This window comes from Kitasatospora sp. NPDC048540 (assembly GCF_040651175.1).
Lineage (GTDB): Bacteria > Actinomycetota > Actinomycetes > Streptomycetales > Streptomycetaceae > Kitasatospora.
The window spans coordinates 1-57,671 of sequence record NZ_JBEZIR010000010.1; the positions used below are offsets into that span (position 1 = coordinate 1).

Consider the following 57,671-nt stretch of genomic DNA (forward strand, 5'->3'; position numbering starts at 1 on the left):
CAGATCACTCCCTCAAACTGGTCACGAAGCCGTTCGGGATAGGGCCCGAACCTGCCGATCGGCAGGTAGGGCTCGATCAAACTCCACTGCTCGTCGGTGAGTTGCCTGCGCGTCACGGTCAACATTCCTACCGGGTTCTGCCCCGAAGGGAGGGCAGAACCCGAAGAATGATCACGACATCACACAGGCCCTAGTGCCCTGACCGCATACGTTCACCGGATAATCGGCCGCGACAGGTCTGGTAGCCCTGAGTAGCCTCGCCCTGTGGTGGATCAAGAGCAGTACGTCCGGTATCGGGAAGACTCGAAGGTGCTGGCGGCGATCGGGGCGCATGTCGATGCCCAGGTCGGCCGGGTCACCGTGCGACTGCCGAGGGCCGTGGCCGAGGCCGCGGTGGGCGCCTGGGACCGCGAGGAGGTGGGTGGCCTCGGTGAGGAGACTCATGAGCAGTACGCGTTGCGGGACCAGGCTGCGGAGCTGGCGCTGATCGGTCTCGCGATCTCGCAGCGCGGCCGCTGGGACGGCGAGGAGGTCGTGGTCGACCTCGATGTCGCCTCGGCAGGGGCGGCCTTGCGGGCGTCGCAGTAGTCAGGCCGCGGCGGCCACCGGCCGCCCGCCCCAGCGGAGGCCCTTCTCGCTGCGGATTCGAGCGCGTTCCCGGCGCTGGGCGTCGAGGACCTCGGGGTGGCGGGCGTTGGCGTTGCGCCAGCGCAGGTAGGCGTGCAGAGCGCGGGTCTGGACCGTGTGGTTGGGGTGCTGGGAGTTCGCGAGGGTGAACTGCCGCAAGGGCCCGAAGTGCGCCTCGATCGGGTTCGCCCAGGAGGCGTTGGTCGGGGTGAAGCAGAGGTGGACGTTGTTGTTGCGGGCCCAGCGGAGGATCTTCTTGCCGTTGTGGGCGGAGAGGTTGTCCAGGATCACGTAGACCGGCGCACGGTCCGGGCGGGCGGCCCGGATCGACCTGAGTGCGGCGAGGGTGTTCGCGGTGCCCTTGCGGTGATGGTTGACGCCCCACAGGGTGTCGTCGCCGACCGAGTAGCAGCCGTGGAAGTAGGTCACGCCGTGGGTGCGGTGGTAGGTGGCCGGCAGCCGTTCGGGCCGCCCCTGCTCGGCCCAGCCGCTGCCGGCAGTGGGGCGTATGCCGAGCGGGCCGAACTCGTCGAAGGCGAACGTCCGGTCCGGGAAGCGGTCGAGGACGTGCTCGATCCGGTCGAGTTTCGCGTCACGATCCGGGTCGGTGGACTCCTTCCATGTCTTGGTGCGCTGGAACGTGACGCCGCGTCGGGCGAGCAGACAGCGAAGGGCCTCGCGGCCGATCCGGATCACCCGGCCGTGCACGCGCCGCAGGTAGGCGAGCAGTTTGCGGATCGACCAGCGGGTGAAGGGCTGCCCGAGCTTGGCCGGGCGGGTGGTGGCCGTCTGGACGACGAAGTCCTCGTCGTCAGGGTTGAGCAGGCGGGGACGGCCTCCCGCCCAGCGAGGGTCCAGGCAGGCCAGCCCGATCTCGTTGAACCGGTGGATCACATCCCGCACCGTGTCCTCGTCGGCCTGCACCAGCTGGGCGATCACCGGGACCCGGTTACCGCCGGCCGAGGCCAGCAGCATCATCGCCCGCCGGTAGCGCACCGTGCTCGTGCTGCCCCGACGCACGATCCGCTGTAACTGCTGGCCCTCCTGGTCGGTCAGTCTCCTGACCTTGACCGGCTCCGCCACCACGCCTCCCCGTCCCTCGGATGCCCGCCCACATCCAACCGGTTCAGGCCCTGACACCGCCAACCCGGCGTACCTATGCGGTCACAGCACTAGCAGGCCGGCCTCGCTGGCTTCAGGCTTTTTCAGCACGTCCCGGCGGGCCCGCCCTGCCCGTCGGGACGTCACACCTGAGGCGGCCTGATGGTTCGCGGCACGAGCGCACCACCGTCACTGCCGGGCGGGTGCGAGGCCCGCGCGCGTGAGGCCTGCACGGCCGCACGCCTCAGGTGACCGAGGGCAACGGCAGCGGATGGGCCGTCGGCGCTGCCGGCGACCGCATCGGCAGCGCCCTGGACATGGACATTGATCCGGGCAGCGAGCAGTTCGCGCCCACGGGCCTGAGCCTCCCCAGGCCGCCCGGAATCTCCGACCGCCTTGATGGCGGCCTCGTCCAGGCCGTGCCAGCCGTTCCTTCGGGCGTCCTTGGCGAGAAGGATCGCGTCGACCGGCTCCCCGGCCGCCGCCCGCGCAATGATCAACCGGTAGAGCGACTGGTGATCCGGAACCGTGAAGTCGTCCGCCCGGAGCCATTCCTTGACCTTGACGGCCTGGCCCGGGTCCTGCAGCAGCGACGCGAGGACGGCGGTCTCGGTGGCCCGGTGTTCCTGGGACGCCGTGATGGCCTTCGTGACGGCGGCAGGGGCGCGGCCCATGACCTGGTCCCAGCGGTGCCGGAGCTCGTCCACCGCCCGCACCAGGTCCTCGGTGGCAATCGCAGGCGCCTGGGCCGGCTCCCCGGCTGGCACGGCCGCGTCGAGCTGCAGATGACGGCCGGCCGAAGCCACCTGACGCTGAATGCTCAACTGGAGGACCTGCTTGCCGACCGGCACCACGTGGTCGGCACGGGAATCCGTCGCCCCGGCGGCCAGTTCGGCCAGCCTGGCCGTCACGGCCGGCCACCCACCCGGCCCCGGTTCCCACCCATCTTCCTGGGCTGCCGTGACGAGCGCGGTCCGAAGTGCGGTGACGGTCACCCGTGCGACGTCTTCGCCGGCCGCGCCGACAACCCGAGGCTCCCCGTACAGCCCGTCCTCCACCAGCTCCCGGTACATACGGCCCAGCAAGGGGTCGGCGAAGTCCTCGCCGCGCAGCCAGTGCCGCAGGTGTGCGCCCTGCGCCGGATGCGCCAGCAACGCCGACAGCAGCGACTGCTCGGCCGAACCGCCGTCGGGACCGAGGGCCCGCTCGACGGCAGCGCGGGCCACGATCTGCCCGTATGCGGCGATGCGCGAGGCATCGGGGACCTGATCGGCGAGCGCAGCGACGTCCCTGTGCACCCGCTCCCACCCCGGACCGTCGAGGAACTGCCCGCGCTCCTCGGCCCGACGGCGCAGCCGCTCGACCACCGCGGACACCTGAACCGCCGTGATCTCGGCCGCATCGGATGCGAGGTCGCCCGGCGGCGGTGCCTGCGCGTAGAGGCCCTGCTCGACCAGAACGGTGTACACCTCCCGATGCCATCCAGGAGTGAAGTCAGCGGCCCGCAGCCAGGTACGGACCTGACGCCCGCGGCGCGGCTCGCGCAGGACGGCGCCCAGCACCGCCGCCTGCGCCGCCTCGCTCACAGCCCGTCGACCTGCCCCAGGTCCTCGGACTCCACGCCACCGAACGCGTCCGCTTCCGCGGCCAGCGCCAGCTTCCACCGCGCGGCATCGTCATCGAGGGCCTTGCCCGCCGCCTCGTCGAGAGGCTCCCAGACACCTTCCCCGGCACGCCACCACCGGTCCAGGTACTTCACCGGCGCACCCTGGAAGTCCCCGAGAAGCTCCGCCTCCCCGGCCGCCAGACGCTCCAGCATCACGGCCGCCGCCACCGGCGCCGAACGCTCGCGCTCCCTGCGCTGCTCCGCGAACGCCGCCAGCGAGCTCAACTGCCCATCGGTGAAAGTCATCCAACCGGTCCCTTCCCCAGGAGACAGCCATGCTCTCACGGGACCTCTGCGCCGGCCCGGCACGGGTCGACGTGCCCGTGCGCCAGATCCCACACCGCGGGAAGCGGCGGTCGCAGGTTCCCGCTAGCCGGGAGGGGCGCACCGGACCGCAGCACCCCGGGTCGTCGCTGATCCACCATCCAACGAGCAGGATCTTCCCCCTGTGCCCGGCCTGCCCGCTCCCGCGGAGCTACGGCAGGGCGGCCGACGCCGACGCGCGTTCGGGCCGTTGGCCGTGTGGCCGCAATCATCCCCGAGCAAGGAGCCCCACGTGCGCGTACGCCGCCTCCAGGCCGCCACAGCGGTCATCGCCGCTGTCGCAGGCATCGGCCTGGCCGCCGGAACCGCCGACGCCGCCCCCACCTGCAGCGGCGCCGTCCAGACCCACACCGAGCTCACCGCGACGTGGACCGGCCAGAACGGCGCCACACTGGCCAAGGGCGGCCCTGTGCAGGAGAGCACCGCGGTCTTCGACAACACCACCGGCCACGACGTCAAGAACTTCCGGACGTCGCTCTACCTCAGCGCCGCCGACGCCCCCGACCAGACCACCGCGAGCGCCGTCACCGTCCAGCTCCGCCGGCCCGGAGGCGAGTGGACCGCCGTGAACTTCGGCACCGGCAACAACCAGAACATCATCGACACCGGCACCTACCAGCTCGCCAAGGGCGAGAAGGTCACGCTCCAGATCCGCATCGGAGCCACCGGATCGGCCGCCCCCGGCCACTACGAGGCGACCGAGTCGGGCGGCTCCGACCTGCTCAGCGACGACACCGGCGAATTCGTCACCATGACACCGGCGGACAACGGCGCCGCGCCCACCACTGGACCCGCTTCGCCCGCTGCCGGCTCCCGCACCCCGGCCGCCGCTGCCCCCAAGGGCGTCATCGGCACCGACACATGCACCCAGTTCGTCGGCTACACGGCAGCGGAGTTCACCGTCGCAACCCCGACCCCCACCACGACGCCGAGCACCACACCCAGCAAGAGCCCGGCCGTACCGGTCACCGCGACCAGTCCCGCGGCGTCGTCCACCCGCCCCACCCGTCCCGCCAGCCCCGGACCGACCGCTGCTACGGACGAACTGGCCGCGACCGGCGCGAACGGCACGACTGCCCTCGCGGTCCTCGGCTCCGCCACGCTCGCGGCGGGTACCGCTGTCCTGCTGGTTCTCCGCCGACGCAAGGGCGCGCACAGGTAGGCACGTCGCCGGACGTCGGCCCGGTGAAGGAACCGGGCCGGCGCGGTGAACAGGAGGCCGACCGAGAGACGGCGCTCAGCGGCCGGGCAGAGCACCAGTCGCTGCTACTTCAGTTGAGCCAGAACCAGTTCACGTGAACAAGGCCGGACGGCTCCGCCCGGAAGGCCAGCCCGCCCCGAGCGCGCGGTCGATGCCCGCTGCCGCGGTCAGCTGCTTGTAAAACTGGGTGACTGGGCGAGGCAGGCGGAGCAGTCGAAGTAGCCGAGCCGGAACACGTCCGCGTCGGACGCCGAGGCGCTGCCCGCTCAGCTTGGCGGTGTGCAACTCGGTACCGCCCTGCTGCACGGCGTACTCGCGCAGCCCCTTGCTCGAAAGTGGTCTGCACGGCGAACAGCACCGCTTGCCCGCGGCCGCCTGCGAAGGTCGAGGGAACGCCAACCGAGCCGGTGCTCGAGGCCGGACCGGTCGTTGATCACCACCGGCGCCTCCGCCCGTTCCAGTACCCTCGACGCTCTCCGGCACGACCCCCAGGCCGCTCAGCTTCACCTGGGGCTCCTCCACCAAGCGCCCCGAGATCCGCACGGCGGACCCCGGGGTCAGCGAGTCGAACCGGGCGTTGAGAGGTCCGTCGTCGCGCCGGTGCGTCGCCTCGGCACTGGGGGGAAGCACCGTCGGATCCTGCCGTCAGGACAGCAGGCCGGCCAGCAACCGGGTGGCCAGGTCGTGCAGTTCGGCCACCAGCTCGTGCGTCGGCCCGCCGCAGTGCTCCAGTTGGTCCTCCGCCCGATCCAGCCATTCGCGGAAGGGCCGCAGCGGCGAGCCGGGGTCGTCGGCGGGGCACAGCTCGAAGCCGATCCGGCCGGCCGCCGCCAACGGATCGAGGCGGCCGGCCAGCAGGTCCTGCAGGCAGTACCGGGCCAGTGCCCGGTCCCGGGCCGCGATGGTGTCGGGCAGCCGCAGCGTCGGCCAGAACTGCTGCTCCAGCTCGGCCAGCAGCCGGCGCGCCTCCAGCACATCCCACTCGGGCAGCACGCCGAGCTCCCACAGTGTCGGGGTGTCGGCCCCGCCGGCCAGTGCCGTCCGGGCCGCCTCCACCGCCGCGGCGACCGTCGTCGGACAGCCGCTGGTGCTGCGCTCCAGCAGCACCCGGCGCAGCGGTTCCAGTGCCTGGTCCAGTTCCATGGCGCGAGCGTAGCCGCCCGCTCCGGCGTGGAGCGACGCGTTTGCCGGGCACGACAGGGCCAGGCGCTGGCTCCGTGGTGCCGCGCATCCCGGCCAGGGCGTTCAAAGATGCAAGAGCTGTCCGACTGCCGGTGGACGCTGGCCAGCGGGCCGAACGAAGCGCTCCGGACGGTAGCTGCTGGCCGCGCTGTCCCCCTACACCCTCCGGTTACCGAGCCCGCTCCACCAGGACCCTGCCTCACGTCGAATCGGCCCGGCCACAGGACTTGATCGGCCGACAGATCCGGCTAACTTGCGATTCGTCAACCCGGCCACTTCCCGTGGCCACGGTCCGTCCACCACCCCCCGCGGCGTAGACGACACGGACGCCAGGCCTCGACGGCCACGGCCCTTCACGGCCCCCGGAGCACACCGCTGCCCGTAACCGTCCCTGGCGACCCAGTACCGGACCAGACGGCCCTCACACTCCCACCTCGCAAATCGGAGCACAGCCATGCCCACCACCACTCCGTCAAACGGCAGCCGAGAGCTCGGAGCAAGGGCTCGGAACAGCCGCGACAACCTGCTCGCGGCGGCGGCCTGGGTCCTCCGCGCAACCGGCTACGCCGAGACCACGGTCGTTGTCATCGCCCGAGCCGCGAACCTCTCACCGGCCACGTACTACCAGTACTTCGCGACGTACGACGCGATCGTCCTCGAGCTCGCGGCACTGGCGGCCACGGACATGACGGCCGCCCTCCCAGCGGCCGAGAGCGACGACGACCCCATCGGCGCCGACGAACTCGACACGGCCGTCGACGCGTACCTCGCCATCTGGCGCTCGCACGCTCCCGTCCTGCGAGCGGTCGAGCTCCTGGCGTCGACGAATCCCGCCTTCGGCAAGCTGCGCAAGAAGATCAACAGGCCGCTGGCCGAGACCATCACGCGCGCCGCGGGGCCCAGCCTCGCGCACCCCAAGCAGCGTGCCGCGCTGGTCGACATGCTGGCCGGCACCGTTGCAGCACTTGCCGAGCTCCAAGGCCAGGTCCCTGATCCGTGGCCTGGTCCGCCACGCGGTGGGCGCGTCCGAGGCCTGAGCCGATGGCGCCGGCCCGGGAGGCACGAACGATGCTTCCCGGGCCCAGTTGCAGGCGCTACCCGCTCGAACGCCGGGTCTTCGGCAGCAAGCCCGTCGGGCGCCGGAACCGCCGACGGCCGACGAGCTCGGGCGACCCACCTCCCCGATCACCGTCAGCACAACGAGGACAGCCCTTCATGACCACCGATCCGACCCCGGCCGCTCCCAGCACCGACCTTGACCGAACCACCTTCGGCCTCGCAGACGTCGCCACCGTAGTTGCCGGACTCCTCAACGCGACGGCGCCGGCTGACACCCAATCCGACACCACCTGGACCCTCACGCTCCCCGGGTCCACCAGCGACCGTCCCGACATCCATCTGCGGATCTCGGACCACTGGGAAGGCCTGTACCACGTCAACGTGCAGAGGTGCGACGGCTGCCCGGACTGTGCGGACTGCGAGGCCTGCGGCGACCCCGCCAACCGCGAGGGCTTGACCAACCTCGACCTATCCGACCCCGACCTGACCCTGCGGCAGGCCGGATCCCGGGTCGAATACGAAGCCCGGCGGCTCCTGGCTCGAATCGAGTAGGTCCCGGCACGAGCCGACGCAAGCAACTGCCACCGGCGAAGTCACAGTGGCTCCGTGCCGACGACCAGCCGGACGGCTCAGGGGCCCGACACGGAGGTCCTTGCCACCGCGTGGGAGTACGTACGCTGCGGTGTGCCGGAGTTCACCGACCTCAGGCGGTACCTCGCGTTCGTCCGCCTGACGGCGCTGACAACCGTGGCGGAGTACCGCGGGGACCTACAGCGTCTCGGGTCCGCCCGAACGCTGAACCGCGGAGCGCCGACTCGTGGGGCCCAAGTAGTTATACCGTGTATGGCTGCGGGTTCCCGGAGCACTGGCTTTGAGGGCCGTGCCCGGGCCGGGGGAGCGAGAGCTGTTCGGCGATGACTCGAGCGGTCTCGTCGCTCCCCGTCGCGTGGAGAGTGGCCATCCCGAGGGACGCGGCCGGCGGGAGGTTCTGCAGGTGGTCATCCACGAACAGGCACTCGCTCGCGCTCAGGCCGAGCCGCTGGAGGGTGAGGGCGTAGATTGCGGGGTCAGGCTTGGCGATGCCTTCGTGGCCGCTGACGATGTGGACGTCGAAGAGGTCCCATACACCGGTCGCCTGATAGGGATCGTACGGCTCGAAGCCGTAGGAGTTGGACAACAGCGCCACCGATATCCCGCCGAGTCGGGCTTGGCGGGCGACCTCGAGCATGGAGGGAACCGCCCGGACCTGGGCGTGGACGCGGCCCATCAGGTTCTCGGCGTCGACGCCGAGGATCGCTGCGGTCCCCGCGTTCCAGGCCTCCTGGCTCATCCGGCCCAGCTCCAGCTCGACGTACAGGGCCCGGCCCACCGGGTCGTCCTCCAGCGTGCTTCGCCAGGCGTCGGCGGGCAGTCCGGCCTGGGTGCACCAGGCCTGTGACGACCTGCCGATCGGTGTGGTCATCACTCCCGCGAAGTCGAGGATCAAACCGCGGTATGGCACCTGGACACTCCTTGCTGAGGTTCGAGGCCGGCGATCAGTGGCTCGCTGGCGACATGCCGAGAATCGCCGACAGCTTGCGGATCCGGCTGGTGCTGGCCTGCCCAGCCCTCTGGATGATGACACTAGGGATGGCTTGGTGGCGGGCCCAGTCCGGGTGGGCCTCGCAGACGCCCTGAAGCGTGTCCAGCGAGCTGTCCCACTGGCGTGCGTCGCACTGAGCGAGGGCGACGTCGAGCATCATCCGGTTGTGGGCGGCCTGCGTCAGGCCGGACGGATCGAATCGGTGGACGAGGTCCAACGCCTTGCCGGCGTTGCCGAGCGAGACGTTCACGCCTACTGCCTGTGCACCGGCATAGGAGGGCCCGAACTGGAGTCCGTTGACGAAGACGTCAGTGCCAAGCCTGGCCGCGACGGCATGCGCCTGCGACAGGAGATCGGTGGCTCGGGAGGAGTCGCCGAGCCTTGAGGCTGCGACCGCTGCGAACGTGATGTTCTTTCCGTAGGCGGCGAGCCGGCTGGACCCCTGCTCGGAGAAGCTCGGCTCGGCCGCGGACGCCGCCCCTTCCGCCTCGGCGAGGGCCTGGGACACCCGTCCATCGCGCAGAAGCACGCGGGCTCGGGCCGAGCCGAGCATCGCCCGGCGGACCGGGTCACCGGCGACGTCCGAGTACCGGATGGCATGACCCACCGACGCGTAGGCAAGGTCTCGGGAGCCGAGGAAATTCGCAATGAGTCCGGCAGCACGGTATGCGTCGGACAGCAGCGCGGCAGCTGCGGCCTCCTGCCCGACGGGCGCCTCCCTGGCGTACAGCGCGGCCGAGCGAAGCAGCGGGCCGACCAGGACACCGGCCTCGGCGTAGGAACCTCGCCAGTAGACACGCCACATGCGCGAAGCGGCCTCCGCCAGATCGGCCGGCCCGGGCACAATGTCCTCTGCCGGGTCCAGCAGTATCCCGGACGCAATGTCGTGAACGCTGCGGGACAGATCCCGCAGCATCGCGCGCTCGTCGGTCGACATCCCCCGCCGCGGCGCCTGGTGACCCAGGATCACCGCGACCTCCGCGTGCAGCGCTTCGGAGATCCGCAACAGCGTGGGCAAGGACACGCTGCCACCCTGTTCGGCCTTCTGAATGGTCGAGAAGGACAACCCACTGAGCTCGGCCAGCTGTGACTGGGTCACGGTCTTGCCCCGCAGCATCTTGATGCGCTCGCCTGTGGTGAACTCCTGCCACTGCGCCATGTCCGCACTCCCTACTCTGCTTCACCGGCCCGTGGCCGAAGGCCCCCTGGCCCGCGGTGTCCAGCGGATTGCAACTCTTCCGGGCTACCCCATGGGGCAGCCGATGCCACTCCTCGCGGACATTGCGGGCCCGCCAGATGACTGCACGTCACATCTTCGCCTGTGAAACGGCCCTTGCCCACCCAGGCTAATGACGTCGAGCCACGCGAAGGACCGTCACTACCCAAATACCCACGCTCCGTGCGCATTTGCCCCACCCCCGGTCTTGGAAGTCCTACGCACCGTCCGTTCCGCCGCTCCAACGCCTCAGCAACAGTTGTCGCATGCTCCGGGAACGCCCGCACCTACCCGCCGGCCGGGTGTCTGTCGCCCTCTACGTAGTCACCAGCGACACCATCCTTGCCGCGACCCTGACCGAACACTGCCGCCGCTACGCCGAGGCGCGCGAGTGGGACGTGGCCGCATCCGAGGGGGACCAGTTCCCGGAACAGCCGCTCGACCAGAGAGCGGGTTGGAACAGCATCACGGCAGCGCTCTCCAGCGGGGCGGCCAGCGGCATCGTCACCTGGACCCGGTCCATGGTGGCAGCGACAGGTGACTCCTGGGAACAACTCGCCGCCCTCGTCGCGGACCGCGGCGCCTTCCTGGTGACAGCCGCGCTCGACACACCCGGCGGCCACCTCCGGTCCACCTAGGCAAATCCCCCCCACGGTCCCCACCTCCGCGAGATGGACACGCTCCGGGGCCCGAGCAGAGCAGCACCCAAGGCGATCACCACGTCGGGAGAGACATGAACGCGCTCGAATACACAGCGGGCCTCGGACTTGCTGCCCACCGGCCGGCCGACACCTCGGCCGCCGATGGCCGCTCCGAGCTGCGAGCTCCCAGGCACCGGCGCGACCTTGTCCTGGCCGCAATCGGCGAGTCAGCAGCCGAAGCACGGAGATTTGCCAGGGAAACCCTGCAGCTATGGGCGCTGGATGCCGAGCTTGTACAGGGCGTGCAGCTGGTGGTGAGCGAACTCGTCACCAACGCGATCTGCCACCACTCCGGTCAATCTGCCGGTTTCACCGTCCGCCTCCGAATCGAACACGCCCGCGGCGTTCTCGCGATCGGCGTATCGGACCCGCACCCCGGAATGCCGGTACGGCGCTCGCCGGACGGCGAGGCGACTCACGGCAGGGGCCTGCTCCTGGCTGGCGCCTACTGCGACGAGTGGACCGTGGTGCCGACCGGTGCCGGTGGGAAGCAGGTCTGTGCGTTCTGGAACCTGCAGCCGCCCGCAGCGGTACGCGACGACCGGCGCCACAGCGGCCGCCTCCCGGTTTCGGGCTGACCCGCGCCACCTTCCCACCACGACTTCCCTTGGGGACTTGATGACCAGCGCAACCCCGGCCACACGCGCCAGGCACCGCCGCTCCGGTTCGGCGCTACTTCTGCGGCTGCGGGACAGCCTGCCCACCCGCCAGCCGCGCGCCTCGGCCGAGCTGTGCGTGCGGACACCGCCCGGCGCCGGAATCGTGCCGGTGCCGGCCCCGCCGCGCCACGGCGCGGTCGAGCCGGCGCTGGCAGCGACGGGCGGGTGGAGCGAGGCCACGCTCGACACCGTGGTGCAGGGACAGCTGCTCCGGCTCGCCCGGCGACTCTGGAGCAGCCACGCGCTGCTCGTGCGGCACAGCGACTCCGCGGCGGCGGACAGCTACCTCGCCGAGGTGCGTCGCGCCGCCGCCGAGCTGGCGGCGATCGTCGATGTGCACGGCTGGCCGCTGCTCGACTCGGCCGGGCCGGACGGCTGCGACGCGGCGCTGGCAATTGCACTGGCCGCCAGCCTCGACCAGCAGCAGCGCCTGCGACCCGCACTCGCGCGGGCCGTGGGCAGTGGCCGTCTCCCCGAGGCGCACCTCGTTCAGCTGGCCACGCAGATCGCGCAGACGCTCGGAGCACCGGTGGACGACGCGGACCGGTTCCACGTGCCGAGCGCCGACCTGACCGCGGCCCAACTTCCGGCCTGCGGATGGCAGCGATGAGCGCTCTTGTGCCCGCCGTCCTCGGTGGTGTTCCCACCGCGGCCCTGGGCCTGATGAGCGCGCACGCGCTCCGGCTACGCCGGGCGAACCGGCACGCGGCCGACCGTCACCGTCTCGAACTCGACCGTGCGGCCGCTCTGGAGCGCGCGCTTGCCGACGAAGAGCTGCGGGGGCGGTTGCGTGACGAGGCGATCCGGCGCTTCGCGTCGTCCCGTCTGCCGGAGCTGCTTGCCGCGGTCTGGCGGGGTCACCCCGCCGAACCGGCGGGCACGGCGTATCCCGCCCAGCTCGCCGGCAGCGACTTCACGGCCGTCCTGGACCATCTCGGCGGCGAGTTCGCCCGGATCGTTGAGGACGCCGCCCAGCGCGCCGAGGGTGCCACCAAGACGACGGTCCTGGCGCTGGCGCGGGCTCTGACCGCGCTGGTGAACGAGCAGCAGGCCGCCGTGGACAGGCTGACGAACAGCCATGGCGACGTGGCGGTGCTGGCCGATGCGATGGCGATCGACCACACGGTGAGCCAGCTGAGCCGGCGGGTGCAGGGCATCGCGGTGCTCACCGGGGCCTGGCCGGGGCTCCAGCGTGCGGACTCGCCGCTGCTGGACGTGACCCGCGGGGCCGTCTCCAGGATCCGGGACTACCAGCGGATCGAGATCACCGGTGCCCCGGATGTCGCGGTGGCCAGCCGCTGCGTCGAGGGAGTGGTGATCGCCCTGGCCGAGCTGCTGGACAACGCGGCCCGCCACTCGCACCCCGAGACGAGGGTGCGGGTGTGGTTCGATCGCGGACACCACGGGACGCTCGTGACCGTCGATGACGCGGGCCCTGGCCTGGGGCCCGAGGACAGGGTCGCCAGCCAGCTCGTTCTGTCCGGGCAGACGGCGACCTGGCTCACCCGGCTGGGCAATCCCGTCCGGCTCGGCCTGCCGATCGTCGCGGCCCTGGCCGACCGCTACGGGTTCCAGGTCAACGTCGGGCAGGAGTCCGACGCCAAGGGGGTCCGGGCGGTGGTGTTCCTGCCCAACACGATCCTGGCGCCCCTTCCTGCCCCGGCGGGAGCCGGCACACAGGCGGCCGACGCGGGCGCCGAGGCCTACCCGCGGCGGGCCGACGGCCTGCCGCAGCGCACTCCGCGCACCCCGCGCACCGCGTCGGCCCCGGCTACGGGTTCGGCGGATCGCGCTGGGGCGGGACACGAGGACCACGCCGCCACCGTGTCCGCCGTGCTGCGGGGGCGCCATGCGGCCCGGCAGCAGTTCCCCGAACCGACCACCACCGAGAGGACCTGAGTCATGACCACAGCCCAGAGCAACGAGCAGGACTGGATCCTCAACGACCTCGTTGACCGTGTCCCCGGCACACTGCGGGCCGTCCTCGTGTCCTACGACGGCCTTCCGCTCGCCTGGTCCGACGGCACGCACCGGGACATGGCCGAACGCACGGCGGCCGCCATCTCGGGCCAGCAGGCCCTCAGCCGCCAGCGGGCGGACTTCGCCGGCTCCCCGGACGGCGAGCTGGAACTGAACCTGGCGCAGTACCGGGACGGCGCGTTCGACATCACCATGGGCGCCGGACAGGGGGCCTACCTGACCGCCTCGGGCAGGCCGGGCACCGCGGTGGAATCGGTGTCCTACGCCATGCAGCAGGCGGTGGCCCGCCTCGGCGAGGTGATGAGCGTGCCCGCCCGGAAACGCCCGTGAGTCGGGAAGGGCACCACGGCGACCGTGCCCTGGTTCGGCCCTACGTCGTCACCGGCGGCCGGGCCGTGCCCAGCCGCAACACCTACGACCATCTGACGCTGGTCCAGCCGACCGACCTTGACCCGCCGGTGGCCGGACTCACCCCGGAGCACCGGGCGATCCTGGCGCTGATCCGGCCGGGCGCGCTGGCGATGGCCGACATCAGCGCCCACCTTCGCCTGCCGTTCTCGGTGCTGTGCGTCCTGGTCTCCGATCTCCACGACAGCGGTCACGTGAACGTCCGCGCGCCCGTCCCTGCTGCCCTTCTTCAACCCCAACGCCTACTGGAGGCCGTCCTTGCCGGACTTCGAAGGCTCTGATCCCGCGGCCGGCACCCACCTGCGCGGTGACGAGACCGTCGTCAAGCTCCTCATCGGAGGGGGGCTCGGCGCCGGCAAGACCACCCTGGTGGGCACCCTGTCGGAGATCCGGGTGCTGAGCACCGAGGAGACCATGACGCGGGCCAGTGAGGCCACCGACGACCTGGCCGGGCTCCCGGACAAGACCACGACGACCGTCGCGATGGACTTCGGCCGCATCACCCTGGACGAGCAGCACGTGCTCTACCTGTTCGGCGCGCCCGGCCAGCCCCGGTTCCGTCCGATCCTCCAGCACCTGGCACGCGGCGCCCTCGGCGCGCTGGTCCTCGTCGACACCAGCCGCCTCGAGGACGCCTACCCGGTGATTGGCGAGGTCGAGGGACTCGGCCTGCCCTACGCCGTGGCCGTCAACCGCTTCCCCACCTCACCGAGTTACCCGGTCCGCCAACTGCGCAGCGCGATGGCCCTGCCCGAGCACACCCCTCTGCTGGTGTGCGATGCCCGGCAGCGGGCAAGCGCCCGCACCCTGCTTATCGAGTTCGTCGAGTTCCTGCTGACCCGCTACCCGGAGCCCGCCCCGCGATGACCACACCTCCGTATACCGCCCACGGTTCCGCGACCTGCCCGTGGGGCGCGACAGCGGCCGGTTCCCGGCCGACTCGCCCGCTGCCGATCCACGGCGATGCGTTCAGCGCCGACCCGCACGCCACCTACGCACTCCTTCGCCGCTCGGGCTCGATCGCGCCGGTGGAGATCGCCCCCGGCGTCCACGGCTACCTCACCACGACTTACCGGGCGGCGCTGAGCGTCCTTCGATCCACCCCGGCAGTGTTCGCCAAGGACCCCACCGACAACTGGGGCGCCCTGATCGAGGGACGCGTCCCCGAGGACAGCCCTGCGCGGATGATGATGATGCCGCGCCGCAACGCCCTGTGGATGGACGGGGCCCCGCACACCCGGCTGCGCGGCGCCATCACCGACAGCCTGGCCGCGGTCGACACCCACGCCCTCGAAGCGCTCACCGCGCACATCGCCGACTGGCTACTCGACCGCGTCGCCGCAGTCGGCGGTGCGGACCTCGCCGCGGACTATGCCGATCAGCTGCCGATGCTGGTCCTGATGCGCCTGTTCGACTGCCCCACCGACCTCGTTCACCGCATCGTCACCGCCCTGACAAAGCTGTTCGACACCGACCAGGACTCGGCCCGCGCCAACGCCGACCTGGAGGCGGCTTGCCTCGAACTCGTCCAGCTCAAGCGCCGCCGGCCCGGCACGGAAGTCACCTCCCGCCTGCTGGCCCACCCGGCCTGCCTGGCCGACGAGGAGATGGTCCAGCAGCTCCTGCTGATGATCGGAGCCGGTGCCACCCCCTCCAGCAACCTGATCATCAACACCCTGAAGCTGCTCTTGAGCGACGACCGGTTCGCCGGCAGCGTCCTGACCGGCGTGCGCCCGGTGTCCGAGGCCCTCGACTTCACCCTGTGGCACGACGCGCCCGTGGCGAACTACTCGCCGCTGTACGCCCGCCACCACGTCGAGGTCGAAGGTACCTGGGTCCGGCCCGGATACCCCGTCATGGTCTCATTCGCCGCGGCGAACACCGACCCCACCATGGGCGCCAGCGCCGACCGGACCGGCAACCGAGCCCACCTCGCCTTCAGCGCCGGCGCTCACGCCTGCCCGGCCGTGGGGATGGCCCGCGTCATCAGCCAGACCGCGATCGAACGTGCCCTGGACCGCCTGCCCGGCCTCGCGCTCGGCTGCCCCGAAGCCGAACTGCGGCGGCGACCCGGCACCTTCACCTCCGGCTGGCTCGCCCTGCCCGTCACCTTCGCCCCGTCCGCCTGACCGACACCCCAGGAGCCCGCCCGTGACCACCACGCAACGCCCCGGCTGCCCCTTCGCTCTCGACGCCGCCGGCACCGACCTGCACGGCGAAGCGAAGGCCCTGCGCGGGCTCGGCCCGGCCGCCCTCGTGCACCTGCCCGGCCTGCCCCCGCACATCCGAACCTGGGCCGTCACCGAACCCGGCCTCATCAAGCGGCTGCTGACCAACCCGCACGTCTCCAAGGACGCCCGCCAGCACTGGCCCGCCTATATCAACGGCGACGTCCGGGCCACCTGGGCCTCACGCATCTGGGTGGACGTGTACAACGCGCTGACCGCCTACGGCACCGACCACACCCGCCTGCGCCGCTTGATCGCCCCCGCGTTCACCGCCCGACGCATCCGCGCCCTGGCCGAGCCGATCGAGATCCTCACCCGCGACCTGGTCGATACCCTCGCCGCCGACACCCGCGCCGACGGCACCGTCGACCTGCGCAAGAATTTCGCCCTCCCTCTGCCGCTGCTGGTCGCCGACCTCCTGCTCGGTGTCCCCGCGCACCTCCACGAGCCGTTCCGTGAGAGTGCAGCCCTCCTGTTCGCCACCGACCTCACCGCCGAGCAGGCGAACGCCAACGTCGCCCGCATGTACGGCCTCCTGCAGACCCTGGTCGACCTCAAGCGGGAGCACCCCGGCGAGGATGTCACCACCACCCTCGTCGACGAGCGCGACAACGACAGCGGCGCTGGCCTGGACGGCCCCGAACTCCTCGACACCCTCCTCCTGCTCATCGGCGCCTCCTACGAGACCACCGCCAACCTCCTCGACCACGCCATCGCCAACCTGGCCAGCACCCCCGGCCAGCTCCACCTCATCCGCACAGGCCGTGCCACCTGGCCGGACGCCGTCGAGGAGACGCTGCGCCACCAGGCCCCCATCGCCAACCTCCTCCTGCGCTACGCCGTCGAGGACATCCACGACGCCGAGACCGGCACCACGTTCACCAAGGGCGACGCAATCGTCGTCAACTACTCCGCGGCCGGCCGCGACCCACGCACCCACGGACCCGGCACCGACCACTTCGACATCACCCGCACCACCAAGGACGAGCACCTCGCCTTCGGCCACGGCACCCACTACTGCCTGGGTGGCGAACTCGCACGGCTCGAGGGCCGGATCGCGCTGAAGGTGCTGTTCGAGCGCTTCCCCGACCTCGCCCTCGCGGTCCCGGCCGACCAACTGCAGCCTCTGCCGTCCTTCATCTCCAACGGCCACACCAGCCTGCCCGTCCTCCTTGCTGGGGCTCCGCGCTGACCACCGACACACCACTTCGGACCCGCGCCTCAAGCCCGCAACACCGGAGCAAGCCGCGCCAGGAACCGCCCCTCCCCGCCCCACACCACCGGCGACCGGGCCGGCCACGTTCATCGCCGTCCTGACGGGCATCCGGCCGGCCACCACCGCGCAGGAGGACCACGCCGGCACGCCGGTCGCGGTCACGCGGTACGTGGACGGCTCCTGGACCGCCGTCCACGGACCCGGGCACCCGCCGCTCACCCGCCTCGCTGCAGAAGCCGTCCCCGACGGCCTCGCGCTGTTCGAGACCCTCACCGTCGCCGGGCAGCAAGTGGACGCCGCCGAAAGTCGCGGCCCAGACCGCGTCGCCCGTGCCTGCCACTGGCACGGCCACGCCCTCGTCTTGGTCTGCCCCGCCAACGCCCCGGACGGCCCTCACCTCACCCCAATCCTGCTCGCCGCGCCCGCCGTCGCGCCGGGCACGCGCCCACCCGACCCGGAGACCGCAATGACCTGCAAGCACACGCCCCCATGCCCCACTTCCGAGGCACCCGACGCCGGGGCCGCGGCAACCATCACCAGCCACCCCGAACAGGGCTGGGGCCTGCTCTGCAACGGTGTACTTCTGTTCGAGGACACTGGCGGCCTGCGCCCGGACGGCCGGCAGATCCCCCCCAGGGCGAACGCAGCCTGCGGAGCGCGCAGCATGAGCCGACCCAAGCACGGCGTCCCGCGCCCGGCCCCGGCTGCCGGACCTGATGGCCGGCCGGCCGTGGGCCGCGGCAACACCGGCGTCGTCCACGTCCACGCCACCCCCGGACCCGAGAGCACCGCCTGTCGGTCGTGGTATCTTCCCGCACCACGGCCCGGGCACCGTGAGGACCTGCGCACAGACAGGCCGACGTCCGCCCGCCTCGCGAACCTCACCCTCGGCGGCAAGGACCACCTGCCCCCGGACCGGAATCTACTGGACCTCCTGCGCACCGAGGACACCGGCTGGAGCACAGCGACTGGGCAGGCCAGGCAACTCCTCCACCGCGCCGTGCGGCGCCTGGCCGAGGACGGCTTGGACCAGTTCGCCGACCTGGGCTGCGGACTGACAACCGGTATGCCGGAAAGCCCGCTCGCGCCGATCCACACCTCCGTCCTGCCGATCCGCCCCGCCGCGCGGATCGTGTACGTGGACGCCGACCCGATAGTGATGACGCACGCCCGGGCGCTGCTCCGCGCACCCGCGCCGGCACAGATCAGCCACATCCGCGGAGACCTGACTTCACCACCCGGCCTGCTGCGGGTCCTGCGCCGGCACTCGGACCTCGACTGGCAGCGCCCCGTCGCGGTCATCCTCGCGGACGTCCTGCACGAACTGACCGACCCGCAGGCCCACGGTCTGCTCGCCGCGCTGCGCCCGGTGCTGCCGCGGGGCAGCGTGCTGGTCCTCAGCCACCGCTGCCCCGGCAACGGCGAGCGCGACGCGCGGGTCGCCGACCTCTTCGCGCAATCCCGGCTGCCGTGGCACCCGCGCGGCCGCGACGCCGTCGACACCCTGCTGGACGGCTGGAAACCGGGGCCGTCGGACGGCGGTGACCCAGCCGGAATTCGCACCGTGGTGGCGTACGGAGGCACGAAATGACCCCGACGCCCAGTACACCGGCACTGACGGTTCCCAGCATCACCCGCTGGAGCCAGGAGGAGTACGACAACCACCTGACGGCTAGCGTCGACGCCGACGGGCGGATGCAGGGGATCGTCTACCCCGTCGAGCTGCCGTCCGACCGCGTGAACGGTGTACTCGTTCTGCGCTGCACCGGCGAGGCCACAGGGGTACCCCGCTGGGACAGCCCCCACCCCGGCCGCCAGCACCACCTCATGCTGCACCTGAGGTGCCGGGTCTGCGGAGGACCCGCAGACCGCACCGACGAGGGCCACCTCTGGCTCCTGCCACGCCCGACAACCCCCGGCGGGCGCCCGCGCACCCTCGGCGCCTCCTGGCCGGAAGGTGCCGTCGTAGAACACCCGCCGATGTGCGCCCCGCACGCCCTGTCCTCACCCACCCACTGCCAGGCCCTGGACGGCGCACTGCTCGTAAGGGCCCGCGAGGCACCCGTGTGGGGGGTCGCCGGAGTCAGGTTCCCCTCGGATCCCGGCGGTTCCGTGACCGGGCCTGTACGCGGCCATTTCGAGACGGGCGACCCGAATCTGCCCTGGGTAGTCGCGACCCACCTGCTCCGCATGCTCACCGGTTGCGCCCCGCTGACGGCGCAGGACCTCCGCGCGGGACTGGCCGCGGGAGGAGCGCCGACGTGACAAGGACGAAATTTGCCGGGGCTTCGGCCCGACACCAGTCGAAGCACAACCAGTACCTGCGGACATCGCACGCGCCAGCCGAACGGAGCCCATCCCTCGTGTCCACCACCCCACCCGCGCAGACGCACCCTGCCGGCCTCCCACAGGAGGCCGGCGCGGATCCTCTGATCGCACGTCACCTCGACATGGCCAAAGGACATCTCGAGGTGGCCACAGGACATCTCGGTCTGGCAGCAGGACACCTCGGGCTCGCTGAACGCCATTTCGAGCTCGCTGCCGACGTGACCCGGTGGCAGGCTGCGGGCGAGCCGGGCGGCGCCGAGCTGGTGCTGGATCCAGGGTTCGGCCGCGACCTCGCGCCCGTCCCGCTGGAACAGAGGGCCTCGGTCGTCACCGGTGCCACGGGGCTGCCGGTCGCCCTTCTGGCCGACGGCGAGGCGCCGGTGATGATCAGCGCCGTGACTCAGCCGGTTCAGGGGCGCATGCGGTACACGAGCGTGGAAGCCCGGTACCGGGACGGGCTGCGGGTCACCGTCGCGGTCCCCTTCGACCTGCCGCCGCTGAGCCCCGAGGAGCACACCGCCACACAGCCGGTGCTGGAGGAGACCAGGATGTTCAGCTCGAGCCGTCTGGTCGTGGACGGGGAGGCCGTCGAGGCCGTCACCTACCATCCGGCGCGGGACGAAGCTGCCGTGACGCGGTGTGCGGAGGTGCGGGGCTGGAGCGTTCGCGTGAGCGGCGGCGTTGCGACGGGGCCCGATCCGCAGGTCGTCCTCCTACCGCCCGGCGTCGTCCGCACCGAAGAGTGCGGCCTGCCGGCCCGCGCCGGGGCCCGCTGACATGACCGACACCCAGAGGATTGCCAGGAGTCGCTCGATGATCAGCTCGGCCACCATATCGGCGATCGCTGCCCACGCTTCCGCAACCCTGGCGGTTGCGCTGTTCGACGCGGCCGCGCTGCCGCAGCGTACCGACCAGGTGCTGGCCCCTGACGGGATCGGCGTGGGCACCTGTGCCACCCACACCGACGGCCCCGCGGCGTGGCTGCAGCCCCGCCCCGCCTTGCCCGACCACGCGCCGACCGCGAACGGGCCCGGCTCCGTAAGCGGTGGCACGCGGGTGGTGTTCCAGCGCTTCGACGGCCGCATCCTGGAGTCGGAGCAGGTCCGCGGCCGGGACGCGGCTGCGCGCGCAGCACGGACACGGTCCGACACGCTGCTGTCGGTGATCACCGGCCTGCCGAGCGGATCCGCCCCGGGCCTGCGCCTGCGGAAGATCATCCGCATCGGCGCTACCGGCCGCCGCACACCCGGCCGGGGCCACCGGTGAGCACGGCACAGCACGGCGGTGCACTTCCCGCCGACCGCGAGTCACTCACGTGGGCCCGGCGCCTGGCCGGGCCACAGCCGCTGGAGGCCTTCGCTGCCGGGCTCGGCCGCCCACGCAACAGCGTGGCAACGGCAGTGAGTTCGCTCGCGGCGGCGGCCGATGTGAGCGGGCGCTCCGGTCTGGTGGCACGTTACGTCCTCGCCGGGTACCTGACCGCCGAGGACTTCCCCCCGGTCGCGGCCGACGTGATGACGGGTCTGACCGGCCAAGAACGGCTGCTGCTGCGCCTGCTGGCCGGCACCTCGTCGCGCCCGGCCATTGGGGCGGAACTCGGCATTGCCCGGTCCACCGCGGACCAGCGCCTGGCGGCGTTGCTGGCCACGCTCGGTGTCCAGGAGGACCACGAGGCGGTCGCTCTGGGCTGCCTTGCCGGGATCGTGCGCCCGGCCGACGTGGTGCCGCAGTCGGCATCGGCCCCGCCACCAGCAGGCCCGGAGCACCTGCGGACTGTGGTGGACCCGGTTCTCAGGGCGCTGACGTGCGGGCGGGCGATGGTGAGGGCGCCGCGCTGCGAACAGCCGGACCTGGGCACGGCCATCGTGTGGCGCCAGGCCGGCGCGGGCAGGGTGCTGGTCGTCGTGCCACCCGGCCCGTCTTGGAGTGCGACGGTCGCCGCCTTCGCCGAGCAGCGCCGCGAGCGCGGGGCGGCCGTCTTCGTGGTGCACCGGGACGAGGCCGTCCACCCGGCGGTCGTCAGCCCACGCAACGTTCAGCAGGTCACCGCCGCATCGGCACTCCTGGAGTGCGTCGGGTCCACCGTGGCGGCCACCGTGATCGCCTCCCCACGGGGGCTTGAGACCGTCGCAGCGGCATACCGCCGGGCCCACCACCCGTCGCCCTACGACCTGATCGTCGCCCTCGACGCGCACCTGCCGGAGGTCGCCGAGCGAGTGGGCCGTCACGAGTTCTGCCCGCCGGGACACGCGGTGCTGTGGATGTCGTCGACGCCCGTGCTGACTTCGGTGGACCGCGAACAGGCCGAAGGGGCCGACCCGGACCGCACCGGAGATCTGGTCGCGAGGCTGACGGTGCGCCAGGCTGTCGTGGCCGGAAGGATGCGAGACTACCGCCTCATGGCGGCGGCACTACCTCCGGGCGTCTCCCGTCCCGGGCGCCTGGCCGCTCTCGTCCTCGATCTCGCCGCCGTGCACGGCCTGTCCCGCGTGGTCGTTCACTGCGCGACCACCGTCGTCGCGCGCCGACTGGCCGACGAGATCGCCGGCTCGGCCGGACCGCGCGTACATGCGCAGGTTCTACCCAGGCGCGGCGAGCAGCGCGAGAAGGTCCTTCGCACATTCACGCTCGGCGCCCAACAGCTCGAGGTCCTGGTGACCGACGGGCCGCTGCCGCCGGGCCTGGACACGGACGCTTTGGTCCACACCGCCGCGAACCACCCGGCCGCCCACACCGCGGAGGTGGTGGAAGCCGCTATGATTCCGGGCCGCCGCGCTGCGGGAACGTTGCTGGCGGTGGCAGCCGACGATGCCGCGGACGGCAACTGGCCGGCGCTCGCGGCACTGGCCGGGGCGTGCGCCGCCCTCGACCCGGACCTGCGCTCCGTGCTGCACCGCGCCCGTGAGGACCGGCCCGCCGACGGCTGGGACGGCCTGCGGTTCGCCCTTCCCCTGGCCAACGCCGAACAACGGCGCCGGGCACAGGCGGTGTGCGCATGGGCGGACACCACCGTCGGCCTGGAGATGCAGCGCACCGCTGCCCGCTCCCGGTTCACCTATGGGCAGGAGCGGCCCGATCTCCTCTCCCCGACCGGGCAGCGGCTGGGCGCGTGGATGGCTCGGCGCCGCCACCATCAGCGCACCGCCATTCACCGCCCTTCCCTCCAGCAGGTCGTCGGCCAACCGCCCAAGGGCCAGCCGACCGCCGCAGCGAACGACCTCTGAAAGCATCCACACCCATCGAGCGCCCCGCACCCGGCGCCCGAGCCTGACCTGGCACGGCATGGCCGACGGCGGAACCAGTACGGCAGTCATCGCTATGAGCATTCTCGCGCTGATGGCGCTCTGGAATGCCGTCCACCACCTGGCTACCCGGCACCCCGCACGATGACGAGGCCGGTCAGTTGGCTCTCCTGAACGCCTGGCCAGGGCGGCCGCGCCAGGGCCAGCGCCCTCGGCCCGACCGCCCCGCCTGACCCGACCGTCCCAATCCCTGCGACCACAACCTCAGCGAGCAGACCATGAGCGACCGCCGCCCATCACCCCACCCCGTACCCACCCGCACCGGGCCGCCCGACACCTGGCCCGACCGCCGCCGACCGCGATCCACTACGCGCAGGCGACGGAAGTGCGCAGGCAGGAATCTCTCGGTATTCGCCCTCCTCCCGCTGCTGACGGCTCCCGCCGCCCAGCACGGCGGCCACCCGGTGCACGGCTACACCTACCCCCACGTCGTGAGGGAGGTTCAGGCCCGGCCCGGCCACACGTCCTTGCTGCGTTGGCCGATCGCCGTCGACCCGGGCATGCAGCACCTGCCCACCGAGCCCCAGCCCGATCCGGCGATGCTGGAGTTCGTGGGGGCGCACCGAGTACCGGCCGGGGGATGGGTGGAGACCTCGGGCGACGGCGGGGAGTTGTACCTGGCGTTCCGGGCAGAGAGCGAGAGCTGCAAAGGCTGCGACAGCCACCGCGAGCACGACGTCTATCTGGTCACCGTCGCTCCGTGACCGGCGACGCGAGCCAGCCGAACGTGCGGCTGGCCACACTCGTAGCGGCGTGCGGGGCGTCGCACCGGGGACTCGCCCGCCTCGTCAACGCCGTGGCGCAGGCTGGCGGTCGGCGGACGGCGTACACCCACACCCACGTCGCCGCGTGGCTGGCCGGCGCGACACCGAGGAAGGCAGCGCAGGCGTGCGTCGTCGAGGTGCTCGGCAACCTTGTGGGCCGGGTGGTCACTCTTTCGGATGCAGGCTGGGACGTCCCGCCGGTTTCCGGGACAGACACCGGGTTGGATTTCCCCCACGACCGCGAGGCCGCCCTTGCGGGCGCCGTGAACTGCTGGAGTGGTGTGGACCGTCGTGACCTGTTGCTGACGGCGAGCGCGGCCTTCACCACGCCGACCTTCCGCTGGCTCGCAACCCCGGCCGACGAGCCAGCCCAGCACGTCGGATCGGTGCGGGTCGGCCCGACGGACGTCGAACGCCTGTGGTCGGCGGCGGCCGAGGCGCAGGTGGCCGACTCGCGCTTCGGAGGCGGCAACTGGCGCCGTAGCCAGGTCATGGACTGCCTGCGCGAAGCCGGGCCGCTCCTGAAGGGCACGTACTCGGATTCGACGGGGCAGGCCCTGCAGAGGGCACTGGCCGAACTGTCGAGGGTGGCCGGCTGGACGGCGATGGACGTCGGCGACCGTGCCGCCTCCGACCGGCTCCTGATCCAGGCGCTGCGCATGGCCCGCGCCGCGGGCGACGTGGAGATGGGCTGCTATGTCCTGGCCACGATGTCCCTCTCGGCGTATCTGGCGGGCCGGTGCGCGCAGGCCGCGGAGATCGCCTCCGCCGCCTACGCCCGGGGACGCGGGCACGCCGCCCCGAGGGTCCTGGCGTTCTGCAAGCTCGCCGAGGCCCGGGCCCTGGCCAAGCAGCGCGACGGCGTTGGCGCGGGAGCGGCCCTGGCATTGTGCGAAAGGCTGCTGTCGGCGATCCGGCCCGGATCACACGACCCCGGGTGGCTCACATACATGACGCCGGAGCGGCTGGCCACCGACGGCGTCGAGGCGAACCGGGATTTGGGCCTGACCCGGTCGGCGATGCTGTGGGCCGACCGGGCGGGGGCGATGCCGGTGGAGCGCTTCACCCGGGCGGTCGGCATCAGGCGCGCGGTGCTGGCCGGTGTCCACCTGATCGACGGCGACCTCGACCTAGCGCTGGATGAGGCGCACCGATCGGTGGACATCCTCGGCGGGGTCCGGTCGCCCCGCGCCCATACCTATCTGTACGACCTGGTGGACCTGCTCGGCCGGTGGCGCAACGAGCCCGGAGTACTCGACCTGGTCCACCGCATTCGCACCGAACTGCCGTCCGCCGTCTGACCGCTGCGCCCAGTACGGGCGGGTCTCTCTACGCGGCCGCCAGGCGGGAGGCGCGGTCCGCGAGGTCGGCCGCGCCGCGGATCCCGCGGCGTGCGTACAGGAGCAACTGGGGCCGCATCCTGTCGAGTTCGCGGCGGGTCCGGTGGGAGGCGATGCCGTCCATCAGGCCGACGCTGCGGGCGAGGAGGTCGACGGCCTCTTCGTGGCGGTCCTGGGCGGCGACGGCGCGGGCGACGTTGGCGAGGGTGAGAGCGCGGGCGCGGCGGTAGGTGTGGTCGGTGCGGTCGCTCAGGGCTGCGCGGTAGTGCTTTTCGGCGGCGGCGTGGTGTCCCATCTCGGTCAGGGTGCGGCCGGTGTGGGAGGCGATGACGGCGTCGGTGGGGCCGGCGGCTGCCGCGTAGGAGGGCAGCGCGTCGGTGCCGGTGCGGGCCGCCTCCCGGGCGGCGTCGATCAGGGCCGCGGCGGCCTTCGGGTTGCCGCCGGCGCCGTGTGCGCGTGCGGCGGTGATGAGCAGCAGGGCCTCGGTGCGCTTGTCGACGCGGCCGCGGGTGCGGGCGAGGGCGGCTTCGGCGAGGTCGACGGTGCCGGTGCGCTGGCCGAGGTCGAGGGCCTGGTGGACGAGGGCCCGCATGCCCCAGGCGGCCTGGCCGGTGCGGTCGTCGGGGTCGGTTTCGCGGGCGAGGCGGATGGCGAGCTGGTAGTGGCGCTGGGCGGCGCCTTCGCGTCCGGCGTCGTGGCACTTGAAGCCGATGAGGGTGGCGAGGTCGGCGGCGGCGGCGAAGGCGTCGGTGCGGGCGCGGTCGCCGGCGAAGGTGCCGTGCAGCATGGGGGCGACGACGTCGCTGAGGAAGACGCCGGCGACGCTGAGGCCGTGCCCGCCGCCCAGGAGTTCGTCGGAGGCCCGGAAGGCGGCGGTGAACTGCCGCACCGCCATGATCTCGCCACTCCCGATCCGGCGGCCCGCGCCGACGGCGGGCGGTGCCGCGGTAGCGCGGGGAGCGGGGGCCAGTGGGCCCAGGAGAGCTGTGGCGGAGAAGCCGAGGGCGAGGAAGTCGCGGCGGGGATGCACGAGGAGCCTTCCGGTTTCGGTTGCGGCGGCCGCGGGGCTAAGGAGCATGAGGTCGGTGCCCGTGTCCTCGCCCCAGCCGATCTCGGCGGCCGTGACGGGCCGCCGGAGCTTTCTGGACAGCGCTTCGGCGACGTAGGCGGGGGTGCTGCCCGCCGGAAAGGCGCCGGAGCTCACCCAGGCGTGGACGGCCGAGCGGGACGTGCCCAGCCGGACGCCGGACTCGGCCGCGACCGCCTTGGTGGCGCGGGCCAGCGCTTCGAGGGTGAGGCCGGCCTCGTCCATCACGTCGGCCAGCTGCTGGTTGGGTGTCCTTGGTGTCGCCACTGTCCGCCCCCTGCCGGTCCTACCACCGACGGACCCGGTCGGTGGGGACCACCCTAGCGGCGCGGCACACCCAGGGTCCGCGACTGTGCGAAAGCAGCACATCACGTTCCGCACAGGAAGGTTGACGGGCCATCGGCCGCGGGGTCGGGCGCAGGGCCGGGCCTGTCGGCGGTCAGATCACCGGGGGGCGTCCGGCCCGGGTGAGGCGCCAGGCGGTGGTCCAGGAGATCGGGCGGCGCTCGCCGTGGCCGCCGCGCAGCCCCTCCCACAGGCCGGCGAACCACGGGGCCAGCGTCCGCGGTGCGCGCCGGGACCGCAGGACGGTGATGGCGACCCACGTGGCGATGTAGAGGGGGACCAGGGGCGCGGGCAGGCGGCGGTAGGCGACCCAGACCCGGTTGCGGGCGACCAGGCGCTGGTAGAGGGCGTGGCGGGCGGGGTCGCTGGCGGGGTGGTGGACGACGACCTGCGGTGCGTAGTAGCCCGTCAGGCCCGCGTTCCAGCATCGTAGGGCCAGGTCGAACCCCTCGTGGTACAAGAAAAAGTGGCCGGGCCACTCGCCGACCTGTTCGAAGGCGCGGCGGCGGACGAGGAGGACGCCTTCGGCCATCGCCGCGACGGTGCCGGGCCGGTCGGGGTCGGCGGTGCGCAGGCGGGGCACCCAGCGCCGGACGGTCTGCCCGGTGTCGGGGTCGGCGATCCGGGGCTGGACCCAGGCCGCCCGCGGGCGCCGGCGGGCCTCCTCCACGAGGCGGGCCAGGGTGTCGGGGTCGGGCAGGCGGGCGTCGTTGTCGAAGAAGAACACGAACTCGCCGCCGCCGTCGGCCTGCGCGAGTGCTCGGGCGCCGATGTTGCGGCCCTCGGGGATGCCCACGTTCTCGGGCAGCGCCAGGGTGGTGATGCCGGCGGGGACGTCCTCGGGCTGGACGCCGTTGCCGACCACGATCACGCGCAGGTCGACGCCCTCCTGGGCGAGGAGGGTCTGCAGCGCCGTGGCCTGCTCGGGGCGGTCGTTCATGGTCAGGACGACGGCGTCGACCGCGCCGGGGGCGGTGTCGATGGGGGTCATGCGTGCTCCGGGAGCAGAGTGGGCGAAGGGGCTGGGCGGTCCGGTGGGACCAGTCAAGCGCCGCCTACCGGGCCGGGGATAGAGACCGGGGACGCGCATGCGTTCATCGCGTTCATGATCGTCACAGTTGGTGCCCGCGGGCGAGGCCGGTGCAGGCGGTCGTCGTGAGGCGGGACGAACAGGTCGTGCTCCACTGCGCCGGATCCGTGGTCTCCGCGGCAGCGGCCAGGCGCTGCGCGGAAACGGCTATCAAGGACGAGGCCGATGGCGGCGCTGTGGCTGCGGTCGGCGATGGTCTCAATCCCGGCCAGGGAGACGCCGTCGTAGCGCCAGCCAGTGCGCGGCAGATCCCAGATCCCCCGACTCCCGGGCCTCGAACACGAGGGCGTCGGTTCCTGTGATCCGGAAATCGCTGGCTTGTTCGGTCACGTCGCGTGCTCCTGCCGGTGCGTCAGATCGTTCAATGCAGAAGGTAGTGGACCGACTCCAGTGCGTGTGTCGATACCGGTGGGCCGGGCCGGCCCGAGGATGCCGACGGTCCAGGAGAACTTGCCGGGAGGCGTGGCAAAGGCCGGCCGCGGCTGGAGGTCGCGGTGCTCTCTGCACGTACGCGCATCGGTCGCCGCTGCGCCATTTTCGATCATGAACACGATGAACGTGTTCGTACCCCCTGCCCCTGCCCGGACGGGCTGCATGCCGGGTTCACTGGGACGACCGCAGCACGAAGCGACGCAGCTCCGCTCGTAGGTCCAGGCGACCACACATCGTCGCCCCGCCCAGGGGCACCGGATGCTTCCGGCTGCCCGAACCGACTATCGAATGCCGCCCGAAGCCTTCACTGAAAAGTGCCCCCCGAACGTGCCTCCCGCCAGAGGCCGATCTGTTGTGTGCTTGTCCCTCTGAGCGCCCCGAGAGCTGGTCGACCGCCGCGGGGCCTACGGCGTCCGTGCCATGCATCCCCGCACGGCCCGGTCTGCCCATGTTGCCGAGGAGCGATGACGCCCCGTGCGTGCCGTGCGAATTGAGAAATGGAGGCCCGGATGATTCCGAACAGTACCCATTGGATGAAACACGTCATTGGTGTCGCACACGGGGGGCCGCAGTCAGGTCTTCGGGTCGGCGTTGCGCTCGTCTCCGAAGACAACGAGCTGATCTGCTCCGCCTTCGAGGGCGAAGTGAGCGGCGCGTCCTGGTACCGCACCCTGCGGGGCAAGATGCAGCGGCTCGGGACATCCAGCGCGCGCAGTGTGTTCCTGACGGTCAACACCCTCTCCGTGGACGGGTCGTTCGAGCTCGCCGAGCTCTTGAAGGAAGTGCGCGTCGACAGGGTGTACATCGGCCTGCCCGACCCCGCGCTGTCGAGCTACCTCGACGACGACCCCGTGGCTGCGCGGGGTCACGTGCACCGCTTCCCCGAGAACCTGCAACGGGAGATCCTCGAGCAGAACCGGTCCTTCTACGCGGCGAGCGAGCAGAACATCGACCGCAACCCCCACTACTCCGCGCACCGCATCAGCGAAGCCGTCTCCACCCAGCTGGGATCGAGGGGGTTCGCGCTCTCCCGGGACGACGTGAACGCGAACAGGGGGAGGACCGCGCTCGCTTCGCTCCTCTGCCAGAGGTACGGGATCGGGAGCGAGGAGGCCGATCACGCCGTAGGCGGCGCGCTGTCCGAAGCGTTCGGCGCGAAGTACGGCTCCTACGACTACGAGGTCGACGCCCGCGCGGCCAACCCGGGATGGGCGGACGACTTCATGTCGGTCTACAGGAGCGTGTCCGCGATGCCGCTGCCTGCCGTCGACGTCCTCAACGTCGGCGTTGGCGCCGGCGTCGAGGCGGCGACCCTGTTCTCGGGCTGCCCGCAGATCACCTTCGTCGACATCGCAGAACGCGGCCTTGCGAATATCGGCGGACGCATTCCCTCGTCGAGGACCCGCGTCGCGAGTGCCGAAGACCTGTCCGCCCTGCCGGACGACAGTTTCGGTCTCTACGTCTCCTTGAGGACGTACAACTCGTCGTTCTTCGACCCGTCCGCGGCCGCTTCGGAGGCGCACCGGGTGCTGAAGCCCGGTGCGGCGATCATCGTCTCCGTGGCCAACGGGTTTCTGTACACTCGGCGCGGCTGCGTCATACCCGGCCTGATCATCCCGGGCACTGAATTCGTCGATCTCTATCGCGGGATGGACACGGCCGATCTGATCGGCGCGGAGCTCGACCGCGCCGGATTCAAAGACGTTCGAATCTACCCGAAAACTACCGAGATCTACCTGACGGCTGTCGCCACCTGACGTTTCCGTCCTCCTTCCGTCCGGCTGCGCCCGCGGCGTCCCGCCGGGCCAGGAGGAAGGACGAATCGCGGACAGCCGGGGTGCGACCGGACCGGTTCCGAGGGGCCGGCGTGAAGGAAGGGCTTCTGCAATGGCCGCGCGAACGACTGTCGCCGATCGGATCCTGCAGTTCAACGAGGGTCTTGCGGGCACGACTCTTGAAGTGCCTCCCGGGTTCGCGGTCGTCAATCCGTTCAACGGGGCCCAGAAGGACCGGGTCCGGGAGGTGACGACGGCGTTCTACGGCAAGTACTACGGCGACGACAGGCCGCGCCGCCTGGTGCTGGGGAGCTCGCCCGCCCGACGCGGCACGGCTGTGACCGGGGTCCCTTTCGAAGACGCCAGGCTCCTCGAAAGCGAGACGGGGGTCGACGTCGACGGCTACGCGGTCAGCCGGCCCTCCGCCGGGTTCCTGCACGACGTCATCAGCCGCTACGGGGGCCGCGAGACGTTCTACGCCGAATTCGTCATGAGCTTTGTGTGCCCCCTCGGCTTGGTGAGAACGAAGCCCGGGGGAAAAGAGGTCAACTGCAACTACTACGAGAACAAGAAGCTGCTGGACCTCCTGCGTCCTTTCCTCGTGGAAGCCCTGGAGCGGCAGCTTGAATTCGGAACAGACACTTCGGTGTGCTACTGCATCGGCAGCGGCGAGAACTTCAGTTTCCTCACGAAGGTGAACGAGGGCCGGCGCTTCTTCGGGAGCATCGTGCCCTTGGAGCACCCGCGTTACATCACCCAGTACAACCGGGGCAGAGAGCAGGAGTTCGCCGAAAAGTACCTCCGCGCCTTCCGTGGACAAGGCGAATAGTCGGCACGCCCCGGAGCCCTCGTCCACCCTTTCAGCCGGGGTCATGGCACCCCAACGCGCCGGAACGAGAAGAAGGAGAGCAGTACATTGACGGCAGAAGGCAGGGTCCTGGCCCACTTCGACACGGGCCGCGTGAGCGTTTTCCGCTCCCGGAGCGGCGAGCTGGAACTGCTCAGCAGGGAGCAGTTCGCCATCGACGGCAGCTTCGCCCCCGAGGAGCTGGCCGAGCGGGTCGGCGAGTTCTGCGCCGGCCTCAAGGAGTTCCAGGAGACCGTCGACAACACCGGAACGCGGCTGTACGCCACCGGGGCGTTCCAGCAGCTCGCGCAGGCGGACGCGGCCGCGCTGGTCACCAGCGTCTACGTCGACACCGGCCTCTACTTCAACATCGTCGGGCCCGAGCTGCAGCGGTTCTACCTGGAGACGGGCATGTCCGCGTGCGGATCCAGCGACATGTTGGAGGGCGTGATCCGGCGGGAGTTCCGGACGGCCGTCGTCTGCGGCAGCTTCCAGCAGTCCCTCGGGGACATCGAGGACACCGTCGCCCGTCTGCGCCAGAGCGGCACCGACGTGCTCAGCCCGCTGAGCACCAGGATCAGGCCGGAGACCGCGGGCACCGACTTCGTCCTCTTCGAGTACCAGGACCACCTGAAGAACGACCGCGACACGTGGCGGCACAAGTTGGTGCACATGGACGCGTTCCGGCGGGCCGACGCCGTCGTCGTCTGCAACCCTGGCGGGTCGGTCGGCAAGGGCACGATCTTCGAGCTCGGGTTCATGGCCGCGATCTCCAAGAGGGTCATCTTCACCGAGGAGCCCCAGGGCGTCTCCGTCCGCTTCCCCTGCGAGGTCGGCCTCGGAGCCTGAGCGCTCCCGTCGAGCTCTGCGCCATCCCGCCCGTTCTCCCCTCCCGGCCGGCACCCGGCGACGTTCCGGCCGACGCAGCCCCGGGAGCAGGTCTCCTGCTCCTCCGCGCTCCCCTTCCCACCAGATCCCCATCTCGGCCACGAAGATACGGAAAGGACCCCGCCGGTGCGCGACGTAGAAACCACCGACACCACGCGCGACAAGCTGCGAGAGATCGTGGCGTCCGTCCTGGAAGTGGACAAGGACGACATCGAGCCCGGCGCCCTGTTCTACGAGGACCTCGGCATGAGCTCCTTGGAGAAGGTCGCGGTCGCGGCCGCGGTCGAGCGCGAGTTCGGCCCCCTGTCCGCCGAGGAAGCCGCAGCCCTCACCAGCCTGGACGCCGCGGTGTGCGTGCTCGGTGAGGGGGCGGCCAACGCCCAGGGCATCGACCTGGTCGACCACCTGGTGGCGGGTCATGTCTTCGCCGGCCGGGGCGGACGGGCCAGCTACCTCGACCCCCAGGCAGGGGAGATCACCTACGCGGGCCTCCTGGAGGCGGCACGCGGGTACGCGGGCGTCCTCAAGGCCGCCGGTGTGCCGGAGGGCGCCCGCGGCCTCCTGGTCGCCGACGACTCCGTGGCGACCGTCGTCGCCGTCCTCGGCCTGTGGTGGCACGGCTGCGTCCCCGCGGTGATCAGCCCGGCGCTCACGGACGACGAAGTCCGCTACATCGCCGCGGACTGCGCCACCGCCACGGTGCACCTCGACGCCGCGCCCACGCGCCAGCGCGCCTTGGAGGCGCTGTTCGCCACGGCCACCCGCTTCACCGGCGCGGACGTCCGCGCCGGCCTGGAGACGGCCGAGCCCGGTCCCGCGCGGCGCCCGGACCAGGCCGGGCCCCCGGCGGTGTGGAGTGCGGGGGGCGAGGCGCTGGTGCAGTACACCTCCGGGAGCACCGGCATGCCCAAGGGGGTGCGGCACTCGGCGGGCGCGATCGCGGCCATGGCCGACGGCGTCGGCACGGTCCTGGAGTTGACGCCCGAGGACACCGTGCTCTCCAGCGCCCGGATGAGCTTCGGGTACGGATTCGGCGCTTCCGTCCTGTGCCCGCTGGCGGCCGGCGCCCGCGTCGCGCTCGTCCGCGGCCCGGTCGACATCCACTCCCTGGCCGCCGCGCTGCGGCGCCACCGGCCCACCGTGCTGTTCTCCGTCCCCCGGCTGTACGCCGCGCTGCTGAACGCCCCCGGGACGGAGGAGCTCGCCTCCGGCTCCGTGCGGCTGTGCGTGGCGGCGGGCGAGAACCTGCCCGGTCCGCTCGGCGAGCGGATCCGCACCGCGTTCCAGGCCGGGCTGCTCAACGGGCTCGGCGCCACCGAGGTGCTCCACATCGTCGTCGGCACGCCGCCGGACATCGGGCGCCCGGGTACCTTCGGCATCCCGGTGCCCGGGATCACCGCGACCGTCCGGGACGCGGACGGAGTGCTCGTCGCCGACGGCCAGGAGGGCCGGCTGCACATCGCCGGCCCGACCGTCGCCCTCGGCTACATCGGCCGCCAGGAGGCTGCCGCCCTCACCTTCGCCGACGGCGGCGCCTACACCGGCGACGTGGTGCGCCGCGCGCCCAACGGCACGTTCACCCACCTGTGCCGCGCCGACGACCTGCTCAACCTGGGCGGCTACAAGGTCGTGCCGAGCGAGATCGAGAGCGTCATCCGCCGCGCGGAAGGGGTCCAGGACTGCGTGGTCGTCGGAGGCCGCGACGCCGACGGACTGGAGCAGGCCGTGGCGTACCTGGTCTCCCGGCCGGGCTCCGACGAAGCCACGGTGCGGCGCGCGGTGAGCGCCGTGATCCGCGGCCACCTCGCCGCCCACAAGCGGCCCGCCCGCCTGGAGTTCCTCGACAAGCTCCCGACCACCTTGACCGGCAAGCTGGCCGCCTTCGAGCTGAGGAAGGCGGCTGCCCGACCGTGACCTGGGACGTGACGGGCATGGCCGCCGTCGCCAACATCGGCGCCAGCCCCGAAGAGATCTTCGCCGCGCTGTGCGCGGGCCAGGAGAGCCGCACACCCCTGCGAGCGTGGGACCCGGACAAGTACCGGGCGGCCTACGCCTACGAGATCGACGACCGACCCGCCGGCGGAGACATCCCGCGCCGTGCTACCCGCTGGCTCACCGCCGTCGTGCGCCAGGCGGTCGCCGACGCGGGCCTGGGCGAGGACCTCTCCCAGGTACCCGTCCTGGTCGGAACCACCATGCGCGAGCAGCGCAGCCTCGAACTGTGGTGGCGCGACGGCGCGGACGTCGCCCTCGAGGACCTGCACTTCGGCACCGCCCTGAAGGCGGCCTTCGGGGCATCCACCACCTACACCTTCGCCAACGCCTGCTCAGCCTCCCTGTACGCGCTCGGCCTGGCCACCGACATGATCGAGGCCGACACGGTCGTCGTCGCGGGCACCGACGCCGCCACCGAGAGCGGCTTCGGCACGCTCGACCGGGTGCAGAACGGCATCCCCGACGCGCTGCGCCCCTTCGACGCCACGCACAAGGGCATGCTGATGGGCGAGGGAGCAGCGGCCGTCGTCGTCCAGCGTGCCGGCACCGGCAGCGGGCCCGTGCACGCCCGGGTGCGCGGTGTGGGCATGAACTGCGACGCCCACTACGCCACCGCGCCCGACCCCGACGGCATCACCCGCGCGGTGCTCGACGCCCACCGCAGGGCCGGGGTGCGGGCGAGCGACATCGACCTGGTGATGCTGCACGGCAGCGGAACCCCCCGCAACGACCAGGCGGAGGCTGGCGTCCTTCGCCGTATCTTCCACGGCGTCGGACCCGGTCCGCGGATGACCGCGATCAAGGCGATGACCGGCCACACCCTGGGCGGCTCGGGACTGCTCAGCCTCGTCATGGCGGTGCTCGCCATGAGGGAGGGAAGGGTCCCTCCGATCCTGGGACTCGCCGACCCGATCCCCGAGGCCGCGGGCCTGGACCTGGTGCGGGGCGCCCCCGCGGCCGGCCCCCCGGCCATCGCGCAGATCGACGCGTTCGGCTTCGGCGGGATCAACGCCGTCGCGATCGTGGAGGCAGCCCGATGAGCACGACGAACACCGCGCACACGCGGGCCCCGAACGCCCGGGAGGCCGTCGTCACGGGCATCGGACTGGCGCTGCCCGGCGTGGCGACGTACGGCGACCTCCTGGGGCCCCTGCCGGGAGCGGGCGGCTTCGATGTCGCCACCGGACTCACCGGCCGCGAGCTGCGCCACAAGGACCGCGCCTCCCGCCTCGCCCTGCGCGCGGCCGAGTTCGCCCTCCACGACGCGGGCCTGACCGACACCGATGCCGCGTTCACGGGCGCGGCCGATGAGACCGCGGTCGTGGTCAGCACCAACCTGGGCAACGCGGACAGCGTCTGCGAAGCCGCCGCCACCATCGCCAGAGCAGGCGTCAGGGCTCTCAGTCCCCTGGGCCTGCCCCAGACCTCCAGCAACGTCATCGCGGGCTGGGTGGCCATCCGCTACCACCTGCGCGGCCCCAACCTCACCATCTGCAACGGCGCCACGAGCGGTCTGGACGCCCTGGCCTGGGCCCGGAACCTCCTCGTGGCCGGGCGCGCCGAAGCGGCCGTCGTCATCGGCGTCGAACCGGCCACCGACGTGGCGGCGAAGCTGCTCGGTCGGCAGTCCACCGACGCGGCGGTCGCCGTCGTGCTCGAACCGGCGCACGCGGCCGCCTCCCGCGGCGCACGGCCCCGCGCCACGATCGCTCGGTACGCGCGGGCACACGACCTCGCCGCGACGCTGGCCGCCGTCGGCGTAGCACAGGAGGAAGCCATCGAACTGTGGCTCGGCAGCGAGGCGGAGGCCGGGGCGCGCCGGCTGCCGGTAGCCACGCGCCACATCGACCTGGAGGCCCAGCTGGGCCCGCTGTCGGGGGCGCTAGGCATCCTGCAGTGCGCTGCCGCGGTCGCCCACTTCGAGAGCGGCGCCACCGGCAGGGTGCTCGCCACGGCCGGAGGCCCTGGCCACGACGCGGCAGCCGCTGTGCTGCTCACTCCTTGACCGACCCACTCGTCCATCCACACAGGAGCCGGGGGAACAGCCATGACCAGTGCGACCGTGACCATCGAAAGTCTCCGCGCCCTGATAGCCGGCGTACTGGAGATCGAACCCGGGGAGGTCGCCGACGACGCGCACTTCGCCGACGAACTCGACATCGACTCGCTGCTGATGCTCGAGATCTCCACCCGCGTGGAGAACGCGTTCGGCGTCCCGGAGAACACCGTGGTCATCAGCGGTGCCGCCACCCTGGCGGAGCTGCACGCCCTCGTCGTCTCCAAGCGCGTCGGCCAGACGCCGGCCGGCCCGGTCATCCGCCCGAGGCCACTGAGCGACCCGGCGATGCGCCTGTTCCTGTTCCACCACGCTGGCGGCTCACACCTGCTCTACCGGGGCTGGGCGGCGCACTTCCCGAAGGACTGGGAACTCTGCCTCCTGGAAGCCCCCGGCCGAGGCCACCTGCAGACACTTCCGCTGATCGACGACTGCGACCGGCTGGTCGACTACTTCCACACCGCTCTCGCTCCCCTGCTCGACCGGCCCTTCGGGTTCTTCGGCCACAGCCTGGGCGCCCTCATCGCGCACCAGCTCACCCTCCGGCTCCACCATCGGGGGGAGCCGCTCCCCACCTGGCTGGGCGTGTCCGCCTACGGCGCCCCGCGAGGCGCAGCCGAGGCCGACGCCCGCCCTCACCTGATGTCCGACGACGAGCTGCGCGACTGGCTGCGAGACGTCGGCGGCAGCACGCCGCAGCTCCTCGACGACGAAGCCCTCTGGCACACGTTCGCCCCGGCGTTCCGCAGCGACTTCAAGCTCCTGGACACCTGGGCGCCTCCCCTCGTCCCCGAGCCCCTGCCCGTTCCGCTCTCGGTGTTCGGGGGCCGACGCGACAGGCTGACCGGCGAGGAACGCCTGCTCGCCTGGCAACCGTTCACCACACACTTCCGCGGACTCGAGTTGTACGAGGGCGACCACTTCTACGTGACGGACCAGCAGCGGCCCCTCGCTGCCGCCATCACGGCCGCGATGCGCTCCACCACTGCATGAGCTCGCTCCCACCTCCCCACCCGCTGGATGATCAATGCCTATGGGGTGCCCGTGGAGGGCGCGGGGACGGGTCCTCAGGCGTCGGGATCGACTTCGGGGTGCGTGAACCGCACGGGCCTACCCAGCGACCGGGCGTAAGCGATCTCCGCCCGGGTGCTGTCGCCGATGTAGTCGCCGACCACGAGCACCTCGTCAGCAAGCAGGATCTTCGACCGGTGCAACTCGTCGAGTCGAACCTTCAGCGCCTGAGCCTCGACAGGATCGGACCACAGTGCGTGCGGCGACTTCAGGTCGCACCCCGGCTTGACGACAATCCTTCCGGCTTCTGTCTCACGCACATCTGCTTCGGCCATCTCAGCCATGAAACGAGTGGAGCCACAGATCGCAACGATACGAGGGAAACCCAACTGCTTCTTCGCCTCGGCGAGCTTGTCCGCGGGGGTGATCACTTGCGGGTATGACACTGGTTCCTCCTGGTGGTGCGGCCCGAGGGATGCCTGCGGAGACGAGCACGAAGGTATCCAAGATCACCTTCCGGTAAACGACGAGGACACCCGCGCGCCCGCACTCTATGCGACGAGCATCGCTACCTGGTGCCGCAGCGCCCGCCGGGCGGCCCTACGTTCCGCCTGTGCGATGCCAAACCGGTCACCCTCGCCACGAAAAGCCGGTGCCGGTTACCGCGTTCACCGTCTCGTTCAGCCGGCTCACGCGGCAGGGCGCCGCGGTGTCGGCTTGGACGGCCGCTTTCCTGTCGGCAGCTGGTGGCGGTGCCGGGTCGGGCTCGGGCTCGGGTACTGCCACAACCCGAACGAGGGAGGCCGATCACATGACCGCATTGACGGAGCGTTGGCCATCGGCGATCTTGCGGCCCCGCTGCACCCGGCGCGGCCGGACGCAGCTCGCTGAGCACCTGGCGGCCGGCCGGGCCGGGGAACTGGTCGCGCTCGGCCAGCTGCTGCAGGCCTGCAGCCGAGGTGTCCGCCCTACGCTCACCCCGCAAATCGCCCACCGGGCCGAACACCTCACCGGCACCCCCGTGCCGCGTCCTGATCGCCCCGGCCACCTGCCGCCCGCTCATCATCCGACCGCTATCGCTGTGCGCTTCGACGAGGAGACCATGTCCACCGCATCTCACAAGCCCGCCACCAAGCCGGTCGCCGTGCCTTCCACACCCGGCCGCACCGCGGAGGGGGAGCAGATCGCGGCGGTCGCCGACACGCTGGTGCTCGCGTACGGACTGGACCCGGCAGAAGTAACGCGAATCCCGGAGGGCACTGCGACGGACAACTACGCCATCGTGGACCAGATGGGCCGTCGGCACTTCGTCAAGGTCTATCGCGCCCGCGAGAGCTTGGATCTGGAACGGGCGTCGGTCGAACTCTCCGAGTACGCCGCCAGCGGAGGTGTCGCGACGGCGCGGGCAATCCGCACGCGCGAGCACGAACTCCTCGCGACCCACGGCCGCCTGCCGATGTCGCTGTGGTCGTACGTGCCGCACACCGAGACTGCCGAGGGCAACCTGACTGGCGCGCGGTGGACAGCGGTCGGCGCAGCGATGGGCCGTCTCCACAGACGACTCGCCACTCACCCCGCCGCCGCACCCAGCCTGGAACCTGGTGCCGCGGTGTGCGACGTGGCCGCCGCACGTGACCGCTTCGAGCGCTTGATTCTCGCGTTCCAGAACAGCCCCAGGCTCGGAGAGTTCGAGAAGTGGGCACTGCAGGCGGCGCGTGAGCGACAAGCCGTCTTGGGGGACGTCGAGCGCATCCTCGTTTCACTTCCACAGCTGACGGTCCAGGTCATGCACGGCGACCTGGCCGGTCCCAACGTCTTGTTGAAGAACGACGATGTCGCCGCGATCGTGGACTTCGGACCACCCACACCTGGGTACCTCGCCTGGGAGATCGTGCGCCTTGGCTGCGACCCCAAGAGCGTCTTGTCCAACGGTGTGGAGAGCTGGCTCAAGGGATACACCGATCTCGCCCTCGCCTATCGAGACGCCAACCCCAAGGCGCCCGCGGACGACCTCTTGTCCTCGCTTCGTGTCGGCTGTGCAGCCATGCTCTGCGCGACCTTTCCATTGTCGGCACCAGTGGAACGACCGCACATCGTTGGCGCAGCCCTCGAGTCCTACGCGCGGGCACGGCACGAGGCAGCTCTGATGCTGCTGGACCGGCTTCCTGTCTTGGAGGAGGCCCTGCGTGAAACTCTTCGCTGAGTTCATGCCCCTCATGGTCACTCAAGCCGCAGGGCATTCAGAGCCAGCCGAGGGCGCGGAGGCCGGCGCGGCCGTGCTGGACCCGGGCTTCGGCCGGGGCCTGGCGCCCCTTGCACTCAAGGAGCCGATCCGGACTGTCATGAACCCCGCCCTCGGCCGGCCCTCGTCAGCTCAAACGGCCGACGCTAGCCGCCCTGCCACTGCGAACGCGAGGACCCATCCACCCTGCCAACCCACAACCGGCGAAGGACCGCACGCATGAACACTGGCATTGTCACGGCCACCGCCCAACTGCTACTCACCGACGACACGGGCCGGGTACTGCTCACGAACTGTCCCGAGGGCGGGGCGCAGCTCGGTCTGCCAGGTACCGCGCTGGCGGGCGCGGAGCCGCCGGCCCAGGCCGCGCGCCGCGCCGCGCTGATCGCGACCGGCCTTGCCCACCTGACAGCGGGTGCACTGCTCGTGCTGGACGGGGGCGCGGGTACCTCCGCTGGGGTGGCGGCCAGCATCACTTTCGTCTTCGACCACGCGGCACTGACGCCCCATCAGGTGGCTGCCCTCGGCGCCAGCACCGGTTGGGGAAGGTGCGGCGCCCGGGATGTCCGGCTGGTGGCCGCGGAGGCCCTCGCCCGCGAGGCCCCGGAGCAGGCCGGACGGATCCTGGCTGCACTCCGCGCCCGGGTGGACGGTCTCGCCGCCGACCTCGAGGACGGGCGGCCGCGTGCACCGCGTGTCCTCGACGCACTCCACGTCCTTGGCAGGAGGGCGGGGGAGTGCCCCGAATCGATGTGGCGGGACGGCCGGACCAACGTGCGCGTCGGCGAGGTGCGGGGCTGGTGCTTCGTGCCCGACGGCCGGGTGGTTCTCGTACACGACCCCCTCTCGGGATGCACGGTCCTGCCCGGCGGGCCGCTGGCCCCGGACGCAGAGGAGGACCCTGCCCGGGAGCTCGGCCGACTCACGGCGGACAGCATCCAGACCATGATCAGCCCACGCGACCGGCACCTGACAGGTCATCGCATCGGTGGGCGGCGAGGCCTCTTCCCGCGTTGCCACGACGGTGACCTTCGTGGGACCTCTCATCCGGGCGAGGTCCGGGGGGACACCGCGGCGTCTCCTCGCCTCGCCAGCCCAGGCGGTCGAGCTGCTCGGCGGCGCAAGCGCGCGGGCGGAGATGGCCACAGCGCTCAGGTGGGCCCGTGACATCGGTGTCCCGGAGGCCGGGCGGGTACCCGTTGCCGAGCTTCCCATCGGGGGTGCGGTGCTGTGAGGAGCCTGCGGCGGGACGGCGCCGACGGGGCCCTGTTCCTGTGGTCGGTGGACCGGTGAGCCGACCGCGGATCCGGCCCGGCTGGTTGGTGAGCGGGTGCCCGGTCCCGACGCCCGCGCCGGCCTCTGTCTTCCGTACCGGAGGCGGCTCCGGCTCGGGGTGCCGTACGGGTGCGGATCCTGCCGGGCGGACGTCACGACTGTCCGGTGACGGTCGGGGCAGGCTGTACCGCCGCCGTGGGGCCACCCCTGCGGTACACCTCGACCCGCTGCAGTCGCTCGGCCAGAAGGTACTCGGCGGCACGCCGGCGCGCACACGCACCGGCGTTGTCGGCGGCGGTGACGGCGGCCCGCCGGTCGGGGTAGTGGTGCGCGGCTCGTAGGCAGGCCTCACGTGCCTGGTCGGCCTCGCGGTCGGCTGCCGGGTGCCGGCCGAGGATCCGCAGCGCGGCGACGCGGAACTCGTCGGCCGCGTGCTGGGCGACCAGTTGGTCGGAAGCGGTGGCGATCAGGTAGTGGGCGCCCGGGGCGCGGGCGCTGAGCATCCGGTCGCGGAGCTCGGCGCGGGTGCGGCGGGCCCACTCGACGATCTCGGCCGGGTTGTCGAGGTCGGCGTTCCCCGCGATCGCGTGGTCGACGCACGCGACGATGGCCTCCTTGGCCACCCGCCTGCCCGAGCACACCGGGCACAGACCGCAAGAGTTGGCAGCGCCGCAGCCCTCGCAGGCCACAGCCTGCCGGGCCGCCGCGGCGACCCGCTCCCGCGCCCGGCGCTCGGCCAGGACCTCTGCTCGCCGTAGGTCGTCGTTGTGGCGCAGCTGCAGGGCGGCCGCGCGCCAGCGGGCCCGCTGGCCCGTCCAATCTTGCAGGCGGCGTTCGAACAGGTCCCGGCGTTCATCACGGTCGGCATCGGGGCGTTCGGCGGCGATCTCGGCCGCCAGGATGCGGCGGACGGACCGGCGGTCCGCGACGCGCATCCGGCAGGTCTCGCAGTCACCCCCGGTGTCCAGCCGAATTCCCCCGTCGCAGGACGGGCGCGGGCACTCCACGCGCTGCGGCAGACCTCGGCGCAGCAGCCAGCCGACCGGATCCGTCACGCGAGCGCTGCGCTCCTGGTTCTCCAGCCGCTGGCCCAGGCGCTCGCGAAGTACCTCTGAGGCGTGCTCGGTGCCGGACCACACGGAGATCCGGTTCAGTTCGCTGCGGGCCGCCGCTACGACAACCGCCCGGGCTCCGGGCCGCACGCGGCTCCACAGGGCAGCGACCGGGTGCAGGGCCTGCTGGACGTCCTGCGGGAGCCTGCCACCAGCCGGCCATGGCCGCCGGCCAGGGTTCACATCGGTGCGCCCGGCGGAGCCGCGGCCACGGCCGGGTCGGGCGGCTGGCGCCCGGTCAGGCTCGCGGGTGCCCGCGTCGCGCGGTACGGAGGTGGCCGCTACGCGGGAACAGCCACCCACCACCACCTCCTGCCTGATCACAAGAGCTTGATCAAGAGGGCCTGTTTGTATCACCGATCCGGGAGGGGCCGATGTCACGGATTCATGAGGGGGACCTGTCACGGAACTTGTGGGGGTCGGGTCGGCGAGATAGGCGGCAATGCCGGCCACCGGGGCTGGATGGACCGTGTACCGGAAGGCGCAGCCGGCCGCGCCGTACCGGGTGAGCCAGCCCGAGGCAACGAGGTCTGCCACCGCATCCCGTGCCGTCGCCTCGGAGAGGCTGCAGTCCGCCGCGATCCTCCTGATCGGTGTCGGATCGGGCAGCATCTGCCGCAGGGACAGGTAGCAGTAGACGGCGAACCTGGTTCCGGGCAGCTGGTCACGGGAGTACCCGGACACGCACACCGCCAGCGCGTCCGGGGCGGGGTGCTTGACCCAGCGCTCCATGGTCCCGGTCCGCGGGTGGAAGACGGAGCGGACCATGCCCTCGCCGTTGAGTTCCCGGTCCTCCAGGCCGGCCAGGATTCTGTTCACACCGCCTCGGCTCAGACCAAGGTGAGCGGCGATCGTCCCGTCCGCAGCGAAGCACCTGCCCGAGGTGTAGATGTAGTCGGAGATCTTGCTGAGCACGCGCATCTCGTTGCCGGTGAGGCGCCCCACCCAGGAGGCGTCGAACCGGGTCACGGCGCTACGTCGCACTGCGTCGGGTGAGGCCGCCGCCAGGGCGCACCGACCGTCGTCCGAAGCGGGCTCCGAGGCCGCCGCCACCGGGAAGGCACTCATCGCTCACCCCGCTGCGCAAGGAGCGCCCCTGGGGCGGACGGTCGGCTCCGCAGCGCCGGGGTACGCCGAACGGCCAGGGCGGGACCGGCAGGAACAGGCGCGGGCCGTTGCCCGGATCCGGTGGGCGGCCGGCGTGAAACCGGAGGCCCACCGGCGCTTCGGACGCCGGGAGGTGATGGCAACTCACTGAGTCGACTGGTGATGAGTGGTGTCGCTTGGGCGTGGCAAAGCCGGGCCGATTCAGGCATGATGATTTGGTCTCTACTGGTATGGGGACAGCGTGAATCCCTGAGCTCTCTCCGGCGTCAGGGGTGAAATTTCAGGGAACGATCCGCCCGATCCGGGCGGTGTTCCCCCGGGACCTGACCCGCTTGCAGGCGGCGGGTCCCCGAACCTCGACCGGGCCAGCCGAGCTGGTACTCGGCAGGGTCCGGCGATGAGGGTCGGCGCCGCCGAGCTCGGTGCGTCGAACACCGGATCAAGAGCGGCTGCCTATCCGTCCCGCCGTGCGTCTTCGGCCCCCGATGGTCGCGGAACCACCTTGCCCCCGTTGCTCGGCCTGGTCCGGCCGCCCTCGGCTCCCCGCCGCGCCGAGGCGCGCACCGCGCCTACGGCGGCTCAGCACGCCTGGACAAGGGGCGGAAGGACGTGCCGGATGGCGCGGACGTGCTCCAGGTGGCGGGCCATCGCCGCGGCCGCATCCATCGTTACATCCGTGATCCGCTCGGTCCGCCGGGCGAGATGGGCCTCGGGAGCCAGGAGGCTGATCGATCCGACGAGGATGTTCCCCCGCCGCAGAGGAACCGAGAGCATCGACCAGCCGGCCAGCGGCGCTCTCGTCACCGCGTGCCCCTGGATCCGGATGCGCCGCAGGATCGGGGCGGAAGCCGCCCCGTCGTCCAGGTTCGCGAGGATCACCAGGCCTGCGGCGTCGACATGCAGGGGTGCCTGCCGGAAGGCAGCACCGGCCTCGGCGGACAGCGCCGCGGCGAAATCGCTGCGACGTCCGTGCGCCACCTCGACACAGACCCGGGTGGGGACACCGATGAGGAGCTGGCTGTGGATCGCCGCCACCTGGCCGGTACGCCGCTGCAGGTGTCCGAGCTCCTCCGAGATCGCCGGGGACCTGGCGGGCAGCGCCGTCAGGAAGTCGGAGCTGGCCGCCTGCTGAGGTGTGGGAGCCACCGCGTAGTGGCCGTACTTCGGCTGCGTGTACGTGCCCGTGTGCACCCCTGACTGGAGGATGCGGTGCACGGACGAGCGGGGCAGTCCGCTGCTGGTGATCACATCGGAGAGCGGATGGGCGCCGGGCCCCAGCTCGAGCAACGCCCTCAGAACCTGGTAGGCGCGGGCCGCGGAGCTGCTGTGGTCAGTGCCGGCGTCCTCCGGAGGGTGTGCCCGAAGGGGCGGCTGCGCGGTCATCTGGACCTCCCGAGCTGGATGTCGATGAACAGTCAAAGTTGTTGAGGGGTGGATGCGGTCCTGGCTGCTTCCGCCGCGGCTGGGCGGCGGCGCGACACCGGATCCGGGGCACCGGAACGCCTCACCCGGCGGCGAACCGCACCTCGGAGCCTGCAAGCGGGCGGCCTGCGCAGGTGAGCGAGTGCCGGCGTAGCCGGCAGGGGGCGCGACCGCGGCCGTCGATCAGAGGCCGCGACATCCGGCAAGGGGACCGCCGCAGATCCGGCCGCCGCAGCCACCCCGGCCGCCGCCGCACGGCCGGACCTCCGCTGCGGGGAGTCGAACCGGCAGCGGTTCACCGCTACCTCCCACCGCCGTGGCCGGCGCTGGCCCGAAACTGAGCCTCATGCCATCCCCCTTCTCGGCCTTGTCTCCGAGTGCCCATCCGATCTCGTGTCCCTGGCTCGCCCACCGTCACCGGCATTCGTCGGGGGCCGAATCCGTCGGGCGGTGGTGCGCGGACGACCGTCGGTCCCACGCTGGCGCCGTCCCAGCGTTATGCAGGGGACGGTTGGTGACAAGAGCTTCTCGAGTTGTTGCAGACTCGCGGTAACTACTGCGGGGTTCTTTCCGCCCGCGCAACAAGCCGACCGCTGTCCCGGAACCTGTGCTGCCGCTGCCGTTCGCGCTGTGGACACCGCGGCCGCTCCGGCTCTGACCATGGGTGTTCGCGCGCCGGAGGGGTGGAACGGCTTCCCGCCGGTACGCGGATGCTCGCCCCGTGCGCGCCCGATCGGTGCTGCCCGGCCGGCCGTCGGCTGCCGACCGCGCGCAACACCCCTTCCGGAGCCGCGGCGGGTGGAAGCCGTGTGGGCCGGTCGCATCAGGGCGCGGCCAGCAGACCGACAGGCCGTCTCAGCCGCGGGTGTTCGACGGCCGGCGGGGTACCACGGTCATCGCCAGGCGGTTCGCCCGTGGTACCGCCGCGGCGACCTCCCTGGGCGCGGTTTCGGTCGCCGGCCGAAGCTGCCACCGGGACAGCACGGTGGCGAGCGCGATGGTGATCTCGGTCCAGCTGAAGGCGTCGCCGATGCACTTGCGGTTTCCCGCTCCGAACGGGAGGAAGGCCTGCCGCACTTCCGGGCCGCGGCCGGGCAGCCAGCGGTCCGGATCGAAGCGCTGGGGCTCGGGGTACACCCGGGCATCCTGGTGGAGGGCGTACAGGCTGAAGGCGACCTCGGTGCCGACGGGCAGCAGGACCCCGCCGATCTCCACCGGCTCGATGGCCCGGCGCATCAGCAGTGTGACGCTGTGCAGCCTGGCGACCTCGTCGATCACACGGCGCAGGTACGGGAGCCGGGCCATGTCGGCGAAGGTCACCGGCCTCGTGCCCACCACGGCGTCGATCTCGGCGAGGAGTTGACTCTCGACATCGGGGTGACGGGCGATCTCGTGGAACGCCCACGCGAGGGTGGTGGCCGTCGTCTCCGTGCCGGCGAACAGGATCGTGCCGAGCTCCTCACGGACCTCCACGTCGGACAGCCTCTCGCCGCTGTCCGCGTCCCTGGCGGCGATGAGGGTCGACAGGAGGTCCGGCTGATCGTCGCTGCCAACCTGGCGGACGGCCGCGACGACCTCGTCGATGACCTGGTGCAGTTCCCTGGAGGCGGCATCGAAGCGGCGGTTCGCCGGGATGGGCATGCCATCGAGGATCTTGGGGGACACGGTCCGGGTCAGCAGGTTCTCGATGATGATCGGAACGTTGCGCTGGACGACCTCCGCCGCCGGCTTTCCGATGTCGGTGGAGAACATCGTGGCCGCCAGGGTGGTGACGACCCACTCCGCCATCACCTTCCCCACGTCCAGCGTCTGGCCCGGCACCCAGGAGTCGGCCAGCTCGCGGGCCCGTGCGCTCATCAGCTCGGCGTAGCCCGCGATGCGCCTCTGGTGGAACATCGGCTGCATGAGCCGGCGGTGCTGGCGGTGGGTCGCGCCGTCGGAGGTGGCCAGGCCATCACCCACCAGGCTGCGGAGCCGGTCGAAGAACCGCCCCTTGTGGAAGCGCCCTGCCTGGGTCACCATCACCTCGTACGCGAGCTCGAGGCTGTTGACGAACACGACCGGCATCGTGCCGATGTGGACCCTGGTGAGGTCGCCGGTGTCCTTCAGGGTCCGCAGGAAAGCCAGGGGACCGCGGGACAGGGGGACCATGTGGCCGATCCCGGGAAGCCAGCCGGGGGCCCGTGGTATCGATCGCAACCCGGCTCTCACGGTCGGTCCCTTCTCGTGGCGACCCCCGCGGGGAGCCCGGCGTCGTGCGGTACCTGGGTGTCGGCAACCGGTGACTGATCATCATGCAGGTGCAAATATCGCGGCTTGACCAGACAGCGTCAAGGTTCGGCGGGGAGTCACCGAGCCCTGACCGCACGGCCTGGCGTTGCTGCCTGCTCTACTGCCTGCGCATCCGGCGCACCAGCTCGGACCACCCGGACCCGCGTTGCGGCAGCGCACGCGCGGGAGCTCGCTCCAGGGCGGGCGCTTCCGGCCCGGGCCCCTCGAGCGCGGCGCCCCCGGACACGCGGTCGCCCGCCGGCGGGGACGGCGCGAACGTGACCTCGAGGCCCACCAGATGACTGGACGTCCAGGTCGGCGTCCGCGGCCGCTCGGCCTCCTCGTCCGCCAGCCACAGGTCCGGGAGCCGCCGCAGCAGCTCATCGATGCCCGTATCGGCGATCGACCGGCCGATGTCCAGCCCAGGACACGCATGCGGACCGGCACCGAACGCGAGGTGCGCACGGTTACCCGCCATCGACTTCGCGGCGTCCGGCCTGATCGCAGGGTCGGCATTGCCGGCGGCCAGCCCGAGCAGCACCATGTCGCCCCGGCGTACGGCCTGCCCACCGAGCGACGTATCCTCCACCGCATAACGCGCAGGGAGCACCGACAAGGGAGGCGAGTCCCACAGCACACGGTCAAGAGCGTCGATCAACGCCATCTGGCCGCCGCGAAGCTGCGCACGTGCCCCGGGATCGGTGAGGACGACCTCTAGCATGTCGGCGATCAAATTGCTCGTCGTCTCGTTCGCCCCGACGATGATGAGCCGAAGGTGCTCCACGACCTCGTGGTCGCTGAGCCGGGACTCATGGGTCAGCAGCCACGACGCCAGGTCGTCTCCGAGCCGTCGCTTCTTGCGCGCCACCAGGCCCCTGAGCGCATCCAGCACGTACTCGTTGCTCGTGACGGCGGTCTCCGTGCCCTTCATCAGGTCCCGGCACGCCTCGACCAGCCGGGGACCGTCCTGCTCGGGCATCCCCATCAGCTGGGTCATGACGAGCATCGGAAGCTGCTCCGCGAACTCGTTGACCAGATCAGCGCGACCGGCCGGAGCGAAACGGTCGATGAGGCGGTTGGCCGCAGCCACGACGTGACGGCCCACCTCACGGCTGTCCCAGCTGTCCAGGGCGCTGCGCACCGCGGAACGCAGCCGCTGGTGCTCGGTCCCGTCCGCGAAGTTGCACATCGGCTGGTAGTGCGCCAGGGGCGCCAGCGGGTGGTCCGGCCCGACCTGGCCGTCCAGCACGGCCCGCCACTGCCGCGGATCGGAGGTGAACCGGTCCGGCGAGGCGAGAACGGTCTTGATCTCCCGGTAGCCCAGGACGAGCCAGGCGGGGAGGTCACCCGGTACCAGGACGGGCGCAACAGCCCCGTGTCCACCCCGAAGCCGCTCGTACAGACCCTTCGAGTCCTGTTCGGCATCCGGCCCGAACAGCCGGGCGGAGACCCCGGCATGCCGGACGGGACAGGCCGACGGCCCCTGCTCTGGTGTACTGGTCACGAACCCTCCGTGTCACGGTGATCGGGAAAGCCGCGCCGCGGACGGCGATTACTGCCACCCCGCTCCACCGACTGCGCTGAACGGGACGAAGCCGCAATGGAGCATAGTCGTACTTGTCGAGGGGTGACCCGGAGGTGATGCACTGTCAAGCCACTCCACGGGCAGCACCACACAGACCCTCGGGAGACACCCGGCCTGCCGCGGCCTGGCGCCGCCCGGCCGCTCTCGGCCATCACGAGCCGCCCGGCCCGAGGGCCCGGGCGGTGTCCTTCGCGAAGGCCCGGTGGTCCAGCACGACGAGCGCGGAGGTGCCACCCATCGCATTGGGCTCCAATCGGACCCTGATCTCGTGGACCGCCGCGAGCCGGCCGACCACGGCCAGTCCAAGACGCCGGTGGCCCGCCGACTGGCTGGGCGGAGGAGGGTCCGCCAGTCTGCCGTTGATCGCGACGAGGGCATCGGCCGACAGGCCGATGCCCTCGTCATGGATCTCCAGGCGCACGCCTGCATCGGCCATGCGCCGGCCGGCGACAGTGACCCGGGTCGTGGGAACACTGAACGCGGTCGCGTTGCACAGCAGCTCCGCGACCAGCCGGATCAACCCGTTCACCACCCGCCCTGTCACCCTGACGTCGGGGACGGCCCCGATGTCGACCCTGTCCTGCTGCTCCACCTCGGCCGCCGCGGCGCGCAGGACCTCGTCCAGGGGCGCCGGCTTGGGCCACAGCCGCCCCTGGTCCTCACCGGCAAGCAGGAGAACGTTCTCGCTGCTGCGGCGGATCCTCGTCGCCAGGCTCTCCAGCCGGTACACATCGGCCCTCGAGTCCGGGCCGGACAAACCGCCCTCGGGAACGGGCTTTCCCATCTCGATGAGGGTGGCCAGCTGCTGGGCGACGAGTGCATTGGTCCGGTACGACAGGTTGGCGAACGCTGCGTGGAGCTGCTGCATGTCCGCCTCAGCCGCAGAAGCGACACTGACGGCAGGATGACCACCGAGCCGTGCCGGCCGGCGGAACGGCCAGCGCCGGGCGCCGCCGGCCCCCTCGTCCGAGGCCTCGAGCCACCGGCGCTCCAACTCCTCCTCCAGCCGTACCTCCGCCTGCCGCAGGCGCTCCGCAGCTGCCTCGCGATCCTCCTCCAACGCGGCGACGTCGTGCATCATCGCTGCCAGCGACCGGACCTTCTGCAGGTACTCCCGGTCGACCCTGTCACGCTCCTGGGTCGCCCGTTCGATCTCACGCTCCAGGCCGCCGTCACGGCCGACCGCACGGCTCGCGAGCTGGTTCAGGCCCGACTCCAGCTGCGCCCGCAGGTCTTGCTCGGCCCTCAGCTGCGCGCGAAGCTCCATGACCGTTAGCTCGGCCTCGCTGATCCGCTCCTCGGCCGCCTTCAAGAGCTCCTTGAGCTGATAGACCTCGTAGCGGTGCGGATCGTGCACCTGGCACGCGTTGAAGTACAGGCGCCGCAGCATCTGGGCCACCTCCGGTGTGACCGGTGCCCCGGTCACACCGCGGACGGCCTCGCTGAGGCGTGACAGGAACTCGACCTCGGGCAGACGCTTGCCGTTCAGAATTCGCGACAGCGTCGTCACGTCCACACCCAGGGTCTCTTCGAGCTGACTGAGTGTCATGTCCAGGCCCACGTAGAACCGGCGGAGCTCGACAACCCACTCCCTCATCGCCGGGTGCAGGTCAGGCGCGAGCTCCGACAGACGTCGGCCCGTTCGCCGAGGTTTTTCCACCACGAGCAACAACCCCCACAGACTCCCACCCGAGGCGTCATTGTTGCCGCCTGTCGGCAAGAACGCCAAACCACCCTTGCACACCAGTCCCGGTCCGTGAACGGTAGGAACCCGCGGCCGCCGGACAGCGTCTGGGTATCGTGCACCCGCGGCGGGAGGGGCGGACCTCGCATCACCTGCCCAAGCCCCGGCCCAACACCACCCGGTCCGACCCCGGACCGGCGGTGGCTGTCCCGCTCACTGTTAAGGCTCCGATGACCACTCCCACCCCCGAAGGCCCCCGCGACCGCCGCGTCGCCCACCACGCAGGCCGGCCCAGCACGGGGATCGACGGCTGCCCGGTGCACCCCATGTTCGGGGCGGCCTTCGAGCAGCGGCCCCTCGAGTACTACCAGTACCTGCGCCAGGCCGGTCCGGTGGTCCGGGTCAAACTGGACCCCGCAGGCTCCTTCTGGGGCTGGCTGGTCCTGGACGTCACCCTTCAACGTGACATCCTGCAGGACAGGGAAGGGCAGTGGACCAGCGATCCGCGGGCCTGGTGCGACCGGGAACTCGTCCAGGCCAACCACCCGCTGCTCCGCCACCTGGACGCCCGCCGCCACGTGCAGCACGCGGACGGCCCGCGCCACGCACGGCTGCGCGCCCCCATCGTTGCCGCACTCAGCAACCCGGACCACCAGACCCGCCGCGACATCGCGCACCTCGCGGACTCCCTCATCGCCCACTTCGCCGGCCTTGGCCAGGCGGACCTCGAGCACGACTACGCACAGAAGCTGCCGCTGCGGGTCATGATGAACCTGCTCGGCATCGACTCCCGGTTCTCCGACGAGGTCGACGCATCCGTGCACGAACTCATCCGCTCCGGCCCCCAGGCCGACCAGGCCGCCCAGCGGATCGACGCCATCATGCGGCAGCTGGTCGAGGAGAAGTACCGGCACCCGGGAAACGACCTCATCTCCTCGATGCTCCAGGCCGGCCCCACCGACGCCGTCGACATCCACGAAGTCGCCGACCAGGCCTGGTTCCTGCTGAGCGTCGGCCTCGGCAGCACCGCCGCATGGATCTCCAACGCCGTACTCAAGATCCTCACCGACGACGACGGACTCCTCGACCAAGTGATCAACGGCCAGGTGACCGTGGACGATGTCGTCGCCCGCGTCATCTGGGACAACCCCCCACTGCAGAACATGTTCAACCGCTGGCCCCTGCAGGACATGGAGCTCGGCGGCTGCCGGATCAGCCGCGGGCAGCTCGTAATCATCAGTTTCGCCGCCTCGGGCAGCGACCCCGCCACCAGACCCTCCGACCCCGCAGCCGCCGTCGGCCACCGCGCACACCTCGCCTGGGGCACCGGCAACCACGAATGCCCGGCTCAGGACCTCGCCTCCGAGATCGTCTCGATCGCACTCTCCCGCCTGCTCGTCCACATCCCGGATCTGCAGCTCGCCATCCCGCGCGACGACCTCGTCTGGGGACCTCCCCTGGTCGTCCGCGGACCCGCGAGCCTCCCCGTGACCTTCACCCCCGTCGAACCCGACCACATCGGAGCGCCCCGGTGCCCACACCATCCCCCCTCCACATCGCCACCACCCCCGACCCCGACGGACCCGAACCCCGACAACTCCGCGACGCCGGGACGGTCGTCCTGGTTGAACTTCCTGGCGGCGTTCAGGCGTGGGCGATAACCACCCACGCCGCCGCACAGACGGTCATGGCCGACCCGCGCATCAGCAAGAACGCAAGACACTGGAGAGACCGAAGAGAAGGCCGCATCCCCGACTCCTGGCCCCTGACAGCGTTCTTCGAAGCACCCAGCCTCCTCACCGCCGACGGGGCACACCACACCCGCCTGCGGGTCCCCGTACAGCGAGCGTTCACACCCGCCCGCGTCAGGAGCCTGCGCCCGAGGATCGAGTCGATCGTCGACACCCTCCTCGACCGGATCGACACATCCGCCAGCGTGGACCTCAAGCAAGCCTTCTCACTCCCGCTGCCCCTCACCGTCATCTGCGAACTCCTCGGCGTACCCGAAGACCCCGCGATGCGCGAACACCTGCACCAGCTGTCCATGAACGTCGTCGACAGCGCCGCCACCCCCGAACAGGTGCAGAACACCTGGCAGCAGTTCCCGCGCGCCCTCCAGGACCTCGTCGAAGCCAAGCGAAGCCACCCCGGCGACGACCTGACCAGCGACCTCATCACCGCCAAGGACGACGGCCGCCTCACCGACGCCGAAGTCACCGCAACCCTGATCGTCAACATCCTGGGCGGCCACGAGACCACCGTGAACCTCCTGAACTCCGCCGTGCGCGCACTCCTGGAACACCCGGACCAGCTCCGCCACCTGCACGACGGACAGGCGACCTGGAGACAGGCGATAGCGGAGACCCTCAGGTGGGACCCACCCATCCGCCTCACCATGCCCCGCTTCACCACAGCCGACTTCCACATCGACGGAACCGTCATCCCCGAAGGCGCACTGATCGTCATCCCGATCACCACCGTCGGACGCTGCCCCCACGCCCACCACGCCCTGAGCTTGCTCCGCTTTGACGGACACCATCGGTGTGGTGGTCAGGCCGCGAGGACGGTCTCGTACTCGGCGGGAGTGCGGTAGCCGAGGCTGCTGTGCAGCCTGCGTATGTTGTACCAGCTCTCGATCCATTCGAAGATCGCGGTGTGGGCTGCTGCCCGGCTGGGCCACGGACGGTCGCCGATCAGCTCGCGCTTCAGCGTGGCGAAGAACGACTCCGCGAGGGCGTTGTCCCAGCACTGGCCGGTGCGGCCGACCGACAGCCGAACGCCGAACTTAGTTGCCAGATCGGCGAATTCACGGCTGGTGTATTGGCAGCCGCGATCCGAGTGGAAGATCACCGGGCCGTTGGGTCGTCGGCGGTGGCGGGCGGCCCGCAGCGCGTCGGAGACGAGTTCGGTCCGCAGGTGGTCGGCGGTGGCCCAGCCGACGACGCGGCGGGAGGCGATGTCGATGACGGTGGCCAGGTAGAGCCAGCCCTCGTCGGTGGGGATGTAGGTGATGTCGCCGCACCAGCGGGCGTCGATGGCCGTCGGGTCGGGCTGGAAGTCCCGCAGGACCAGGTCCGGACGGGCGGCGGCACGCGGGTCGGGGATCGTGGTGCTATGGCGCCGTCTGCGGTGGCGGCCCTGGAGGCCGGCCTGGCGCATCAGGCGCGCGACCCTGCGGCGGCCGCACCGGTCGCCGCCGCGCTGGAGCACGGCATGGATGCGCGGGGCGCCGTAGCTGCCCCGCGACGTCTCGTGGACCTCGGCGATCTTCTCCGTCAGGTCCGCGTCGCGCACCGCGCGGGGGCCGGGTTCGGCAGTGCGGCGGGCGTAGAAGGCGGCACGGGAGACCTTTAGCAGCTCGCACGCCCGCTTGACGTTGCGGCCGCCCTGCTTCTCCGCCTCGATGAACGGGTGCACCGTCACCGGGTCTCCTTCGCGAAGAAAGCCGTGGCCCGGCGGAGGATGTCGACGTCCTCGCGCAGGCGGCGGTTCTCCTGCCGCAGCCGGGCCAGTTCCTCGCGCTCGCTGCTGGTCAGACCGTCGCGCTCGCCGGCATCGACCTCGGCCTGCTTGATCCAGTCGCGCACCGCGGTCTCGGTCAGGTCGAAGTCCTTGGCAACCTGACCGACCGAACGGTCCCCGCGTCGACACAGCTCGACGATCTCGGCCTTGAACTCCGGCGTGAACGAGCGGCGAGGACGCGGCTTCTTCTTCCCCATGCTCTCCATGATGGACATCATCCTTCCGGGGCCGAAGCCCCTGATCAGGAGTGTCCGTCAAAGCGGATCAAGCCCACCCCGGACACCTTCGACATCACCCGCGACGACAACCGCCACCTCGCCTTCGGCCACGGCGCACACCGATGCCCCGGCGCCCCGCTCGCACTCGCTGAGGTAGAGATCGCCCTCCCGAGACTCTTCGCCCGGTTCCCCGACATGGCCCTCGCCGCCGGCCGGCCCACACACCGGCTGCCCTCCCTGGGAGTGAACAGCCTGTCCGCGCTCTACCTCGACCTGACGCCGGCACCCGGAGCGCCCCGGTAGCCGAAGCGCGGACCGCAGCACGGGAACCCGTGCTACTACCGTCGGCGAGCGCGTGCCAGGCGCAGCCTCTCCACAGCCAGCTGCTGCGCCTCGGCCAGGCCCCGCCTGGGGACGGGCGCCGCCTCCTGCGCCTTCGGAGCGTGGATGATCCGCGGCCGGCCCAGCTGCGCGCCCGCCGTCTCATAGACCGAACTCGCACTACGCGCCCCGACAGCGACAACCTGCAGCAACGTGCGACCGTCGGCGCCCGGAATCGCATCGCGAAGCCGGTACACGATTCTCCACTTGGGCACCGGACCGCGCCCCGTTACCTCCAGACCATCCGTCTCATCGAAATAGAGCTTCCGGCAGTCCGACAGGTCCGGGTGCCCCTCCAACGCCCCCAGCGGCTTACCTATCAGCTCGCCCCGAGTTAGCTGACTGATCCGGATGAGCGCAATCCTCTGGAGCTGGGGTGTCGGCAGCGCCAGGACATCAGCCCCCACCTGAGGGTGGTGATCCGCCCGGTAGAAGTCAGGCCCCTCGACCGACTGCTCCCCGCCCATCATCGCTCTCAAGCCCCCCTGCACCGTCGGCCGCGTTCGGTGTGATGCCACCGCGACCCGAGACCAACTCCTCGAGCGCAGAGTTCGTCAGTCCCTCGCCCGGCGCCGGGGACCCGGCTACACGGTCTGACAACATCCGGGCGTCGGCCTCCTCCGCGGCCGCCACCAGATGGAGGTACGCGTCATAGGAGACGAGAGCCGCCTGCGGCACGCCCTCGCTGCCGATCACGACGACGGGTCGCTCCACGCCCAGACCGTCGACCAGGCTCCTCAGAGTTGCGGCCGCTCTGCTCGGCGAAATCAGCTCGGGAGTAGAGAAGTTGGTGGAAGCGTGGTCGTCCATGGCATCACTGTAGCGAGCCCGCATCTCGCGGTCACCGCGCCAGCTTCCAGCAGTCCGCCCACCACCATGGGACCCGAAGCTGACGCTTCCCGCTGGACGCCACTCGAACGGCCGATCACTCGGGCGACTTCCCGCCCACTGGGAAGTCCACCACTCCAAGGCTGCGCCCCCCAACGTCCGTGACTTTCCCTGGCCGGTGCACCGACAGCCTTCAACTCCGGGGGAGACATCACGTGGGCCAGCCACCGACTGCGGCACTGTCCGTGATCTTCCTGACGGGCCTGATCATGGTTGCCGTATCCCTGTCGAACCCGTGGAGGGGCCGACGATCGGCCACGCCGACACCGCAGCCGCCACGCGCGGCATCGCCCATCGGAGGCGTAGACCGAGCCGGCGCGGCGGTCTGATGTGGAAACCCGGCCCGCCAACGTGACGACCTCATCCGGCGCGGGGCATCCGTCCGAGGCGGACGCGCAGCCAGCCGAGCTTGCCCCCGAACACCTTCGCCTGCTCGAGCAACTGGCCGCCTCCCGCACTGCCCGGCGGGCCAACTCACCCGCCAATGTTGCGCACCGCCCGGATCCATCCGTCCCCGGAGACATGGGTGAAAGCGAACTCGTCCGCGAGAACCAGCGACTGCGCAGCTACATCGCGGTTCTGGAAGCAGCCGTGACCGTTCTGCTCGACTCCGCAGACCACAGCAGCGCAGAAGCCGACGAACGCCGACGTACCAGTATCGAACCCGCGAGCGAGACATCCCGGTGAACGGGAAGCCCAGGGAACACGGCCCCCGTGTTTCCCACAGGCCGGGATCTGAGCATTCGCGGAACACCTCGAGCCCGTCGAACCCCGCATCGTTGGGCCGAACGCACCACCACGACTCGCAGCCACCACCCGACTGCCCCAGGCCGATCCAGTACCGCACCGATCTGAAAGCCTCGCAACCCGACACCTCAGCTAGCGGCAACCACTCCGGACGCCCGCTGACAGCACCCAGCTGACTACCAAGGAGCAGCGATGGCGATCAACCGATACGGCGCCGAGGCCCGAGCCTACTGGCGAAAGTGGCTGCCAAAGCGCTACAACGCCCTGCCCGACCCCACCGCCTTCTTCACGGCCCTCGGAGAGCAGGTAGAAGCCCAGGTCGGCGACCTCTGGGACCAGTACGTCATCGCCGACACCGCCCCGACCGACGAGACGCACGAGGAGCGAGTGGCCCGCCTCGCGCAGCTCAAGGCCCGCGCCGAGCACGAAGTCCTCGAAGAAACCGTCCGCCTCGAACCCGAGCCCGAGGCCGGCCTCGAAGCCGACGACGGCCTCGAGAGCGACGAGGCGTACGACGCCCGGCTGGCACACCTCCAGCAGCACACGGAATGGGTCAGCACCACCGCCGACGCGCTCCTCGACGGCAACCTCCAACTCAGCGACCTCGACGACCAGCAACTGCGCCACGTCCTCGACTACATGACCCCGTCCTTCCTGCGCCTGTTCGGCACCTCGGTGGAGGACCAGCGCGCCCGAGGCCGCGACCTGTAGCCGGCCGCCCCGACGCCACCCGCTCACCCACTCGACGCGAAGCGCGGAGGATCGCATGTACCAGACACCTGGTCAGCTCGGCGACCTGGAGAACGAGGCCGCGAGCGGTGCGATCCACCTGCGTGCCCAGACAAGCTTGGCCGACAGCGCCTGGCAGTACCGGCTCTACATCGTCGACCCCGACTCGCCCAGCGCCGGCCGCGACGAGGTGGGACGGCACGTCCTGGTCCGGGTCAACGAGGACGACACCGTCCACGAGATCGCCTCGCCCCGTCAACTGGTCCACACCGCTTCGGCCGAGAACCTGTTCGACAAGCTGGCGGAGGCTCAGCAGTACGCCGGGCTACCGCCCGTCGCCATGACGGACGACGGCGGTACCGAGCCCGCTCTCGTTGCCGCCGAACGCCGTCTCACTGCCGTCGCGCTGGCGGCCCCGCCCCCCCACCACCCCGACCCCACAGCAGCGATGGCTTCGGTGCCACCGGCCGGTGACACCCCTGACGACATCCCGATCGGCCTTGATGACATCCGCGTGGGTGACATCGTCGAACACCTCGCGGACACTGCCGAGTACCTGCAGGACGGCGAACCGATCGAAGCGCTCGTCCGCTCCAGCGACGGCCCTGAGCTCCTGGTCCAGGACCTCGACGAAGACGACGTCCCGTACCTCATCGAGCAAAGCCAAGTTGTCACGGCCCGCCGCCCCATGGCACCACCTCCGGCCGTGGCCCCCCGATTCCGCCCCCAGAGCCAGCTCGAACTTGCCCCCTCAGGCCCGCTCGCGCGGATCCGCGCAAACATCGCGGCCATCCGAGTGCTGCGCAACATCCAGGATCAGGACCGGCCGGCCACCACATCTGAACAAGAGGTGCTTGCCCGCTGGAGCTCCTGGGGCGCGGTCCCCGCAATCTTCGATCCCCGGCAGATGGACTACGCGGGCCCGCGGGCCGAGCTGAGGGGCCTCCTCACCGAGCAGGAGTGGCACGCGGCCGAGGCCACCACTCGCAACGCGCACTTCACGGACGCCGGCCTCGCCCAGCCGATCTGGAAGGCTCTCCAGGCGCTCGGTTTCCAGGACGGCAAGGTTCTCGAGCCGGGCTGCGGCAGCGGCAACTTCATCGCCTTCGCCCCCGAGGGCGCCGCCATGACCGGCGTCGAACTCGACCCGGTCACTGCGGGCATCGCCGCCGCGCTCTACCCCGATGCCGAGATCCGCTCCGAGTCCTTCGTCGACACCCGGGCCCCGGACGGCTACTTCGACGCGGCGGTCGGCAACGTCCCCTTCGACGAGATCGCCCTCCACGACCCGAACCACAACCCGCTGCGCCTGGCCACCCACAACCACTTCATCGTCAAGGCCCTCGACCTGGTGCGCCCCGGCGGGCTGGTCGCGGTGCTCACCAGCCGCTACACCCTCGACAGCACCGGGAAGACCGCGCGCCTGGAGATCGCCAGCCGCGCTGACCTGGTCGGCGCGGTCCGCCTGCCGGCCGGCGCACACCGCAAGGCCGCCGGCACCGAGGCCGTCACCGATCTGCTGATCCTGCGCCGCCGCGAGGCACCGCCCGAACTGCCCCCGGACTGGATCGGCCTCGCCCGGGTCCCCGTCGACGCCGACAACGCTGTGCTCGTCAACAGCTACTTCGCCAGGCACCCCGCCATGGTCCTGGGCCGCCACGGCCTGACCAGCGGTAGGTTCTCCGCGCAGGAGGTGACCGTCCGGCCCCGCCCTGACGAGAACCTCACCGACGCCCTCACCGAGGCCCTGGCCAGCATCACTACGCGGGCCCGCGAGAGCGGCCTGACGATGAGCGGGAACCTGGACGCCCGCCAGCGCGCCGCGGTCGAGGCGCAGGCGCAGCGGATCCAGCGTGCGCAGGAGATGTTCGGCGACGACATCCAGCGCTTCCAGGGCACCCTGATCGACCAGGGTGACGGAACGTTCCTGCAACTCGTCGGCCACGAGATCACCGAACGACAGGTGTATAAGAGCGCCGCCGAGGAACTGCGCTCCCTGCTGCGGCTGCGCGACACCTACGTGGAGCTCCTCAGCGCCGAGTCCACGGGCGACACCGAGCAGGCCACGACCCTGCGTG

At 71.3% G+C, this 57,671-nt stretch carries 49 protein-coding genes and 4 pseudogenes (1 of these 53 running past the window's edge); 35 read left to right on the top strand and 18 right to left on the bottom strand.

Annotated elements, in window-relative coordinates; translation table 11 throughout:
* Positions 1-116, bottom strand: a pseudogene (locus tag AB0D08_RS06545) (IS5/IS1182 family transposase); the annotation flags it as partial.
* A gap of 148 nt (positions 117-264) precedes the next feature.
* Between AB0D08_RS06545 and AB0D08_RS06550 the strand changes: the two are divergent.
* Entirely contained in the window at positions 265-588 is a 324-nt protein-coding gene (locus AB0D08_RS06550) for a hypothetical protein (protein ID WP_359886507.1), read from the top strand.
* On the opposite strand, the gene AB0D08_RS06555 is transcribed toward AB0D08_RS06550, so the two are convergent.
* The 3 genes from AB0D08_RS06555 to AB0D08_RS06565 form a co-directional block, all read right to left on the bottom strand.
* Complete coding sequence (locus AB0D08_RS06555) at positions 589-1,710, bottom strand: IS630 family transposase (protein ID WP_359886510.1); 1,122 nt, start codon at positions 1,708-1,710, stop codon at positions 589-591.
* A 161-nt stretch (positions 1,711-1,871) separates the two neighbouring features.
* On the bottom strand, positions 1,872-3,314 hold the full coding sequence (locus tag AB0D08_RS06560; protein WP_359886512.1) for a DnaB-like helicase N-terminal domain-containing protein: 1,443 nt from the start codon (positions 3,312-3,314) through the stop codon (positions 1,872-1,874).
* Positions 3,311-3,640: a hypothetical protein gene (locus tag AB0D08_RS06565; protein WP_359886514.1), complete on the bottom strand. Its 330-nt coding sequence runs from the start codon at positions 3,638-3,640 to the stop codon at positions 3,311-3,313. The genes AB0D08_RS06560 and AB0D08_RS06565 overlap by 4 nt, the downstream gene beginning before the upstream one ends.
* 310 nt (positions 3,641-3,950) lie before the next feature.
* Between AB0D08_RS06565 and AB0D08_RS06570 the strand changes: the two genes are divergently transcribed.
* Positions 3,951-4,880, top strand: coding sequence for an LPXTG cell wall anchor domain-containing protein (locus AB0D08_RS06570; RefSeq protein WP_359886517.1), 930 nt, complete (start codon positions 3,951-3,953; stop codon positions 4,878-4,880).
* Between the two features lie 684 nt (positions 4,881-5,564).
* Here AB0D08_RS06570 and AB0D08_RS06575 read toward each other — a convergent pair.
* Positions 5,565-6,062: a hypothetical protein gene (locus AB0D08_RS06575; protein ID WP_359886519.1), complete on the bottom strand. Its 498-nt coding sequence runs from the start codon at positions 6,060-6,062 to the stop codon at positions 5,565-5,567.
* Positions 6,063-6,555: 493 nt separating this feature from the next.
* Between AB0D08_RS06575 and AB0D08_RS06580 the strand changes: the two genes are divergently transcribed.
* Together AB0D08_RS06580 and AB0D08_RS06585 are read left to right on the top strand one after the other, a co-directional pair.
* Positions 6,556-7,320: a TetR/AcrR family transcriptional regulator gene (locus AB0D08_RS06580; protein WP_359886521.1), complete on the top strand. Its 765-nt coding sequence runs from the start codon at positions 6,556-6,558 to the stop codon at positions 7,318-7,320.
* Positions 7,317-7,712: a hypothetical protein gene (locus AB0D08_RS06585; protein ID WP_359886523.1), complete on the top strand. Its 396-nt coding sequence runs from the start codon at positions 7,317-7,319 to the stop codon at positions 7,710-7,712. The genes AB0D08_RS06580 and AB0D08_RS06585 overlap by 4 nt, the downstream gene beginning before the upstream one ends.
* Positions 7,713-7,992: 280 nt before the next feature.
* Here AB0D08_RS06585 and AB0D08_RS06590 read toward each other — a convergent pair whose 3' ends face one another.
* Positions 7,993-8,661 (bottom strand): HAD family phosphatase, encoded by a 669-nt coding sequence (locus AB0D08_RS06590; RefSeq protein ID WP_359886526.1) that lies wholly within the window; start codon positions 8,659-8,661, stop codon positions 7,993-7,995.
* A 34-nt stretch (positions 8,662-8,695) separates the two neighbouring features.
* Positions 8,696-9,901, bottom strand: coding sequence for a helix-turn-helix transcriptional regulator (locus tag AB0D08_RS06595; RefSeq protein ID WP_359886529.1), 1,206 nt, complete (start codon positions 9,899-9,901; stop codon positions 8,696-8,698).
* 323 nt (positions 9,902-10,224) lie between these two features.
* Here AB0D08_RS06595 and AB0D08_RS06600 point away from each other — a divergent pair, with 323 nt between their 5' ends.
* The 16 genes and pseudogenes from AB0D08_RS06600 to AB0D08_RS06675 all read left to right on the top strand — a co-directional run bounded on the left by AB0D08_RS06600 (position 10,225) and on the right by AB0D08_RS06675 (position 24,845).
* Entirely contained in the window at positions 10,225-10,596 is a 372-nt protein-coding gene (locus AB0D08_RS06600) for a hypothetical protein (protein WP_359886531.1), read from the top strand.
* A 95-nt stretch (positions 10,597-10,691) separates the two neighbouring features.
* Positions 10,692-11,237 (top strand): ATP-binding protein, encoded by a 546-nt coding sequence (locus AB0D08_RS06605; RefSeq protein ID WP_359886534.1) that lies wholly within the window; start codon positions 10,692-10,694, stop codon positions 11,235-11,237.
* Between the two features lie 40 nt (positions 11,238-11,277).
* A complete protein-coding gene (locus AB0D08_RS06610; RefSeq protein WP_359886537.1) occupies positions 11,278-11,928 on the top strand; it encodes a hypothetical protein in 651 nt (216 codons plus the stop codon).
* Complete coding sequence (locus AB0D08_RS06615) at positions 11,925-13,217, top strand: ATP-binding protein (RefSeq protein ID WP_359886540.1); 1,293 nt, start codon at positions 11,925-11,927, stop codon at positions 13,215-13,217. The genes AB0D08_RS06610 and AB0D08_RS06615 overlap by 4 nt, the downstream gene beginning before the upstream one ends.
* A 3-nt stretch (positions 13,218-13,220) precedes the next feature.
* On the top strand, positions 13,221-13,628 hold the full coding sequence (locus AB0D08_RS06620; RefSeq protein WP_359886542.1) for a roadblock/LC7 domain-containing protein: 408 nt from the start codon (positions 13,221-13,223) through the stop codon (positions 13,626-13,628).
* Positions 13,625-13,987, top strand: a complete 363-nt coding sequence (locus AB0D08_RS06625) for a DUF742 domain-containing protein (RefSeq protein ID WP_359886545.1) — start codon at positions 13,625-13,627, stop codon at positions 13,985-13,987. The genes AB0D08_RS06620 and AB0D08_RS06625 overlap by 4 nt, the downstream gene beginning before the upstream one ends.
* Complete coding sequence (locus tag AB0D08_RS06630) at positions 13,965-14,573, top strand: ATP/GTP-binding protein (protein WP_359886548.1); 609 nt, start codon at positions 13,965-13,967, stop codon at positions 14,571-14,573. Before AB0D08_RS06625 ends, AB0D08_RS06630 begins: the two co-directional genes overlap by 23 nt.
* Positions 14,570-15,835, top strand: a complete 1,266-nt coding sequence (locus AB0D08_RS06635; RefSeq protein WP_359886550.1) for a cytochrome P450 — start codon at positions 14,570-14,572, stop codon at positions 15,833-15,835. The genes AB0D08_RS06630 and AB0D08_RS06635 overlap by 4 nt, the downstream gene beginning before the upstream one ends.
* A gap of 22 nt (positions 15,836-15,857) precedes the next feature.
* Positions 15,858-17,126, top strand: coding sequence for a cytochrome P450 (locus AB0D08_RS06640; RefSeq protein WP_359886553.1), 1,269 nt, complete (start codon positions 15,858-15,860; stop codon positions 17,124-17,126).
* 490 nt (positions 17,127-17,616) lie between these two features.
* Positions 17,617-17,775: pseudogene (locus AB0D08_RS06645) on the top strand (DUF5999 family protein); the annotation flags it as partial.
* Positions 17,776-17,814: 39 nt separating this feature from the next.
* On the top strand, positions 17,815-18,741 hold the full coding sequence (locus AB0D08_RS06650; protein ID WP_359886669.1) for an SAM-dependent methyltransferase: 927 nt from the start codon (positions 17,815-17,817) through the stop codon (positions 18,739-18,741).
* Positions 18,742-19,513: 772 nt separating this feature from the next.
* The gene (locus AB0D08_RS06655) at positions 19,514-20,254 is read left to right on the top strand and encodes a hypothetical protein (RefSeq protein WP_359886554.1); all 741 of its coding nucleotides are present in this window, start codon (positions 19,514-19,516) and stop codon (positions 20,252-20,254) included.
* A 37-nt stretch (positions 20,255-20,291) separates the two neighbouring features.
* Entirely contained in the window at positions 20,292-20,744 is a 453-nt protein-coding gene (locus AB0D08_RS06660) for a hypothetical protein (RefSeq protein ID WP_359886556.1), read from the top strand.
* Positions 20,741-22,702 (top strand): hypothetical protein, encoded by a 1,962-nt coding sequence (locus AB0D08_RS06665; RefSeq protein ID WP_359886557.1) that lies wholly within the window; start codon positions 20,741-20,743, stop codon positions 22,700-22,702. The genes AB0D08_RS06660 and AB0D08_RS06665 overlap by 4 nt, the downstream gene beginning before the upstream one ends.
* Positions 22,703-23,211: 509 nt before the next feature.
* Complete coding sequence (locus AB0D08_RS06670) at positions 23,212-23,484, top strand: hypothetical protein (protein WP_359886558.1); 273 nt, start codon at positions 23,212-23,214, stop codon at positions 23,482-23,484.
* On the top strand, positions 23,481-24,845 hold the full coding sequence (locus AB0D08_RS06675; RefSeq protein WP_359886560.1) for a hypothetical protein: 1,365 nt from the start codon (positions 23,481-23,483) through the stop codon (positions 24,843-24,845). The genes AB0D08_RS06670 and AB0D08_RS06675 overlap by 4 nt, the downstream gene beginning before the upstream one ends.
* 28 nt (positions 24,846-24,873) lie before the next feature.
* Here AB0D08_RS06675 and AB0D08_RS06680 read toward each other — a convergent pair whose 3' ends face one another.
* Positions 24,874-26,238 carry a tetratricopeptide repeat protein gene (locus tag AB0D08_RS06680; protein ID WP_359886562.1) on the bottom strand — a complete coding sequence of 455 codons (1,365 nt, stop codon included), beginning with the start codon at positions 26,236-26,238 and terminating at the stop codon, positions 24,874-24,876.
* A gap of 172 nt (positions 26,239-26,410) precedes the next feature.
* The gene (locus AB0D08_RS06685; protein ID WP_359886565.1) at positions 26,411-27,307 is read right to left on the bottom strand and encodes a glycosyltransferase family 2 protein; all 897 of its coding nucleotides are present in this window, start codon (positions 27,305-27,307) and stop codon (positions 26,411-26,413) included.
* 1,040 nt (positions 27,308-28,347) lie between these two features.
* Here AB0D08_RS06685 and AB0D08_RS06690 point away from each other — a divergent pair.
* From AB0D08_RS06690 to AB0D08_RS06720, 7 genes are all read left to right on the top strand, one after another.
* Positions 28,348-29,595: a methyltransferase domain-containing protein gene (locus AB0D08_RS06690; RefSeq protein WP_359886567.1), complete on the top strand. Its 1,248-nt coding sequence runs from the start codon at positions 28,348-28,350 to the stop codon at positions 29,593-29,595.
* 130 nt (positions 29,596-29,725) lie between these two features.
* Positions 29,726-30,442 carry a uracil-DNA glycosylase family protein gene (locus AB0D08_RS06695; RefSeq protein ID WP_359886570.1) on the top strand — a complete coding sequence of 239 codons (717 nt, stop codon included), beginning with the start codon at positions 29,726-29,728 and terminating at the stop codon, positions 30,440-30,442.
* 132 nt (positions 30,443-30,574) lie between these two features.
* The gene (locus AB0D08_RS06700) at positions 30,575-31,309 is read left to right on the top strand and encodes a nucleoside 2-deoxyribosyltransferase (protein ID WP_359886573.1); all 735 of its coding nucleotides are present in this window, start codon (positions 30,575-30,577) and stop codon (positions 31,307-31,309) included.
* A 165-nt stretch (positions 31,310-31,474) separates the two neighbouring features.
* Entirely contained in the window at positions 31,475-33,262 is a 1,788-nt protein-coding gene (locus tag AB0D08_RS06705) for an AMP-binding protein (RefSeq protein ID WP_359886575.1), read from the top strand.
* Positions 33,259-34,383, top strand: coding sequence for a beta-ketoacyl synthase N-terminal-like domain-containing protein (locus tag AB0D08_RS06710; RefSeq protein WP_359886578.1), 1,125 nt, complete (start codon positions 33,259-33,261; stop codon positions 34,381-34,383). Before AB0D08_RS06705 ends, AB0D08_RS06710 begins: the two co-directional genes overlap by 4 nt.
* Positions 34,380-35,348, top strand: a complete 969-nt coding sequence (locus AB0D08_RS06715; RefSeq protein ID WP_359886580.1) for a beta-ketoacyl synthase N-terminal-like domain-containing protein — start codon at positions 34,380-34,382, stop codon at positions 35,346-35,348. The genes AB0D08_RS06710 and AB0D08_RS06715 overlap by 4 nt, the downstream gene beginning before the upstream one ends.
* A gap of 42 nt (positions 35,349-35,390) precedes the next feature.
* Entirely contained in the window at positions 35,391-36,392 is a 1,002-nt protein-coding gene (locus AB0D08_RS06720; protein ID WP_359886583.1) for a thioesterase domain-containing protein, read from the top strand.
* Between the two features lie 74 nt (positions 36,393-36,466).
* Here AB0D08_RS06720 and AB0D08_RS06725 read toward each other — a convergent pair whose 3' ends face one another.
* On the bottom strand, positions 36,467-36,856 hold the full coding sequence (locus AB0D08_RS06725) for a hypothetical protein (protein ID WP_359886586.1): 390 nt from the start codon (positions 36,854-36,856) through the stop codon (positions 36,467-36,469).
* A 365-nt stretch (positions 36,857-37,221) separates the two neighbouring features.
* Between AB0D08_RS06725 and AB0D08_RS06730 the strand changes: the two genes are divergently transcribed.
* Both AB0D08_RS06730 and AB0D08_RS06735 read left to right on the top strand, forming a co-directional pair.
* Complete coding sequence (locus tag AB0D08_RS06730) at positions 37,222-38,613, top strand: phosphotransferase (RefSeq protein ID WP_359886589.1); 1,392 nt, start codon at positions 37,222-37,224, stop codon at positions 38,611-38,613.
* A 258-nt stretch (positions 38,614-38,871) separates the two neighbouring features.
* Positions 38,872-39,819, top strand: a complete 948-nt coding sequence (locus AB0D08_RS06735; RefSeq protein WP_359886592.1) for a hypothetical protein — start codon at positions 38,872-38,874, stop codon at positions 39,817-39,819.
* A 260-nt stretch (positions 39,820-40,079) separates the two neighbouring features.
* On the opposite strand, the gene AB0D08_RS06740 is transcribed toward AB0D08_RS06735, so the two are convergent.
* The 5 genes from AB0D08_RS06740 to AB0D08_RS06760 all read right to left on the bottom strand — a co-directional run bounded on the left by AB0D08_RS06740 (position 40,080) and on the right by AB0D08_RS06760 (position 49,087).
* Positions 40,080-42,008 carry a hypothetical protein gene (locus AB0D08_RS06740; protein ID WP_359886595.1) on the bottom strand — a complete coding sequence of 643 codons (1,929 nt, stop codon included), beginning with the start codon at positions 42,006-42,008 and terminating at the stop codon, positions 40,080-40,082.
* Positions 42,009-42,725: 717 nt separating this feature from the next.
* Positions 42,726-43,529: a helix-turn-helix domain-containing protein gene (locus AB0D08_RS06745; protein ID WP_359886598.1), complete on the bottom strand. Its 804-nt coding sequence runs from the start codon at positions 43,527-43,529 to the stop codon at positions 42,726-42,728.
* An 894-nt stretch (positions 43,530-44,423) separates the two neighbouring features.
* Positions 44,424-45,779 (bottom strand): cytochrome P450, encoded by a 1,356-nt coding sequence (locus AB0D08_RS06750; protein ID WP_359886601.1) that lies wholly within the window; start codon positions 45,777-45,779, stop codon positions 44,424-44,426.
* Between the two features lie 178 nt (positions 45,780-45,957).
* Positions 45,958-47,343, bottom strand: coding sequence for a cytochrome P450 (locus AB0D08_RS06755; protein ID WP_359886603.1), 1,386 nt, complete (start codon positions 47,341-47,343; stop codon positions 45,958-45,960).
* Positions 47,344-47,575: 232 nt separating this feature from the next.
* Positions 47,576-49,087, bottom strand: a complete 1,512-nt coding sequence (locus AB0D08_RS06760; RefSeq protein WP_359886672.1) for an ATP-binding protein — start codon at positions 49,085-49,087, stop codon at positions 47,576-47,578.
* A gap of 251 nt (positions 49,088-49,338) precedes the next feature.
* On the opposite strand from AB0D08_RS06760, the gene AB0D08_RS06765 reads away from it, so the two are divergent.
* Positions 49,339-50,769 carry a hypothetical protein gene (locus AB0D08_RS06765; RefSeq protein ID WP_359886606.1) on the top strand — a complete coding sequence of 477 codons (1,431 nt, stop codon included), beginning with the start codon at positions 49,339-49,341 and terminating at the stop codon, positions 50,767-50,769.
* A 26-nt stretch (positions 50,770-50,795) separates the two neighbouring features.
* Complete coding sequence (locus AB0D08_RS06770; protein ID WP_359886608.1) at positions 50,796-51,701, top strand: cytochrome P450; 906 nt, start codon at positions 50,796-50,798, stop codon at positions 51,699-51,701.
* Here AB0D08_RS06770 and AB0D08_RS06775 read toward each other — a convergent pair.
* Together AB0D08_RS06775 and AB0D08_RS06780 are read right to left on the bottom strand one after the other, a co-directional pair.
* Positions 51,659-52,531, bottom strand: a complete 873-nt coding sequence (locus AB0D08_RS06775; RefSeq protein ID WP_359886610.1) for an IS3 family transposase — start codon at positions 52,529-52,531, stop codon at positions 51,659-51,661. The two genes, AB0D08_RS06770 and AB0D08_RS06775, sit on opposite strands and share 43 nt — an antisense overlap.
* Positions 52,532-52,548: 17 nt before the next feature.
* Positions 52,549-52,848: pseudogene (locus AB0D08_RS06780) on the bottom strand (transposase); the annotation flags it as partial.
* 60 nt (positions 52,849-52,908) lie between these two features.
* Here AB0D08_RS06780 and AB0D08_RS06785 point away from each other — a divergent pair.
* Positions 52,909-53,151 (top strand): annotated as a pseudogene (locus tag AB0D08_RS06785) (cytochrome P450); the annotation flags it as partial.
* Between the two features lie 513 nt (positions 53,152-53,664).
* Here the strand turns inward: AB0D08_RS06785 and AB0D08_RS06790 are convergent.
* Entirely contained in the window at positions 53,665-54,039 is a 375-nt protein-coding gene (locus AB0D08_RS06790; protein WP_359886613.1) for a hypothetical protein, read from the bottom strand.
* Positions 54,040-54,447: 408 nt separating this feature from the next.
* Between AB0D08_RS06790 and AB0D08_RS06795 the strand changes: the two genes are divergently transcribed.
* From AB0D08_RS06795 to AB0D08_RS06805, 3 genes are all read left to right on the top strand, one after another.
* On the top strand, positions 54,448-54,804 hold the full coding sequence (locus tag AB0D08_RS06795; RefSeq protein ID WP_359886615.1) for a hypothetical protein: 357 nt from the start codon (positions 54,448-54,450) through the stop codon (positions 54,802-54,804).
* Positions 54,805-55,056: 252 nt separating this feature from the next.
* Positions 55,057-55,575 carry a hypothetical protein gene (locus tag AB0D08_RS06800; protein WP_359886618.1) on the top strand — a complete coding sequence of 173 codons (519 nt, stop codon included), beginning with the start codon at positions 55,057-55,059 and terminating at the stop codon, positions 55,573-55,575.
* Between the two features lie 55 nt (positions 55,576-55,630).
* Positions 55,631-57,671, top strand: the 5' portion of a protein-coding gene (locus AB0D08_RS06805; RefSeq protein WP_359886621.1) for a DUF6349 family protein. 33,869 nt of this gene lie beyond the right edge of the window; only the first 2,041 of its 35,910 coding nucleotides appear in the window; the start codon lies at positions 55,631-55,633; the stop codon falls past the right edge of the window.

Bases quoted from the DNA above. Each gene is read 5' to 3' on its own strand.
- AB0D08_RS06565 (WP_359886514.1), bottom strand. From the start codon at position 3,640: ATGACTTTCACCGATGGGCAGTTGAGCTCGCTGGCGGCGTTCGCGGAG.
- AB0D08_RS06575 (WP_359886519.1), bottom strand. From the start codon at position 6,062: ATGGAACTGGACCAGGCACTGGAACCGCTGCGCCGGGTGCTGCTGGAG.
- AB0D08_RS06580 (WP_359886521.1), top strand. From the start codon at position 6,556: ATGCCCACCACCACTCCGTCAAACGGCAGCCGAGAGCTCGGAGCAAGG.
- AB0D08_RS06585 (WP_359886523.1), top strand. From the start codon at position 7,317: ATGACCACCGATCCGACCCCGGCCGCTCCCAGCACCGACCTTGACCGA.
- AB0D08_RS06595 (WP_359886529.1), bottom strand. From the start codon at position 9,901: ATGGCGCAGTGGCAGGAGTTCACCACAGGCGAGCGCATCAAGATGCTG.
- AB0D08_RS06600 (WP_359886531.1), top strand. From the start codon at position 10,225: ATGCTCCGGGAACGCCCGCACCTACCCGCCGGCCGGGTGTCTGTCGCC.
- AB0D08_RS06605 (WP_359886534.1), top strand. From the start codon at position 10,692: ATGAACGCGCTCGAATACACAGCGGGCCTCGGACTTGCTGCCCACCGG.
- AB0D08_RS06610 (WP_359886537.1), top strand. From the start codon at position 11,278: ATGACCAGCGCAACCCCGGCCACACGCGCCAGGCACCGCCGCTCCGGT.
- AB0D08_RS06615 (WP_359886540.1), top strand. From the start codon at position 11,925: ATGAGCGCTCTTGTGCCCGCCGTCCTCGGTGGTGTTCCCACCGCGGCC.
- AB0D08_RS06620 (WP_359886542.1), top strand. From the start codon at position 13,221: ATGACCACAGCCCAGAGCAACGAGCAGGACTGGATCCTCAACGACCTC.
- AB0D08_RS06635 (WP_359886550.1), top strand. From the start codon at position 14,570: ATGACCACACCTCCGTATACCGCCCACGGTTCCGCGACCTGCCCGTGG.
- AB0D08_RS06650 (WP_359886669.1), top strand. From the start codon at position 17,815: ATGAGCCGACCCAAGCACGGCGTCCCGCGCCCGGCCCCGGCTGCCGGA.
- AB0D08_RS06660 (WP_359886556.1), top strand. From the start codon at position 20,292: ATGATCAGCTCGGCCACCATATCGGCGATCGCTGCCCACGCTTCCGCA.
- AB0D08_RS06685 (WP_359886565.1), bottom strand. From the start codon at position 27,307: ATGACCCCCATCGACACCGCCCCCGGCGCGGTCGACGCCGTCGTCCTG.
- AB0D08_RS06690 (WP_359886567.1), top strand. From the start codon at position 28,348: ATGATTCCGAACAGTACCCATTGGATGAAACACGTCATTGGTGTCGCA.
- AB0D08_RS06695 (WP_359886570.1), top strand. From the start codon at position 29,726: ATGGCCGCGCGAACGACTGTCGCCGATCGGATCCTGCAGTTCAACGAG.
- AB0D08_RS06715 (WP_359886580.1), top strand. From the start codon at position 34,380: ATGAGCACGACGAACACCGCGCACACGCGGGCCCCGAACGCCCGGGAG.
- AB0D08_RS06720 (WP_359886583.1), top strand. From the start codon at position 35,391: ATGACCAGTGCGACCGTGACCATCGAAAGTCTCCGCGCCCTGATAGCC.
- AB0D08_RS06730 (WP_359886589.1), top strand. From the start codon at position 37,222: ATGACCGCATTGACGGAGCGTTGGCCATCGGCGATCTTGCGGCCCCGC.
- AB0D08_RS06735 (WP_359886592.1), top strand. From the start codon at position 38,872: ATGAACACTGGCATTGTCACGGCCACCGCCCAACTGCTACTCACCGAC.
- AB0D08_RS06745 (WP_359886598.1), bottom strand. From the start codon at position 43,529: ATGACCGCGCAGCCGCCCCTTCGGGCACACCCTCCGGAGGACGCCGGC.
- AB0D08_RS06765 (WP_359886606.1), top strand. From the start codon at position 49,339: ATGACCACTCCCACCCCCGAAGGCCCCCGCGACCGCCGCGTCGCCCAC.
- AB0D08_RS06770 (WP_359886608.1), top strand. From the start codon at position 50,796: ATGGCCGACCCGCGCATCAGCAAGAACGCAAGACACTGGAGAGACCGA.
- AB0D08_RS06790 (WP_359886613.1), bottom strand. From the start codon at position 54,039: ATGGACGACCACGCTTCCACCAACTTCTCTACTCCCGAGCTGATTTCG.
- AB0D08_RS06800 (WP_359886618.1), top strand. From the start codon at position 55,057: ATGGCGATCAACCGATACGGCGCCGAGGCCCGAGCCTACTGGCGAAAG.